At 50.5% G+C, this 45,211-nt stretch carries 38 protein-coding genes and 3 pseudogenes; 17 read left to right on the top strand and 24 right to left on the bottom strand.

Annotated features, from left to right (window positions below):
• From RBR60_RS11610 to RBR60_RS11595, 4 genes are all read right to left on the bottom strand, one after another.
• Nucleotides 1-1,032: virulence RhuM family protein (locus RBR60_RS11610; protein ID WP_320356927.1), on the bottom strand; the 1,032-nt coding region annotated here is incomplete at its 3' end.
• Between the two features lie 41 nt (nt 1,033-1,073).
• Nucleotides 1,074-1,820: a hypothetical protein gene (locus tag RBR60_RS11605; RefSeq protein ID WP_320356925.1), complete on the bottom strand. Its 747-nt coding sequence runs from the start codon at nt 1,818-1,820 to the stop codon at nt 1,074-1,076.
• Between the two features lie 49 nt (nt 1,821-1,869).
• Nucleotides 1,870-2,514, bottom strand: coding sequence for a RibD family protein (locus RBR60_RS11600; RefSeq protein ID WP_320356924.1), 645 nt, complete (start codon nt 2,512-2,514; stop codon nt 1,870-1,872).
• Between the two features lie 14 nt (nt 2,515-2,528).
• Nucleotides 2,529-3,551 (bottom strand): HDOD domain-containing protein, encoded by a 1,023-nt coding sequence (locus tag RBR60_RS11595; protein ID WP_320356922.1) that lies wholly within the window; start codon nt 3,549-3,551, stop codon nt 2,529-2,531.
• Nucleotides 3,552-3,803: 252 nt separating this feature from the next.
• On the opposite strand from RBR60_RS11595, the gene RBR60_RS11590 reads away from it, so the two are divergent.
• Both RBR60_RS11590 and RBR60_RS11585 read left to right on the top strand, forming a co-directional pair.
• Complete coding sequence (locus tag RBR60_RS11590; RefSeq protein WP_320356920.1) at nt 3,804-4,163, top strand: metalloregulator ArsR/SmtB family transcription factor; 360 nt, start codon at nt 3,804-3,806, stop codon at nt 4,161-4,163.
• Between the two features lie 162 nt (nt 4,164-4,325).
• The gene (locus RBR60_RS11585; protein ID WP_320356918.1) at nt 4,326-5,486 is read left to right on the top strand and encodes an SO_0444 family Cu/Zn efflux transporter; all 1,161 of its coding nucleotides are present in this window, start codon (nt 4,326-4,328) and stop codon (nt 5,484-5,486) included.
• Between the two features lie 93 nt (nt 5,487-5,579).
• On the opposite strand, the gene RBR60_RS11580 is transcribed toward RBR60_RS11585, so the two are convergent.
• Genes RBR60_RS11580 through RBR60_RS11570 form a run of 3 tightly spaced genes read right to left on the bottom strand, consistent with a single transcriptional unit; the run spans nt 5,580 to nt 9,194 of the window.
• A complete protein-coding gene (locus tag RBR60_RS11580; protein ID WP_320356916.1) occupies nt 5,580-6,953 on the bottom strand; it encodes an ATP-binding protein in 1,374 nt (457 codons plus the stop codon).
• Nucleotides 6,954-6,997: 44 nt separating this feature from the next.
• Nucleotides 6,998-8,170, bottom strand: coding sequence for a PQQ-binding-like beta-propeller repeat protein (locus RBR60_RS11575; RefSeq protein WP_320356915.1), 1,173 nt, complete (start codon nt 8,168-8,170; stop codon nt 6,998-7,000).
• A gap of 58 nt (nt 8,171-8,228) precedes the next feature.
• Nucleotides 8,229-9,194, bottom strand: a complete 966-nt coding sequence (locus RBR60_RS11570) for a DUF2860 family protein (RefSeq protein WP_320356914.1) — start codon at nt 9,192-9,194, stop codon at nt 8,229-8,231.
• A gap of 422 nt (nt 9,195-9,616) precedes the next feature.
• Between RBR60_RS11570 and RBR60_RS11565 the strand changes: the two genes are divergently transcribed.
• From RBR60_RS11565 to RBR60_RS11550, 4 genes are all read left to right on the top strand, one after another.
• Nucleotides 9,617-10,501 carry an esterase/lipase family protein gene (locus RBR60_RS11565; protein WP_320356912.1) on the top strand — a complete coding sequence of 295 codons (885 nt, stop codon included), beginning with the start codon at nt 9,617-9,619 and terminating at the stop codon, nt 10,499-10,501.
• A gap of 242 nt (nt 10,502-10,743) precedes the next feature.
• Nucleotides 10,744-11,634, top strand: coding sequence for a hypothetical protein (locus RBR60_RS11560; RefSeq protein WP_320356910.1), 891 nt, complete (start codon nt 10,744-10,746; stop codon nt 11,632-11,634).
• Between the two features lie 557 nt (nt 11,635-12,191).
• Nucleotides 12,192-13,070 carry an esterase/lipase family protein gene (locus RBR60_RS11555; RefSeq protein ID WP_320356908.1) on the top strand — a complete coding sequence of 293 codons (879 nt, stop codon included), beginning with the start codon at nt 12,192-12,194 and terminating at the stop codon, nt 13,068-13,070.
• Between the two features lie 58 nt (nt 13,071-13,128).
• Nucleotides 13,129-14,205: a lipase secretion chaperone gene (locus tag RBR60_RS11550; protein WP_320356906.1), complete on the top strand. Its 1,077-nt coding sequence runs from the start codon at nt 13,129-13,131 to the stop codon at nt 14,203-14,205.
• 27 nt (nt 14,206-14,232) lie between these two features.
• On the opposite strand, the gene RBR60_RS11545 is transcribed toward RBR60_RS11550, so the two are convergent.
• The 9 genes from RBR60_RS11545 to RBR60_RS11510 form a co-directional block, all read right to left on the bottom strand.
• Nucleotides 14,233-14,970: a response regulator gene (locus tag RBR60_RS11545; protein WP_320356904.1), complete on the bottom strand. Its 738-nt coding sequence runs from the start codon at nt 14,968-14,970 to the stop codon at nt 14,233-14,235.
• 11 nt (nt 14,971-14,981) lie between these two features.
• Complete coding sequence (locus tag RBR60_RS11540) at nt 14,982-16,421, bottom strand: diguanylate cyclase (RefSeq protein WP_320356902.1); 1,440 nt, start codon at nt 16,419-16,421, stop codon at nt 14,982-14,984.
• A 28-nt stretch (nt 16,422-16,449) separates the two neighbouring features.
• Nucleotides 16,450-17,082, bottom strand: coding sequence for a class I SAM-dependent methyltransferase (locus RBR60_RS11535; RefSeq protein ID WP_320356900.1), 633 nt, complete (start codon nt 17,080-17,082; stop codon nt 16,450-16,452).
• A 168-nt stretch (nt 17,083-17,250) separates the two neighbouring features.
• Nucleotides 17,251-18,033, bottom strand: a complete 783-nt coding sequence (locus RBR60_RS11530) for a substrate-binding periplasmic protein (protein ID WP_320356898.1) — start codon at nt 18,031-18,033, stop codon at nt 17,251-17,253.
• A gap of 74 nt (nt 18,034-18,107) precedes the next feature.
• On the bottom strand, nt 18,108-18,302 hold the full coding sequence (locus RBR60_RS16825; RefSeq protein WP_413815465.1) for a histidine kinase dimerization/phospho-acceptor domain-containing protein: 195 nt from the start codon (nt 18,300-18,302) through the stop codon (nt 18,108-18,110).
• Nucleotides 18,303-18,425: 123 nt separating this feature from the next.
• Nucleotides 18,426-20,426, bottom strand: a complete 2,001-nt coding sequence (locus RBR60_RS11525) for a methyl-accepting chemotaxis protein (RefSeq protein WP_320356896.1) — start codon at nt 20,424-20,426, stop codon at nt 18,426-18,428.
• 93 nt (nt 20,427-20,519) lie between these two features.
• The gene (locus RBR60_RS11520; RefSeq protein WP_320356893.1) at nt 20,520-20,942 is read right to left on the bottom strand and encodes a chemotaxis protein CheW; all 423 of its coding nucleotides are present in this window, start codon (nt 20,940-20,942) and stop codon (nt 20,520-20,522) included.
• Nucleotides 20,943-20,969: 27 nt separating this feature from the next.
• Nucleotides 20,970-22,799 (bottom strand): chemotaxis protein CheW, encoded by a 1,830-nt coding sequence (locus RBR60_RS11515; RefSeq protein WP_320356891.1) that lies wholly within the window; start codon nt 22,797-22,799, stop codon nt 20,970-20,972.
• Between the two features lie 47 nt (nt 22,800-22,846).
• Nucleotides 22,847-24,916 carry a methyl-accepting chemotaxis protein gene (locus RBR60_RS11510; protein WP_320356889.1) on the bottom strand — a complete coding sequence of 690 codons (2,070 nt, stop codon included), beginning with the start codon at nt 24,914-24,916 and terminating at the stop codon, nt 22,847-22,849.
• Between the two features lie 470 nt (nt 24,917-25,386).
• Here RBR60_RS11510 and RBR60_RS11505 point away from each other — a divergent pair, with 470 nt between their 5' ends.
• From RBR60_RS11505 to RBR60_RS16820, 8 genes and pseudogenes are all read left to right on the top strand, one after another.
• The gene (locus RBR60_RS11505; protein WP_320356887.1) at nt 25,387-27,018 is read left to right on the top strand and encodes a PAS domain S-box protein; all 1,632 of its coding nucleotides are present in this window, start codon (nt 25,387-25,389) and stop codon (nt 27,016-27,018) included.
• Nucleotides 27,019-27,040: 22 nt separating this feature from the next.
• Nucleotides 27,041-28,912, top strand: a complete 1,872-nt coding sequence (locus tag RBR60_RS11500) for a PAS domain-containing protein (protein WP_320356885.1) — start codon at nt 27,041-27,043, stop codon at nt 28,910-28,912.
• A 123-nt stretch (nt 28,913-29,035) separates the two neighbouring features.
• Nucleotides 29,036-29,629, top strand: coding sequence for a response regulator (locus RBR60_RS11495; RefSeq protein ID WP_320356883.1), 594 nt, complete (start codon nt 29,036-29,038; stop codon nt 29,627-29,629).
• Nucleotides 29,630-30,110: 481 nt separating this feature from the next.
• A complete protein-coding gene (locus RBR60_RS11490) occupies nt 30,111-31,484 on the top strand; it encodes an amidase (RefSeq protein ID WP_320356882.1) in 1,374 nt (457 codons plus the stop codon).
• Nucleotides 31,485-31,565: 81 nt separating this feature from the next.
• A complete protein-coding gene (gene blaOXA / locus RBR60_RS11485) occupies nt 31,566-32,369 on the top strand; it encodes a class D beta-lactamase (RefSeq protein WP_320356880.1) in 804 nt (267 codons plus the stop codon).
• 113 nt (nt 32,370-32,482) lie between these two features.
• On the top strand, nt 32,483-33,589 hold the full coding sequence (locus RBR60_RS11480) for a kinase (protein ID WP_320356878.1): 1,107 nt from the start codon (nt 32,483-32,485) through the stop codon (nt 33,587-33,589).
• The gene (locus RBR60_RS11475) at nt 33,573-35,159 is read left to right on the top strand and encodes a GTPase family protein (protein ID WP_320356876.1); all 1,587 of its coding nucleotides are present in this window, start codon (nt 33,573-33,575) and stop codon (nt 35,157-35,159) included. The genes RBR60_RS11480 and RBR60_RS11475 overlap by 17 nt, the downstream gene beginning before the upstream one ends.
• A 247-nt stretch (nt 35,160-35,406) precedes the next feature.
• Nucleotides 35,407-35,538 (top strand): annotated as a pseudogene (locus tag RBR60_RS16820) (ClpX C4-type zinc finger protein); the annotation flags it as partial.
• Between the two features lie 286 nt (nt 35,539-35,824).
• Here the strand turns inward: RBR60_RS16820 and RBR60_RS11465 are convergent.
• Entirely contained in the window at nt 35,825-36,379 is a 555-nt protein-coding gene (locus RBR60_RS11465; protein WP_413815464.1) for a SelL-related redox protein, read from the bottom strand.
• Between the two features lie 229 nt (nt 36,380-36,608).
• Here RBR60_RS11465 and RBR60_RS11460 point away from each other — a divergent pair, with 229 nt between their 5' ends.
• Nucleotides 36,609-37,487, top strand: coding sequence for an RNA polymerase sigma factor (locus tag RBR60_RS11460; protein WP_320356872.1), 879 nt, complete (start codon nt 36,609-36,611; stop codon nt 37,485-37,487).
• A 744-nt stretch (nt 37,488-38,231) separates the two neighbouring features.
• On the opposite strand, the gene RBR60_RS11455 is transcribed toward RBR60_RS11460, so the two are convergent.
• From RBR60_RS11455 to RBR60_RS11430, 7 genes and pseudogenes are all read right to left on the bottom strand, one after another.
• Nucleotides 38,232-38,471, bottom strand: a complete 240-nt coding sequence (locus RBR60_RS11455) for a hypothetical protein (RefSeq protein WP_320356870.1) — start codon at nt 38,469-38,471, stop codon at nt 38,232-38,234.
• 292 nt (nt 38,472-38,763) lie between these two features.
• Nucleotides 38,764-39,071: pseudogene (locus RBR60_RS11450) on the bottom strand (superoxide dismutase).
• Nucleotides 39,072-39,123: 52 nt separating this feature from the next.
• Entirely contained in the window at nt 39,124-39,606 is a 483-nt protein-coding gene (locus RBR60_RS11445) for a YbaK/EbsC family protein (protein ID WP_320356868.1), read from the bottom strand.
• Between the two features lie 77 nt (nt 39,607-39,683).
• The gene (locus tag RBR60_RS11440; RefSeq protein ID WP_320356866.1) at nt 39,684-40,544 is read right to left on the bottom strand and encodes a hypothetical protein; all 861 of its coding nucleotides are present in this window, start codon (nt 40,542-40,544) and stop codon (nt 39,684-39,686) included.
• Nucleotides 40,545-40,746: 202 nt separating this feature from the next.
• Nucleotides 40,747-40,863, bottom strand: a pseudogene (locus RBR60_RS16815) (IS3 family transposase); the annotation flags it as partial.
• Nucleotides 40,864-41,176: 313 nt separating this feature from the next.
• Nucleotides 41,177-41,953 (bottom strand): epoxyqueuosine reductase, encoded by a 777-nt coding sequence (locus RBR60_RS11435; protein ID WP_320356865.1) that lies wholly within the window; start codon nt 41,951-41,953, stop codon nt 41,177-41,179.
• Nucleotides 41,954-42,085: 132 nt separating this feature from the next.
• Nucleotides 42,086-42,241: a hypothetical protein gene (locus RBR60_RS11430; RefSeq protein ID WP_320356863.1), complete on the bottom strand. Its 156-nt coding sequence runs from the start codon at nt 42,239-42,241 to the stop codon at nt 42,086-42,088.
• A gap of 381 nt (nt 42,242-42,622) precedes the next feature.
• Between RBR60_RS11430 and RBR60_RS11425 the strand changes: the two genes are divergently transcribed.
• Both RBR60_RS11425 and RBR60_RS11420 read left to right on the top strand, forming a co-directional pair.
• Nucleotides 42,623-43,060, top strand: coding sequence for a MarR family winged helix-turn-helix transcriptional regulator (locus RBR60_RS11425; protein ID WP_320356860.1), 438 nt, complete (start codon nt 42,623-42,625; stop codon nt 43,058-43,060).
• 11 nt (nt 43,061-43,071) lie between these two features.
• Nucleotides 43,072-44,931, top strand: coding sequence for an MATE family efflux transporter (locus tag RBR60_RS11420; protein ID WP_320356858.1), 1,860 nt, complete (start codon nt 43,072-43,074; stop codon nt 44,929-44,931).
• Nucleotides 44,932-45,211: the final 280 nt, after the last annotated feature.

Below are 45,211 nucleotides of genomic sequence, written 5' to 3'. Positions count from 1 at the left end.
CTTTTTTACGGGAAGTTGCTTGGCCGCTTCCTCCAGTTGTTTCACATAATCGACAGCCCCCAGCGCTTCTTTGTATTCTCTGCGCCGGACTTCAAATTTTTCGTATTCATCCCTGGCATGGTCTTCCGCCGTTTTCTTGCTTACCTTCCCGGCATTGGGGAGAACCTGGCGCTCATTAAACCGCAGGAAGTCATCCAGTTTCTGTTCCCAATCTTTCATGAATACCTGTTTGCGGCGCTTGGCCTGATCCTCGGCAAAATCCAGCCACATGGTGACGATACGGTTCAGTTCCTCAATCTCGTTTTCATTCAGATAGTTTTTGGCTGTCCTGACATCGGTTTTTCGCACCTCATCCCCTCTCCAGGTGGAAAGGCCCATGTTGGGCAACAGGTGATCGGCGCGGGAGTGGATGAGTTCGGCGGCGGTCATGCCGGTGACGGCAAAATGCAGCTTGTTCTGGATGATGCTGAAGAATTTGGTGGTCTCGCCCCAGCTGGGTTCATAGTCCGCCGCCATGGCGAAGATTTCCCGTACCCGCAGGTACATGCGCCGTTCGCTGGCCCGTATGTCACGAATGCGTTCCAGCATCTCGTCAAAGTAGTCTGGCAGGGCCGATCCCTTTACCGGAGGATTCTTCAGCCGTTCATCATCCATGATGAAGCCCTTGACCATATACTCCTTGAGCCGCTGGGTGGCCCAGATGCGGAAGCGGGTGGCGATCAGACTTTTGACACGGTAACCAGCTGCAATGACAACATCCAGATTGTAGTGGGTCAGCTTGCGTGAAACCTGTCTTGCCCCCTCCTGGCGAACCACCGAGAAATCCTCGGTAGTTGAAACCGGGTCAAGCTCTCCCTCCACGAAGATGTTTTTCAGATGCAGGGAAATATTGTCTGTAGAGCATTGAAAAAGCTGCGCCATGTCTGCCTGGGTCATCCACAAGGTTTCCCGTTCGAGACGCACGTCCAGTTTGATGCGCCCGTCCTCGGACTGGTACACAACGATTTCACCCTTTTTGTGATCGTCTTGCATGGTTTCGATTTCCTTGGGTTCTGACATTCCGAGAAAAGGAGTTACCCCTTTTCCGCATCCATCCCGGAAAATACCCGTGCTGCTCCCGCCACATCGCCTTCCCGCCGTTTCCGGATGTAGTCCGACACAAGGGGAAGAAGATCATCCAGATATTTTCCCGTATCCTCTTCTGTGGCCGTTGTGCAGGTCTGGGAAAAAAGGCATTTGCGCTCACCGCCGCCACTGGAAGGCAGGCCCTGGTCTTCGAGAAAATGCCTTGAAATGGCGGTGTCCGAGAAGTCCTCATACACGGGAAAGGCGGTTTTTACGCCAAAGTTTTCGCTGAAAGCCTGCATACGTTCCATGAAGGCCGGGGTCTGTTCCGGATAGAAGGACTGCTTGAGGGTGTAGCCTGCCACCATTTGCGGGATCGCATGTTCCAGGCAGTAGAGGAGGGTTCGGGTATGCATGGCGAGCTTGCAGGCTACACATACGAGGTTTTTGCCCCGGTAGCGGGGCATCAGGCTTTCGTAGCGGTTCAGCCAGAGTTCCTGGAAGAGGCGGCCGCAGTCCAGCTCCACACGGACATTGGAGGGCAGGGGGACGGGGCTTTGTTTTTCGAGCAGTTCGCGGGCCGTCTGAAAACGGTTTTCCGTGAAATGGGGAAAGCGGGACATACCGTTGAGCAGGGTGACAAGGTGCACTGCGGAAGCTTTGGGAATGTCCCTGTGGCTGCCGGAAAGGGCCATGGCGTAGAGGGCCAGGGAATCGCTGCCGCCGGAAAAGAGGATGGCAAGGGGCTCTGACATGGAAAATCCTTTCGGGTTGGACGTGGAAGGGGGTTTTTTATGTACAACCTTAGCCGTCAGCTGTGCGCGTATAGTGAAGAAAGACTTCACCGGAGTTTCCGATGCGGTAGTCGAGAAGATGCCAGGGGCCTGTTTCCTTCAGTCCGCAAGGGCCGTGGACCAGGGGAACCGCGTTGGAAGAGCCGAGAATTTTCGGGCAGAGGGTGAGCAGAAGTTCATCCACAATGCCCTGTTTCAGGGCCTGATAATTGAGACCGCCGCCGCCCTCCAGAAGAAGGGAGGCCGTGCCCTGGGTTTTCAGGACGGCGAGTACGGCCTTCAGATCGAGGCTTTTATCCTGAAGAGAGGGAACGGGATGCACCCCACCGCGCTGGCCGAGGGTTAAGGCAAGGCTTTTTGCCACATGGGAAGGGGTGAAAAAAAGGGGCGGCGGGCCGTGCAGAAAGATGCGGCGCTTTTCAAGGGGGATGCGACCGGAAGCAGAAACAAAGGCCCGGATACGATTTTCCCGCAGCACACCATGGGAGCCGCGCATCTCCGGGTCTGCGTCCCGTAGGGTGCCTGCGCCCATGAGGCTTGCGTCGGTTTGATCCCGCCAGGTTTCCAGATGCTGTCTGTCCTCCGGGCTTGAAAAGGGGCTGGGGCCGATATGGCCGCAGAGGGTCATGGCTGCGATGAGAAAGCATCTGGGCATGGCGTTTTCCGGAGTCAGGGGATGAGGATATCCGCCACAATCTGGGCCACGTCCTGCCAGGCATCGGTGCGGAGGGTATGCAGTTCTTCATCGGAAAGGGCGATTCGGGCAAAACTTTCGGGCCGGATGTCCTCGCTGGGAAGGCGATCCGGATCCTGCCAGGAGAGAATATCTGCGGCATGGAGAACATGGGCCAGGGCTTTGCCCCGGCCTTTTTCCGGTTCATGGTGCCAGTGTATGGCAAGGGCCTGGTCCTCAGGTACTTTCCAGTTGATGCAGAAGTCGTGTCCGATTTCCGCATGGTCAAAACCCAAGAGGGCTTTTTCCGCCCCATGCTGGGAAAAGCCCTGGGAGCGCAGGCTCTGGTAGGCGTCTTTTCTCTTCCGGATGTGGGAATCGAGGATCAGCATGCCCGCATCATGGAGAAGCCCTGCGGAAAAGGCGCTGGATTCGAATTCTCTGAAGCGCAGGCCGCAGATTTTTTTGGAAACAATGGCTACAAAGAGGGCGTGGGAAAAAATGGTGGCCGCATCCAGATCATAGCCTTCCAGGCTGTGGGAGAAGAGTTTGGACGTGCTGACCAGGGTGATCATCTGCAAAAGGGTCTGTTCTCCCAGAACCAGGCAGGCCTTGTGGGCGGATTCCGCAGGATGGCGGAGGCCGTAGTAGGCGGAGTTGGCCAGCTTTAAAAGCCTTGTGGTCATGGCCTGATCCTTTTCCAGAACTTCTGCGAGATCCCGGACATCGGCATAGGGCGATTCCACAATGGCCCGTGCCCGGATGAGAATTTCGGGCATGGGCGGGAGGGCGCCTGCTTCTTTGATCAGTTTTTCTTTGCTCATGGGAGAAAGGGGACCCGGCTGCAGGGGGATGCCGCCGCCACAGGCGGGACAGGGAACCTCTCTGGCTGTGGTGAGTCTGGCGAGGCTGTCTGGCGAAAGGCCATATTTTTTTTGGCAGACTGGGCAATGAATTTCCACGGGAACAAAGGCCTCCGGTGTCTGGTGGATCCAGGCGGGATCCGGGAGTCGCGTCAAGGGCCTGGAAGGATTTTTCCTGGCTGGGAAAATATAGGCCATATGCGGTCACTTGAACAGATACAAAGGCGACAAGGCGATGATGCTGTGGCGCTTTGTGTCGCGCAACCGCAGATTTTTTATCACAATATGAGGGTTTTTTATAAAAAAATGTTTTTTTTAAAAGCGAGACCCTTGCCCGTGACGCTGAGCCCCTGTTTGTGGTAAGTGTGCATCCCAAGACCAATTGCTTCAGAAGATTACGGAGGTCCTGTGGAAGAATCCGGAGAAGAGTTTTGCAAAGAAGCCTGTGCCCATGGGGATCGCGTGCGCAAGGTGGCCTCGCAGATGGTTTCGGATGAAACCCGGATGCGGATGGCGGAGCTGTTCAAGGCCATGGGAGACCCTGGCCGGGTCCGTATTCTTGAGGCCCTGGGGCTGTCCGAGTTTTGTGTCTGTCACCTGGCGGAGCTTCTGGACATGAGTTCTTCCGCCGTTTCTCACCAGTTGCGGGTACTGCGGGCGGCCCGGATCGTTAAATTCCGCAAAGAAGGCAAAAATGTGGTGTACAGCCTGGACGACGGGCATATCGTGGGGCTTCTCAAACAGGCTGAAGCGCACGTTTCTGAGTAAAAGTGAGGGGATGGGAAGGTTTTTTTCAGATATGCTTCTTCCGTTTTTTTGCGGAGTGGATTTTTTTTCCTTGAACATGTGAATGGTTTTTCATATGTTCAAGCGAGGCTTTGCGGGGACACCCGCTCCACACGGACCTTTTCCGGAGAAAAAGAAAAACATATGGACTGGATCGCGGCAATGATCATGGCAAGCTGGGGTGTTCTTGTGGCTTCAGCACCGTACATGCTTTTCGGCTTTTTGGTAGCCGGTCTGCTTAAGGCTTTTTTACCCGATACCCTTGTGGCGAAGCACCTTGGAGGCTCGTCCTTTTCCGGCGTCTTTAAAGCCGCCCTGATCGGAGCCCCCATGCCCCTTTGCAGCTGCGGGGTATTGCCCACAGCTGCCGGACTCCGGCGGCAGGGCGCTGGCAAGGGACCTACCGCAGCCTTTCTCATTTCAACGCCGGAAACGGGGGTGGATTCCATTGCCGTAACCTGGGCGCTTCTGGATCCTTTCATGGCCGTGATCCGGCCGGTTTCTGCCTTCTTCACAGCCATGGTTACGGGGCGTGTGGTGCAGATTCTGGATCAAAAGCCTCAGTGGTCAGCAGAGGTGGAGCAGGCCGGAATTACTCCCATAGGCCCGACTTCTGCGGCGCATTTGCAGCCCCTGCCCATGGCAGGCAAGGTGCTTGTTTCTGAGGTTTGTCACAAGGAGGATTGCAACTGCGGCGCATCCGGAGGCGGTTTTTCATTTTTGCAGCGATTTCAGAAGGGAATGGCCTTTGCCTTTGGTGATCTTTTCAAGGATATCGCACTCTGGTTCATGGTAGGGGTGCTTATTGCAGGTGGTATTGCGGTTTTCATTACGCCGGAAATGATTGCTTTCTGGCTCGGAAACCCCCTTGTCGCCATGCTGGTGATGGTGGCCATGGCCATTCCTCTTTATGTCTGTGCCACCGCATCCACGCCCATTGCCGCAGCCCTGGTCATGAAAGGGCTGAATCCCGGAGCGGCTCTGGTTTTTCTTCTGGCGGGGCCTGCGGTGAATGCGGCTTCCCTTACGGTGATCTCACGGATTCTGGGGCGGCGAATGACAGGGGTCTATGTGCTGGGCATTGTGGTATGCGCCCTGACCATGGGGTTTGTGGCGGATGGATTCTATGGGCTGATGGGAGGGCTGGAAGTCTGGCAGACGGGTGCGTCTGAAGAAAAAGGGGGATATTTCTCCGTGGCCTGCGCCATCCTGCTCCTGGGCCTTTTCGCCTGGAAAGGAGGGGAAGATCTGTGGCGGCGCTTGAGTCGCAGAGAAGACGCCTGCTCCTGCGGGCATTGCCACTGAGGAAAAAGAGAGCAAGCAGGCTTGATACCGGATGAAAGGGAGCGGAAGAAAGGAGGACTTTCTTTCGCTCTGCTGTTTTTTACCGAAAAAATTTTATCCCCCATCCCCCCTTTCCTGGATTTGTGCGAGGGATGCGGGCCAGCAGAGGGTAAAGCGCGCGCCGCCCATGGAAGAAGCACTGAGACGGACAGTACCGCCATGGCTTTCAATGATGTTGCGGACAATGGCAAGCCCCAGGCCGTGGCCGCCGGTCTTTTTGCTTCGGCTGGGATCCAGGCGCACAAAGGGTTCAAAGATTTTTTCCCGGTCTTCGGGCGGGATGCCTTCTCCGTCGTCATCAATGTGAATGCAGCAGAGTGCTTCCCCAAAGGCAAGGTGAACGGCGACGGTGCTGCGGCCATATCGGGCGGCGTTTTCCAGGAGATTGCCCACGGCCCGGGCCAGGTAAAAGGGTTCAAAACAGGCCCTGCCCTCCATCTCCTGGGTAAGATGAATGGAAAGGGTGGGATGCATAGCTTTAAAATCCTTCACAATTTTTGCAAGCCAGGGCCCAGGCTCCCCTTCTTGCATCTGGAGGGCAGGGGTTGTGCTGCTGAAACGGGTATAGGTGAGCAGTTCGGAAAGGAGCCTTTCCATCTCATCCACATCTTCGTGCATCCCATCCATGTAGCGCTGTTTGTCTGTGTCTGACGCCGCAGCGCGGAGCATTTCCAACCCAAAGCGGATACGGGCGGCGGGAGTACGGAGTTCATGGGAAACGGCGTGGATGAGATCCCGGTGTGAGGCGATCAGGTGGCCGATTTTATCCGCCATGGCATTGAAGGCCATGGCCATGGGAGCGAGGGAGGATGTTTTGGGAATACTGACTCTGGAACTGAGGTCGCCAGCGCCAAAGGCCAGAACGGCATGGTTGATTTTTTTGAGTTTGAGGGCATAGGGAAAGGTCCAGACCAGGGTCATGATGCCAAAGCCGAGGGCAAAGGCCAGCCAGACAAGTATATTCAGGGGGATCCCGAAATCCGGGTCCGGAAATCTTCCCATGGTGAGTATGGTTTTACTGCCCCGGATTCTCATGTGATAGCGTTCCCCCTCCTCCTGAACCAGAATTTCACCGGCAAGGAGTCTTTCCCGTTCTTGGGGAGTCAGGTCCAGACTGTCCGGCGTTTGAAGGGCGATGGGGTATCCGAAGAAAGGCTGAAGACTTTCCAGATAGGCCTGCCAAGAATCTTCCGGTCGGCTGAGGAAGTCCTGTTCCATCACATGGTAGGCTCCACGGACAAGATCTTGATAATATAGGGTGATGGCGTCCTTCTTGATAATTTGGAGCAGGGTGTTGAATCCGTGTTGGAGGCCCAGGGCCGTGAGCATGACAGTGACAAAGATGGAAAGAAAGAAGCGGATGAAGAGCCTGCCGAAGTTGGACGTCTTTTCCTGAGCGTCATTTTTATCCTGTTTTCTGATGTACACAGATCCTCCGGGGATTTCTGAATCGCATGCGTCTTTCACAGATCTCAGGGACCGCAGGAAGTGCAGCTCCCGCTGTTGCGGATGTCGCGGCGGAATTTAGGCCAGGGAGAAGGGGCCAGATCTTTTGCCCGGACATCCAGGGCATTGATGAAGCCATCGTCTGTCCCCAGATAGAGGATTCCGTCTGGCCCGAGGCTGGGTGCTGCATAAATGGCATCTGTGAGGGCATAGCGTTTTTTGAGAGAGCCGTCGGCGAAGATGGCGTAAAGGAAACCGTCGTCTGAACCTATATAGATGGTTTCTTCCGCATCCACCAGAGGAGAAGACCGGATCCAGCTTTGGGTCTGGAATTTCCACTTAAGACTCCCATCCGGCCGGAGGGCGTAAAGGTGGTGATCGCCGGATCCCACATAGATGGTTCCGCTTGGACCGATGACAGGAGAGGAACGCACCCATCCGCCAGTGGGGTAATGCCACTTGAGACGGCCATCGGGTTCCAGGGCATAGAGGTTTTTGTCATTGGATCCCACATACAGGCTGCCGTCCTGACCGATGGCCGGGGATCCGGGAATGCTGCCTCCGGTTTTAAAACGCCAAAGCATTCGCCCTTCTTGGCTGATGGCATAGAAGTTCTGGTCATCCGCACCCAGATAGATGGTTCCATCGGAACCGATGGCCGGGGAGGACCGAGGCCAGCTTCCGATTTTAAGGCTCCAGGCGATTTTTCCGTCGGGTTCAATGGCGTAAAGATGCCCGTCTCGGGAGGCTGCGTAAATGAGGCCGCAGGTCGCGATTGCCGGGGATCCCCATATCCATCCTCCGGTTCTTAAACTCCATTTTTCAGAACCATCAGCATTTAAAGCGTAAAAAACGCCTTTTTTGGTTCCGAAATACAGGGTTCCGTCCTGCCCCATGGCAGGGGAGGCGTAAATTTCGCTTCCCGCGTGAAATTTCCACAGAAGCTGACCCTGGGGGCTTATGGCATAAAGGCGGCCGTCGTCGGATCCGCAGTAGAGCGTGCCATCTGCGGCCATGGCGGGTGAAGAGTAGACATCCGCTTGGGTTTTAAAGCGCCACTGCAGGCAGTCTGAGGGGTGCTGCTGCCAGTGCAGAACGCCGAGGGTACTGCAGGAAAAAAGGGGGATCAGGGTGAGGAGAAGTCCGGTTTTCATGCAGGGCATGAAAAAGGACCGGGTTCGTGGAGAAAGCAGGCTCATGGTCTTTTCCTTATGCTCTGCGGATTGCGCGCACTCTGGGGCATGGGAAAAAAAGGCGCTAAAAAGCATAACTGACTCCGGCCCCTGCAAAGCTTGTGCGGTTTTCAAAAAAGGTGTGATTGGCCTGCACGGTGTTGTGGCCCATCATGACCATCAGGGTAAGATCGTCGTATCCCAGGGGAGCTGGAAAGGCGAGGGTCAGGGCTGCGGAGCCTTCCCTCTCTTCCCGCGTTTTGGCGAACACGGGATGTCTTTTTTCAAAATTTCTGGCGGTTCCTCCGAGGCTGAGGGTCATCATCCAGCCCTCCATGATCCGAGTGAGGGCCAAATCACCTCCAAAAGCCTGGTAAGCATTGCTTTTTCCTGAAAAATTTCCCAGCTCGTACCGCAGTCCGGGTGCAAGGATGGGTTTTTCGCTGAGAGGAAGGCCACAGTCCAGGCGGATGTGGTGGGCTTGACCCCTGCGCCTGAGATCCTGGCTCCGCAGGCCGCTCTCATCTTCTTTCACATGGCTCCAGACGCTGGTGTAGTGGAGGTTGAGGCCTGTTTCCAGGATGTCTTCAAAGAAAAAGGAAAGGCTTTTTTTGTTCTCTTTTGTTTTGGCGCGATCCTGACCCAGGAGGTAGGGATCTTTCCAGACATCCGAAGAACCCATGCTGACCAGCACGCCCAGGGTGCCTGTGGCGGGAATGGTCTGGGAGAGTCCGAAGGCGGGGGCGCCGATGGATTCCGCACCACTTTCCACGCGCAGGGTGGTGGCTGTGGAGAAATGATAGTGCAGGGAAGCTTCGGCCATGGGGATGGCGGACGCCATGTTTTTGTTTCCCTGTTTCCAGTCATTCAGTCGGGTTCTGGCGGGGTCGGTGTCCAGTCCGCTTCCCTTGCCCACAGCCCATCCGGCTCCGATGAAAATCTGGGCGGAAAGGCCGGTTTTCGGATGAGAGGGAGAAGCTTCTTCGGTGAAGCCGGGACTTGCTGCGGACAAGAGGGCAATGCAGATGACAAAAAAAAATTTTGGTTTCATAGGGCCTCCGTGTTGGATGATATGGTGGCGCTTTTGTAGCAGGAAGGGAGGGCAGGAGTCTGTTCCGAATGTGTAGGGAAATGTAACAGAGTGTGAAGAGTTGCTGGGGATCTGATCCGGTGGTGTTTCTTCTTTTTTTATCCTAACTGTATGATTTTATGGATATGCATGGGAGGAGGCTTTCTCGGAAGAGGCGAGGCGGATATGGGGATTTTGTGCTTGACATATCAGGAGGCCTTCGATAGCGTGACTTGCATATGTAAACACTGTTTTGTGCTGACAACGAAGTTTTTGTTGTCATAGCCTCCTTTCCGGGATCTGCGGCGCTGAAGCCGTATACCGGGTTGTTGGGGCGCTTGTGTTGACCCCGGTCGTGTGAAACCGGTCAATCAGAGAAAGCAAAAACGAAGAAAGGAGCTGTCATGCATCGAAAATCCGTACTCTTCATCGCAGTGCTTGTAACGGCATTGTGGGGGATGGGCTCCAGCGCCCATGCGGCCCAGAATACCCGGTACCCTGTGGTCCTGGCCCATGGGATGGGAGCATCAGCGGAAATTCTGGGACTTGTGGATTACTGGTGGGGTATTCCCGCCGCCTTGGAGAGGGCCGGTGTGGAGGTTTATGTCACTTCCGTGAATGGTATGGACTCCACAGAGGCCAAAGCCGTGGATTTCAGAAACCAGGTCCTTGAAATTCTGGCGGCATCCGGCGCTGCAAAAGTGAACATCATCGGTCACTCCCATGGCACCCTTTACTCCCGCTATGCCATCACCCACCTGGGGCTTGCGCCCTTTGTGGCGAGCCACACCAGCATAGCCGGGCCGCATCAGGGCAGCGCCATGGCGGATCTCATCATGTACGGCATCCCCGGAAGTCTCCACGGCTTGGTGGGCGGAGCGCTGGATCTGGTTTATGCCTGGGTTTTTGGGGATACCAATCCAGACACCCTTGGCAATGGATGGAGCCTTACAACGGACTTCATGCAGAATGTGTTCAATCCCAATACCCCGAATATCGGGGGAATTTATTATCAGAGCTGGGCGGCAAAGGCCAAGTGGGCCGCTCCCAGTGTAGTGCTCCAGGTTCCCTGGCTCATCATGCTGACCCAGGAAGGGGCCAACGATGGGCTGGTGGGTGTGGAAAGCGCAAAATGGGGGAATTTCAGGGGGGTGGAGCAGGCGGCCTGGTATTCTGCGGGCTGTGACCATATCAATATTATTGGTCATTTTTTTGGTGCTACGCCGGGGTTTGATGCATCCACCTTCTACAAAGATATTGTGGCGGACCTTAAAAACAGAGGTTTTTGATTCTTGATGGATTCGCAAAGAGTTCAAGCATAACCACCAGGGACACTGAATATGGATTTTTTCATGTTATGAACCTTCTATATTGTGGGGGTATGCTGGCGCATTTTGGATTTTTTCTGGGAAAACCACCCTTTCAGCTCCTTTGTCGGGAGGTTTTGTCCAAGAATGAAAAGAGAAGAAAAGCATTCGCTTCCTGTCTGATCTTGGCAGAGCAAATTTAGATTCTGAAAGGAATTCACAAAATGATTCGAGTTTCAAAGCGTACCCCCACACCCTTTTTTGTGGTTGCGATGCTGTTGTGTGCCTTCGTACTTTCTGCTTGTAAGGTTTATGATATTAAAGCTGGTATTCCGGATGCGGAAAACATCTTTTTCACGGATACGGGGCGTCTTTTTGTCACGGGTGGCACCAATATTTATGAAATTATACAGGAGACCAACGGTGAGTACAGCAAGGAGGCCCTGACGCCGGATGGGGGCAATTTTACGGGTATGGCACAGGTGGGAGATTATCTGTACGCCCTGCGCTCTTCCTATGGATTTTTCCCGGAATCTTTCAGCACTCAAGCCCTGTTGTCGGATCCCGGCTATCTTTTTGCTTATTTTACCAACCTCTTTCTCTCTAAAGAACTGTTGTGGATGGATCTTCGGGATGCAAACCGCAGCTTTCATGTGGCAGGTACGCTCAATGAGTTTCTGATTCCCAATGGCATGGTGGCGGATGCAAGGGGCTATCTGTACATTGCCGATTCTACCTACCTTCCCATGGGCCAGATTGTTCGGGTTAAGGTCACCCATCATCCGGATCATGCGGTTTCCCTTGAACGCAGCACGTGGCTGCGTCGATCCGACGGCATTTTTTCTCCCAACGGCATGGCCATCAGGGGGGAGGACATCTATTTTACGGATTTTGTGGCAGGTTCCCTTCAGAGTGGCAAGGTCAGGCGGATAAGCATTCATCCTGTGAGCGGTGCACCGGAGAATCTCATCACCTTGCACCAGCGTGCCGGACTTTTTGATGATCTTGCCGTATGCCGCCATAAGGGTGAGGATGGTGTGGCGGTTGCGGATTTTATGGGGGGGGGCTGTTGTTTTTATCGCAGACAGGGGGAGCTATGGTTTTGTGATGGATGAGACAAGAAAAGGTCTTTTTTCTTTCCCCTCATCTGTTGCTGTGGGTAATGGTCTCAGCTTTGATGAGACCACGCTTTTAATCACAGAAAAGGGTATTATGTTTGATCACATTACGAACATTGGCAACCGTTTGTCCGGTATGGATTTGTAGCGGGGTGCCGCAAAGTCTTCTTTTTCCGGGAGCCCCTGCTTTTCCTGTTCCTGGTATTTTTTGATTACCATGTTTTTTCAGCCATGCGGATCTGAATCAGAAAAAGCAGTTCGCATTTGCAGGGCAGGCCTTGCGCTTGCCCGTACGCAGTCTCCCTGCCTGGATCATGGCATGGTTATCGCGGGAAAGCCTGCACAAAATCTATGGGCAGTGTCAGAGAAGAGGTATCAGAAATCTTAGTGATATACGAGTGACTTAATGCGTATCAGAGGTGTGGGTTGCGAGGGGAAATAGATACCTGTTTTTTTGTTTGCTCTGTGGTTTTGAGGTGCGTTTTTTGTTTTTAGGTGGCTGCTGGTGTTGGAAAACCGAAAAAAAAGAAACCACTTAAAGGAAGGAGCATACCATGGATCGAAAGTCTTTACTGTTGACCGCAGTGTTTTGGTTCTGTGTGTTCATGCCGGGTGCGCATGCAAAATATGATACCCGATACCCCTTGGTACTGGCTCACGGCATGGGTGCTTCTGCGAAAATTGCAGGCGTTATGGATTACTGGGGAACTATCCCGGCCGCATTGGAGCGCGTAGGCGTTGAGGTGTATATCACTTCCGTTAACGGCATGGATTCCACGGAAGCCAAAGCCATTGACTTTAAAAATCAAGTTCTTGAAATTCTTGCGGCATCCGGAGCGGATAAAGTCAATATCATCGGTCATTCCCACGGTACCCTTTATTCCCGCTATGCTATCAGCAATCTGGGGCTTAGGGATAAGGTGGCCAGTCATACCAGTATCGCGGGCCCCCATCAAGGCAGCAGGCTGGCCGATATGATTATGAACGGGGTTCCGGGAGAACTGCATGGTCTGGTGGGGGGCGCTATAAATATGGTCTATGCCCTCATCATGGGGGATGAAAATCCAGACAGCCTTGCCAATGGTTGGGATGTGACCACGGATATCGTTAGGAATCACTTTAACCCCAACACTCCGAATGTGGATGAGATTTACTATCAGAGCTGGGCCGCCAAGGCGAAGTGGGGGGCCCCCAGTGTGCTCATGCAGGTCCCGTGGCTCATCATGCTGGGTCTTGAGGGCGCAAATGACGGGCTTGTCAGTGTGGAAAGCGCCAAATGGGGCAATTTCAGAGGTATACAGCAAGCAGCCTGGTATTCTCCGGGCTGCGACCACCTGAATATCGTTGGCATGTTTCTAGGGATTACGCCGGGCTTCAATGCGCCGCAATTTTATAAAGACATTGCCGCGGATCTGAAAACCAGAGGTTTGTGATAAACTGCCTCTTTCCTTGTCCCTGTTCTGGGGCGGGAAGGGAGACTGGAGGGTAAGTATGATGGGAGCACTTCATTATCCGTCCCGCTGGATCTGGGGAATGCTGCTGATTCTGTTTGCTGGCCTTGTCCTGTATCTCTATCCCCAGGCGAATGTGTCAGAAGAAAAGGGGCTTTTTACGCAAAAAACCTTGGCCCATGAACCCGCAGTGGAACCGGAGAAGGCCAAGGCTTTGCCGGTTTCTTCGTTTGCCGCCCCTGTTTTTCTGAAAAAGGAGAATGCGGAGAGCAGGGATCTGGTTTCTGATCTCATGGCCCGGGAAAAAGGAGAGGATGTGCGTGCTCTTTTTGCCTGGTTAACCCAGACCTTTGGCCAGGTAGCGGATCTTGTGGGGCATCTGGATGCCGTACGGGGCTGGCTTATGGAAAATTATGATGCGGAAAGCGCAGAAGCGATTCTTGCTGTGTATGAGCCCTATATCAGAAGTGAAATGGAACTTGCAGAGTATCTTGCCGTGCAGTCTCTGCCCAGAACACGGGAGGCGCGTCTGGCTTTTTGGGAGGATATCCGGAATTTCCGCATCGCGTATATGGGGGAAGTGCATACGGAATGGCTTTTTGGAAGGGAGATGGCAGAAAGTCGTTACCGTACGGAGCGGGTGGATATCGTTTCCGATCCGGGTATGACGTCCTCTGAGAAGCTGCAGGCGCTGGAGAAGCTGGATGCTGCCTATGCGGCGGAAAGGGAGGAAGGGCCGCCGGTTTCCCAGAACGCATACCAGCAGTACCGTGAGCTGCTTGAAGTGCATAAACGGGATCTTGCGCACATGGCCTCGGATGGGGAAAGGCAGGAACGTATCCGTACCCTGAGACTGGAGACCTTTCCGGAGGATGTGGTGGCGCGCATGGAGGCTGCCGAGTATCATATCCGGACGGAAGAGGAGAGGGAAAAGGCCTACAGAAACGAAAGAAACAGCCTGGCTGAGGATTCCCGGCTGGATGCAGAGGAAAAGAACAGGCAGGTGGAACAACTGCAAGCCCGCTATTTTGGAGAGGATGCGGAATCCATCCGCAGACGGGAGCGCATTGCCGCAGCTCTGCAGGAGCGCATGGATGCTGCCGGGCAGAGGAAATAGGAGCCAGAGTGGGGGAGATCCCGCCTCTTACCAGGCGTCTTTGACAAAAAGATACCCTTCTCCCCATACGGTTTTGATGCGGGAAGGCCGGGTTCCGTCGTCTCCCAGTTTTTTTCTCAGCCTTGAGATGTACATGTCCACGGAGCGATCCATACCGTCATAGGCAATGCCCCGAAGCTCCGCCAGAATTTTTTCCCGGCTGAGAACCTCGCCCGCATGGTTGGCAAGGAAAGCCAGAAGGCTGAACTCCACCGTGCTGAGATCAACGGGGGTGCCATTGAACCATACGCTCCGGGATTCCATATCCACGCGAAGGCCGCCAAAAAGCAAGGCGGAAAGCGCTTCTTTCACCGGCATGGATGGCGGGCCGGTTCTGCGTAGGAGGGCGCGGATACGCGCCAGAAGAACCCTCGGGATGACGGGTTTTTTTACATAGTCATCCGCCCCCAGCTCCAGTCCTGCAACTTCGTCCATATCCTCTTCCCTCGCCGTGAGAATGAGTACAGGGCCGCGATAGTCCCGGCGGATTTCGCGGCAGACACTCAGACCATCCTGACCAGGAAGCATGAGATCAAGAATGACGAGATCCGGATTCTCCGGAGGGATTTTCTTTGCCGCCACATCCCCCCTTGGAATCACCAGAACCTCGTATCCGTTGATGGTCAGGTATTCACGGATGAGGGAGGCGAGGCGGGGGTCATCCTCCACAAGGAAAATCCGTTGCAGCATGGGGCCGGATTGAAGGGAACGGGATTGGGTCTCCATGGTCTGGGTCCTTAATTGAGAACGGCTTTGTTTCTGCCCGTTTTTTTTGCCATGTACAGTGCGTCATCCGCTCTTTTCATGAGTTGGGCGATGTCTTCATTTTTTTGATAAAGGGATAAACCAAAACTTGCTGTGCATGTACGAATTTCCGGGAAAGAATAAGTTTCTATGGTGTTTTTTAACTTTTCTGCAAGTTTCATAATTCCGTTTTCATCAATTTCCGGGCAGATGATCAGAAACTCTTCTCCGCCCCACCTGCCGAGGATATCCGTTTTTCGGATGCTGGATAGAACGAGCTTTGAAATACAGACCAGAATTCGGTCTCCTGTCTGATGCCCGTATTGGTCATTGATATCCTTAAAATAGTCAATATCCATGAGGATAATGCCGAATGAGTGGCTGCATGCTGCCGAACGATCGGCTTCATACCTGAAGGTTTCATCAAGTTTGAGCCGGTTGTAAAGCCCGGTCAGCTGATCTGTTACTGCCAGTTTGTTCAATTCGGAGTTTTTTTCTTCAAGCTGAACTTTAAGGGCATTGAGATCGTTGAGCAATTGCTGGATCCGTTTTTTTTCTGAGGATAATTTTCTGTTCCAGTATGCTGTTCCGGCAATGAGTATGCCGGTTCCAATGAGGATTTTCCATGCCATGGAGTAATTCGTCTGATCCATTTTGATCCTGATCCACTTATTGTAGATGCGGTTGTGCTCTTCGGGGCTTATGTGGGCAAAAACCTTATTGAAAACAGCAACCGTTTGTGCATGTTCCGGCGGAAGACCCATGCGGTGCTCAAAGACATATTCCGTTTTTCCTGCGATGCGAAGGTCCAGGCCAGATTTTCTGATGGCGTCCATGACAACGGCGAGGTGGCCGACAAAGGCGTCAATTCTGCCTTTGCTGAGCAGTTGCAGGCCTTCCGGCACATTGGCGGTTGTGATCAGCTCGATGGTCGGGTAGTTGTTTTTCATAAAATTGTGGCTGGTATAGCCTTTACCTACCCCCACTTTTTTTCCTTCCAGCTCATGGGTGTAAGCAATAAAATCCATGCCCGGCCTTGTAACAATGACCAGAGGAAAGGAAGTATAGGGATCTGTGAAAAGCACTTCGGTCTGTACATCATCTTCTAAGGCCAGGGCGGGTATAAGATCAATTTCCTTGTTCTTAAACCTGTCCAGTACTTCCTGCCAGGTTTCGCTCAAAATGAAACCCATCCTGATGCCAGTGGCGTTACAGATGATTTCAAGGTAGTCCGCAATGAGTCCTTTGTAAGCCGGATAATCGGAGGTGTAGGAGAGAGGTTCCCATTCCACCTCGCTGAAGCGTAGAGGGGGGAGATTATGCAGCCAGAGTTTTTCTTCAGGGGATAAATCCAGGCTGAAACTTCTTTCTGAAAAAAGGGCGAGTGCAGCAAGGCAGAGTAGAAAAATGCGGATAATCTGAGCCTTTTTCATGCGGTCTTCCCTCCCGATTTCAGTTTTTTTACTCTGGTTTTTCAAGAAGCAGAGTATAGGCAAGGGCGTTTCCGTAAAAAGCCCGCTCTTTGAAACCTGCGTTTTGCGCAAGGCGGATGACCGTTTTTTTTCTCTGAAAGTGGGGATCAAAGATGATTTCTGTGACGGAAAGAAGCCCTCCAGGCTTGAGGGCTTTATGGATTTCCGCAAGGGCCGGTTCCGGATCTGGAATCTCCCCGAGTACCGTCACCAGAAGAATGCGGTCAAAGCGGTAGCCTGCAAGGGGTCCGGAACCTGCGCCAGCCCTGAGAAAGGTGATGTTGTCAAGTCCTGCTGCTTCTGTCTTCTGCCGTGTTCTCTTGAGCATACCTTCCTGGATATCCATGGCAACCACATGGCCCTCTTTTCCCACTTTCCGGGCAAGGGGCAGAACAAGGCGACCGGGGCCGCAGCCCACATCCGCCACATGCATGCCTGGAGTGATGTTCAGATGGGAAAGAATGACTTCTGCCCGGTTGGTACGGGTGAAGGGATTGTCCATTTCCACAAGCCAGCGGAGCCATACGGGGCAGGGAAGACTCCGACGCCGTGAGGCGAGACGCCAGATCGGGAAAGAGAGCAGGATGAGAGCAGCAAAGGCAAGGGAGATCTTGAGCATCATATTCTTTCTTGGGGTGTCATCATACGGTCTGTTTTGTAATGGTTGGGCCGTACAGCAAAGGTTCTGGAGGATTTTTTATCTTCAGGTGGCATGGTGTAAAAATTCACCGCAGGATCTGGGTATATGGGGTTCTGATGCTTTTGTCGGAACAATTCGGGGCGTTCGGTTTTATTCTGTATATTTTCTGACGGTTTTATGGATGAAACCCTCATTTTTCAAATCAGCCAGGATCGTGTTGATGTCTGAGATTCTATGAACAAGGCTTGATTTTTGACTGATTCCCATGTGAAGGATCCACTCAATGAAAGATTGGTCGGAGTGGACAAATTTTCCTTTCAGTTCAGGATGCTTTTTAAAAAGGCTTCTGGCAACCACCTCATTGGCTGGAAAAATATCCATTCTGTGCACCAGAAGTTTTCTGAAGTTGTTATAATCCGAATTTCCCGTATCTACATGCATCTGTTTGAGCATGTCGTCGAACTTCTGGCCATAACTGTATCCCAGGGTCACGCCGATTTTATAGGGTATCAGGTCTTCAAGGCGATCAAAGTTTACCTTGACGTCCTTTCTGTCCGCCGCCGCCCATATCAGACCCTGTACGGTGAGAACGGGATCCGTATAATGGATATACGCTTCCCGTTCGGCTGTTTTGATCAGAATCATCAACCCGTCCGCTTTTCCATCTTCAAGATAAGCCAAAGCCCTTTTCAGCGGATACATCCGGATTTCTGTTTGGATGTCCATGCGTGCGAAGAGCTCACGGACAAGTTCCACGGCAATTCCCTGTACTTCACCATTTTCTTCTGAATAAAATGGTGGATAGTCAAATGCCGCAAGCTGGATGGTTTTCATGTCCTGGCAGAAGGCTGGTGAAAGCGATAAAAAATACATGAGCGCCAGATAGAGCATTGCTTTTGTCATTGTGGTGAAGCTGCGGAAAACCTCATTCATGATGGTATCCTTGCAAAGTGAAAATGATATTCACTGGTTGACCTCTCCGGTTCCATTCAAGACGTCATAGTGGATCATATCATTGAAAACATTAAGGATGTCAAGTATATAGCTTCGGCGCATGTATGGATATACTCCATGCATTCGCGCTGATCGTCATCAAGATGGGTGCTTAAAAGCAATGAGGTCATGCCGATGATGCTATTGAGGGGATTACGGATTTCATATCCTGCCCTTGCAATGAAGTGGTTTTGGGCCAGACCCGCCATTTCGGTTTTCAGGAGGCCGGATGCCAGTCTTTCTTTCAGTGATTGTCTCGACATCTATTCTTTCCTCTGAACAGATTGTTTCCCTCCGGACAGAGGCGAAAGCCCATTCCGGAGGGAAAAGTCCTAAAATTTGAACTGGGCCACGAGTTTCCGAAGGGTTTCTGAGAGCTTTGAAAGTTCTCCGGCGCTTTCACTGATCTGCACCCCTTTGCTTTTCATTTCCCCCATGGCATGGGTGATGCCTGCGATGTCCTTTGTGGTTTCCTGGATGACCGCTGCGTTCTGGCTGGCTCCTTCATGGACTCTTTCAATCCCACGGGAAACCTGGGCCACGTTACCCGCCACCTCGCTGGCAGCACTGGACTGCTCTTCCACGGCAGCGGCGATGTTGCCAACCACATCACTCACCTCATTGATGACCTTTGTAATATCTCCCACTTCCTTTACCGTGGTGACGGTGGTGTTCTGGATGTCCTCAATTTTTTCCCTGATATCTTGGGTCGCGCTGGCTGTCTGCCGGGCAAGCTCTTTGATTTCATTGGCTACCACGGCAAAGCCCTTGCCCGCATCTCCTGCTCTGGCCGCTTCTATGGTGGCGTTGAGAGCCAGCAGATTCACCTGCTCTGAAATGTCCGTGATGGTTTCTATGACTTTGCCGATGGCATGGGCTGCGGTTTTAAGGTTACCCATGTGATCGGACATGCAGGCAGCCCGTTTTGCGGCATCACTGGAAATATTCCTTGCCTTGCCTGCATTCTGGGCAATTTCTGATATGGTGGCGGACATTTCTTCGGAGGCGGTTGCCAGAAGGTTGGTATTGCTGGAAGACTCTTCCAAAGAGGCTACGGCCATATCAATGGTGGCACTGATCTCTTCGGATGCCGCCGCTACGTTGCTGGTTCTTTCGGATACATCCTGAACCCCTTTGCGGGTTTCTTCGGCAATGTCTGAAAGCTGGGTGGCGGAAGAAGAAAGGGTATGTACGCCACCACCGATTTCCCGGATAATTCCCTGCAGTTTTTCCACAAAGATATTGAACCAGCGGGCCAGTTCCCCGACCTCATCCTTTGTGCTGATTGTAAGGCGCATGGTGAGGTCGCCCTCACCTTCGGCAATGTCCTTCAGTCCGACCACAGCCGCATTGATGGGAAAAACAATGGAGCGAACCACAAGGGTGACAATGAAACCAACCAAGCCAAGGGAAAAAAGAATTACAAGAATCAGAATGCTGCGGATATTACGGGCACTGGCCAGAAATTCAGCTTGATCCTGCGTTGCGGAAATCACCCAGCCTGTGTTTTTTACGGGAGCAAAGCCTGCCATTTTGGGAACACCCTGAAAAACATAGCTGTCGGCACCTGGCTGTCCCCTGAACATTTTCCTGGCGATGTGCTGCATTCCTGGTACATCATTTATATCTATTTTTAGTACAAGGTCCTGATTGGGATGGGCCAGTGCAATCCCTTTTTCATTGAGCATGTAGCCATAGCCCGTTTCTCCCAGTTTTCGGCTGGCAACAATCTCAGTGAGGTACCCGGCTTTGATCACCGTTGCAAATACGCCCAGAAAATCACCATTTTCTGCATAGATGGGTGAATTTATGGGCATGACGAGATTGCCGGTGGCCGCAGAAATAAAAACATGCCCTATGGTGGTTTGACGGGAGGACACCGCCCTTTTAAATTCGTTATTATTGGCAATATTGTAGCCAATGTATTCTTTGCCGTTTTCAAGGATACCCGTCAGAAGTTCACCCTTGGCATCGGCCACAAAAACGCCCTGGTGATTCGCTGACATCCGGCTTTTCTTCAGGTTTTCAAAAAGTGCCACAGCCTCTGGCCGTGAACCTTCCATGCCCTTTTCCCTTACCGCGTAAAGAAGTCGCTGTACCAGGTTTTTGTCTGCCAAAGATTCACAAAGACGCACTTCCGCATAAAGAAGATTGTCCATGAGATTGGCAAGGTCCTGGGCAACGCCCATGGTGTTTTCAGCGGCGTTTTCCGTGAGCGCTGCTGTGGATCGGGTAATGGCAAGGATACCCACCACCAGCAGGGGCAGAAGAACGGAGAGGATGGCCATGGCAAAAAGGCGGAAACCAATGGATCGGATATTCACGGACTTCATGGTCATAAGCTCCTTTTTCCAGATGTTTTTGTCTGATAAAAAAAACAGAGGAACATAAAATACCTGTTTTTATAAATACGGATAAAAAAACGTTTATGTTTCCAGTATGGTTTTCAGGTCCAGCAGAGCGATAAGCTTTTTATCCGTTTTAAAGACCCCTTTAAAAAAACGCCCCTGTGCGCCATTCAGATTGGGTGGTGGTGGTTCAATTTTTAAAGAATCCGCCATGACAACATCTTCTATTTTTCCCACCAGCAGCCCCAGATGTTCATCCTCGTATCCCACCACAAGGGTACGACTGTCTTTAACGGGCAGAAGTCCGAGCCTGAGGCCCATATCCATCACCGTGAGAATGCGGCCCCGAAGATTCATAAGGCCTTTGAGCCACGCATCTGAACCGTGTACGGGTGTAATTTCCGTATGATTGTTGATTTCCTGAATATTTAAAATATCAATGCCACAGAGGGTTTCTCCCACATAGAATGTGGCAAGTTCCAGAAGGGATGGGGCTGGCATGGGTTTTTCCTTTCCTGAAGATTTTTTTTATACATCCACGGTACTGCCCAGAAGGGTCCGGACCAGAGTGAAAATATCCACCATGAGAGTGGTGCGGCTGTTCACAATCATGGAACCCATGATACCCGGCTGTTTCAGGGTGCGCTGATCCATCTCAATGGTAAATTCCACCGCATCCACAGGCCCATTGACCATCAGGCCCATTTCCCTGCCATCTATCCGGAAAACAATGACATCCACTTTTTCATTCACACAGATGGGACCAAGACTGGTGCACTCCCCAAGCTCATGCAGGGGCAGCGAGCCTCCCCTGTACTGCAGCACCCTTCTGCCTCCTGCGTACTCAATATCTGCTGCCCTGATGCGCTCAATGCGTTCCACAAGATCCAGAGGTACGGCGCATTGTCCTTGTTCTCCGTTACGGAAAAGAAGCAGGGCTGTTTTGTCTTCCTTCAGGCTTTTTATTTTATCCCCATGCGTCTGATGGGTATGGCTTGCACTTGTGTCTGCTGCAACAAGGGATGCCATGTCTGCCAGAGAAGCCACATCCAGAATCAAAGCCACACGCCCGTCTCCCATAATGGTGGCCCCCGCATATCCTTTGCAGCCTGTCAGGTGACGGCCCAAGGGCTTTACCACAATTTCTTCTGAATCCATGAAGCCATCCACCAGAAGGCCGTAACGGAAAGTACCCGTAGAGACCACGGCAATATGTATGGCGCTTTCTGCCCTGTACCGGCGGTCTTTATTCTTCCTTGGCTGTAGTTTTTCAGCAGTGTCCGTTTTTGTATTTTTTTCTGCCCGGCTGCTCAGGTCCGGAGATCTGCGGTCTGCGATATTGATTCTGCGCTCGGGTTTTTCTTCTCCCGTAGCAGGGTCTTTGTAAGTGCGGAAGATGCCCAGCATTTCAGCCAGATTCAGTATGGGAAGCAGCACCCCCCTGAGTCTAAGAACCGGGGCATTGCCTACCCTTTCAATGCGTTCTTTCACCTGAGCTGCAGGAATGCGGATGAGTTCATCAAGATTGACCTGGGGAATGGCATAGCGCTCTCTGCCCACAGAAATAATCTGGCTGGGGATGATGGCAAGGGTCAGGGGAAGTTTGATGCGGATGTGGGTACCCTTATCAATTACAGATTCTATGTCTACAATGCCGCCCAGCCGGTCAAGGTTGGTTTTTACCACATCCATGCCTACTCCTCGGCCTGACACATCTGTAACCTGTTGGGCTGTGGAAAAGCCGGGGAGAAAAATGAGATTGGTTTTTTCCCTTGTCCCCATGGTCAGCAGTTCCGTTTCAGAAACCATCCCCTTGTTCAGGGCAGATGCGGCAATGGCTTCCGGGTCTATCCCTTTGCCATCATCTTCAATTTCTATATTTACCTGACCGGCGTCATGGAAGGCTTTCAGCTTTATGGCACCTGCCTCGGGTTTATTTTTTTGCAGACGAATCTCCGGCTTTTCAATGCCGTGATCCACGGCATTTCTCAGAAGATGGGTGAGGGGATCCTGAATGGATTCTATGATGGTTTTATCCAGCTCCACTTCATTGCCATGGATTGAGAGCTCAATTTTTTTATCAAGAGAAAGGGAAAGATCCCGGACTATGCGGCCGAATTTGTCAAAAACATTGGCGATGGGCTGCATGCGGGTACGCATGATGGCTTCCTGCAACTCGGATGTGATCATGTCAATGCGCTGCCCTGCCACTTCAATGGCTCTGGAATTGCTGTTGGAGATGCCCTGCGTAAGCTGATTACGGCTCAAAACCAGCTCTCCGGCCAGCGTCATGAGGCTGTCCAGAAGGTGTACGTTTACCCTGAGAGAGCCTGCTTGTCGGGTCTGGTCTTCGGACATGGAAACTCCTTTTTTATGGTCAACAGATACTGCCTATTGCGCGATCTTTACACTCTGAAGCGTCCCACAAGTTGCGTAAGCTCAGCCCCTAGCTCCGAGAGTTTTCCCGAGTTGTCGGCAACGGCCTGGGCTTCATTTTTGAGATGGTCACCCTGGGTGTTCACTTCGGAGATGTCGGAAGCAATTTCATGGGCTACTGAGGAAATCCGACTGATATTGGTATTCACTTCCTGAACGCCGGAAGAGGCTTCGGAAATGTTGCCTGCAATCTCTCGGACAGCTGCGCTCTGTTCTTCCACTGCGGTGGCGATGGCTCCGTTGATGTCCGAAATTTCTGAAATCACCCGAACCACTTCATCCATGGCTTTGAGGGTCTCTTCCGTCAGGCCCTGAACGGCTTCAATGCGCTCTCGGATTTCCTGGGTGGCTTTACCGGTCTGGCGGGCCAGTTCCTTGATTTCTCCGGCCACCACGGCAAAGCCTTTTCCCGCGTCTCCCGCCCTTGCCGCTTCTATGGTGGCGTTGAGAGCCAGCAGATTGGTCTGATCGGAGATATCCGTAATGGCTTCGGTCACGCTGCTGATCTGACGAGCCGCCTGCTCCAGGGCTTGCATATGGCTGGAGGCGGCTTTGCTAATGGTTACGGCGTTTTCAGAAATATGCCGGGCTCTTTCTGAGTTTGTTGCAATTTCCGTGATCGTGGATGTCATTTCTTCACTGGCCGTGGCTACCATCAGGGTATTGGTGCTGGCCTGCTCCATGGCTGCGGCAACGGCCTGCACACGACTGTTCATCTGCTGGGCCGCAGCAGCTACCCTGCCTGCATTTTGGGAAGTTCCTTCCGTGGCTCCGGCCATGCGGGAGGCAATGGCATCCAGCCCTTGGGAGGTCTGCCCAAGGTTGCGGGCATTGACCTGGATTTGCCCCATCATGCTCTGAAGTTTTTCCATGAAACCATTGAAACGTAAGGCCAGAAGTCCGATTTCATCCCCGCTCTGAACAGGAAGGCGGGAGGTGAGATTGCCTTCTCCTTCGGCAATTTCTCTGAGATTTTTCGCTACCATGCGGATGGGGCGGACGATCATACGGTCTGCGATGAAATAAACCAGAATAAAGAGTACGAGGATGGAAAAAATACCCAGCGCTGTACTGACATTGCGCATGCGGCGGGAGCCTTCCAGCACCTTGTCCAGGGATACGGCCAGCCCAAGACTCCATGGCCCCTGGCTGTTGCCGAGCTGAATGGGGGCATATACGGTGAAGCTGCGTCCGCCGAGAAGGGCCGATCGACCATATTCTGTGATGAGTTTTCCATGGGCCACTGCCTGGATGATGTTTTCGCCAATTCCGAAATCCCGCATATGCGCTCCAATGGCTTTTTCCAGGGGGTGGGCCGCACCCACGCCATCATTGGATAACAGGAAACCGTAACTGTACTCCTTGCCAAAGGGATGCACTCCGGCAATGATGGCGGACATGTGATCCATGGAAATATCAATGCCGGTTACACCCACAATCCGTCCTTCTGCACGGATGGGAACACTGAGGGAAACCAGCATGATTTGTTTTCCGCCGATTTCATAGGCTGTGGGTGGGGTGATGAATTCCTTACCGCTTCGGAAAGGCTCCCAGTACCAGCGGCCATGAGGACTGTTTTCATCGTAGGCGCTGGAGTCCGAGAGATCGAGCTCTGGTTTTCCGCTGAGCCTGTGCCAGTAGGGCATGAATCGGCCTCTGTCATCACTGCCGGGCGTATGGAGAAAGTCAGAGTCTTTGCCGTCAAAGGCCTCGGGATGCCATACGGCCCATATTCCCCAATAGTTTTCATTGGCCGCAAGGAGTCCGTGGAGAAGCGCATTGACCATGGAGCGGTCCGGAGCATTTTTTGTGCCCTGAATCGATCCCAGCATCTGGGCCAGCGCCCTTGCTGCATCCAGGGGTTCTTCCATTTTGGCCTTGATGACACCGCCGTGGCGGTGAGCTGCTTCGATGGCAAGGCGCTGTCCGTTTTCAAATAGCTGTTCTGAGGCCATGGATGTGATGAGCCAGATGGTCAGCACAAAGGCCAGAGATGCTACGCCGCAGACACTGCCGATCATTTTTTTTCTGAGCGTCATTGTGGTTGCTACCTTCTCCTGTTTTTCTGAAAAACATGTTGATTACGGATTTTAAGTTTATTAAGTGTTTTTAATGTCGTTTATGTTCGACTGGTATTTTATGTGGTGAGGCTTGTCAAGAATTTTTATGTTTTGCACAGATGCCTTGCAGGAGAGGTGATGAAAGGGGGCTCAGGAATGCTGAAAAGAGCCACACGCCTCAGAATGAAATGGCTGAAAAAGTTTTTGTAAGAAACACAGCAGATGATTTTTCAGGAGATTTACCAGGAAGCTGAAAGCAGATTTTCAAAATGTGATCTGCCTCTTGGGGTGAATATTTTTCCGGCACAACGCCACGAATGAGGATTGACATGCTTTTTGAACGGATTAAGCCCTTACAGTTCCTTACCGGGACAGAGCTTTTTTTTATCTTTCTGGTTTTTGTGTGCTTTTTTGAAATGCTGCGCATGAAAAAAAGAAACCGGGTTCTTATGAAAAAAAACAGAGACTATGAGGAGACCTTTCAGCGTTTTTTTTACAGCAACAGCATCCCCATGGCGCTTACGGATATGGAAACCGGGGTTTTTGAGGATGTGAATCCATCTTTTTTGGAGATCACGGGTTATACCAGGGAGGAGATCCTGGGGCGGACCTCCCTTGATCTGGGAATCATTACACCGCCGGAGCGTGAGAGAATGAAAGCGAGGCTTGAGGAAAAGGGGGCTCTGGAAAATATCCGGGTACACCTTCCTGTAAAGTCCGATGAGAGGAAATACTACATCTGTTTTGGGGAGGCCGTGCGCATGCCCACAGGCAGAAAGATTCTCTGTGTGGCGAGGGATATTCATCTTTTGCTTACCGCCCGGCAGCTGTTGGCAGACCAGGAAAACCTGTTGGATACTATCTTCCGGAATTCGCCGGATTTTCTTGTTTTAAAGGACAGGTCTTCGGTCTACAAAAAAGTAACTCCAGCTTTTTTTAATTATTTCAAAGGTATTAACGAAAGCGGCTGCGTTGAGGGGAAAACGGATTTTGATTTTTTTTCAGAGGATAAGGCCAGAGAGCACAAGATGGAGGATGAGGAGATTGTGGCTTCCGGCAGAACGATGATTTTAAACAAATCCTATAAAAGTGATATCGGAAGGCGCTGGTATCATATTGTTAAGGCTCCCATCAAGGATGCTGTGGGCGAGGTTTCGGGGATTTTATGCACCATCCGGGATGTGACAACGGAAAAGCGCATGGAAATGCTCCTGCATGCCCGATTGTGCATCAGCGAGTGCAGGGCTTCCACCAACAGCTATGGCCTTATGAAAAAAATTATTGAGACTGCTGGAGAAATCACGGAAAGCGGTTTTTCTTTTTTCTGTTCTGCAAGGAAGAATGGAGGCCATGGGGTAGATCTTCTGATCCACGGGCCTGAGGGATTTGTGCACACGGGGGATGCTGTATTTGTCGCAAAACTTCTCGTCTCTTCCCCTTTTATGATGTGCAGGCAAAGGGGAGAGGGAGTGATCTGCAATATCCCGGATGGAATCTCTGCTATCGCTTTTCCGGGGGTTGGCTCTGTCCGGTCCATGATTCTTCTTCCTGTTTTTGAGGAAAAGCAGCTGGTGGGTTTTTTCGGGGCAGGGAACAAGGACACAGAATATGATGAGTTGGACAGGGAAATGATGAAAGAACTCTGTCATATGGGATGCGATATTCTGAAACTGAAAAGGACAGAGGAAAAATGGACAGAGGTGAGGCGGATACTGAAAAATATAGCAGAGCATTTTCCGGGTATGATTTTCAGGTCAGGCGTATCATTTCCCTGGCCCATGGAACATATCAGCGGCACCTGTGAGCCGTTGACAGGATATGGGCCTGAGGTTTTTGTCCAGGCACCGAAACTTCCTTTTTCTTCCATCATCCATCCGGAAGATGTGAAAAAACTGGAGTCGACCATTGATCATTCTTTTTTAAATCAGGAGCCCTATGAAAGGGAATATCGGATTTTTCACAAAAAGGGGACATGGCGCTGGGTGTTGGAACGGGGTGTGGGGGTGTGGGGAGAGGATGGCAGCCCTGTGGCCATAGAAGGGGTGATCACGGATATCCATCTATGTGGAGGCCCGAAATAGCCTTAAGAAGCAAGAGCTTCTCATGAAAACCATACTGGATGGCATTTCCGACATGATCATGCTGCTCAACCATGAACTCCGTATTCTGGCCATCAACAAGGCGGGGGCTGAGATCATGGGAAAAACACCGGAAGAAGTGCTGGGGCTGAAGTGTTATGAGCTGCTGGCCTATCCCGAGCCCTGTGAACCCTGCGCGGTTCGCCAGGCCTTTGAAATGAAGACGAATGTAAAGGCCATGCATTTTAATACCTGTTTCAACGCCTGGTTTGACTACAACACCATGGTGGTGAGGGGTGAAGACGGGAGTTTTCCCATGGTCATCGCCCAGATCCGGGATGTGACGGACCAGGTGCATAAAGACCATGAGTTGCGGCTTCTGGAGTCTGCCATGCAGCAGACAGCGGAGATGATACTGATTACGGATCAAAATGGTTTTATTCAGTATGTGAATCCAGCAGTTGAGAAGGTAACAGGTTACACCGTTTCTGAAATGATCGGTCAACATCCAAAAATGCTGGCGGGTGATCCCCCCACCATGCCTCCATCCCATTACAGAAAAATGTGGCAGGTACTGCGGGCAGGAGAGAGATGGCAAGGCCGTTTTGTGAATCGGAGAAAATCAGGTGAAATATTTACGGAACAGTCATCCATTACTCCCATATGGGATAGAAAGGGGAATATTGTTGCCTTTGTGGGAGTATCAATGGATATCACAGAAGAACTCCAGAAAGAAGCCCAGCTGTACCAGGCTCACAGAATGGAAGCCATTGGCTCCCTTGCCGGAGGCATTGCCCATGATCTGAACAATATTCTGTTTCCTCTGATGGGATATGCGGGACTGATCCGGGAAGAAGTGGCTGAAGACAGTGTGCTTTTCAGCTATATCAATGAAATCCTCATTGCAGCCACCAGGGCGAAGGATCTGGTGCGGCAGATTCTCACATTCAGCCGGAACTCCAGTGAGGAAAAGATTTCATTGAACATGGCGGCCCTTTTAAAGGAAATACTGCATTTTTGCAGAGCAAGTATGCCCAGCACCATCACCATACGCAATGATATGGATGTGGCATGTCGCCCTGTGTGGGCTGACCCCACACAGATGCACAGGATTTTTATGAACCTCGTAACCAACGCCTTTCATGCCATGGAAGGAGATGGGGGGGTACTCACCCTGTCGTTGCGTGAGGTTGTCATATCCGGGGATGAAAACCCCCTGCTGGCGGAAGGTTGCTATGCCCGTGCGGAGGTTGCGGACACGGGGATGGGTATTGATCCTTTACATCTGGATCGGATTTTTGATCCGTATTTTACCACAAAAGGCAAGGATAAGGGCACGGGCCTTGGGCTTTCTGTTGTTCATGCCATTGTAAAAGAACATGGAGGTCACATTGAGGTGAAAAGTTTTCCGGGTGAAGGGACGCGTTTTATGGTGTACATTCCCTGCGCCATGGAAAATCCGGTGGCGGAAGCCAGCGGGGAGGAAGGGTGTGCTTTTTTTCATCCCAATCTGAGCGGGAGCGAGCACATCCTTGTTCTGGATGATGAAGAAGCCATTGCAAGGATGCTTTCCCATCTTCTGGAGCAGCTGGGCTATCGCATAACTATGTGCACCCGGAGTAAAGAGGCCCTTTCCCTGATCGCTGCTGATCCTTTTACCTATGACCTCGTAATTACGGACATGACCATGCCGGAGATGCAGGGGGAGAGGCTTTGCGCCAGTATCCGGGAGATTCGCAAGGATCTGCCCCTTCTTTTGTTTACGGGAATCGGCGATACTTTAAGTCCGGGGGAACTGGCATCCATGGGATTTGCGGGCATGGTGAGAAAACCGGCCCGGCATACGGAAGTTGCCATTAAGATAAGAGAAATACTGGATCAGAAAACAAGTCGTTGACTTCTGTTTTTGATTTTATATATGGAGCAAAGAAGTAAAGCAGGGTGTCTGATTTTTTCGTGTGAGATCTGATCTGCAAGGCTCCTGATGCTTGTGTTCCAGACAGAGAAAGGCGTGTAACCCATGAAGCCATCCAGATCCTTCTACAGCATTCCTGAGGCTGCGAGTCTCTGCGGTGTCAGTCGTTCCACTTTGTGGAGCTGGGTAAAAGCGGGCAGTGTAAAGGCTATGGTCACCCCAGGCGGGCATCATCGCATTGCGCCTGAAGAAGTGGAACGTCTTCTGAGAGGAGAGGGAGAACTCCCCCAGAAAAGTGAAGGCGTACAGCGGGTATTGATTGTGGATGATGATCCGCAGATGGTGAAAATTCTGCAGGCCAAATTTTCCAGAATGGGGATTGAAACGGAAACGGCCAGAAATGGTTTTGAGGCCGGAGTCAAGGTAACAGAGATGCTGCCGGATCTTGTGATGCTGGATCTCTATATGCCGGGTATCGATGGTTTTGAAGTCTGCCGGATGATCAAGGAAAAAAAAGAACTCAGTGGCATCAAGGTTCTTGCCATGACAGCCTTTGACAAGGGAGATACAGAACAGACGCTGCTGAAGATGGGGGCGGATGCCTGTATTTCCAAATCTTTGGATATGGAATCTTTCATGGAGAAAGTAATGATGGTTCTTTTGTCACCGCCGCGATCCGCTGTGAAAAAAATCAGCTGATGTTTGAAGTCCGCTCCCCGGATTCCTCGGGATCATGGAGCTGGCCCTGGTTATGTGGTGTTGGGGCCGGATTCCAGGAAAATCGCCAGAGTGCTTCTATCTACCTTGAGTTCTGCATGACCAAAGGCCCTTTGTTGTCGCCCGCTAGGGTCTGTGCACGCGCAGGCGTGGATTCTGAAAGGCTTTTTTTGTATGGGGACGTCGCAGGTTTTAGTGAAAAGGCATTGGATGGATTTAAACGCTCTGCGATATGGAAGGCAGTGCCTGCGCTTCAGTGAAATTCGAGGTGTGTTCCTATGGACTGAAAGGGGCATTACGGTTCAGTCCTGCCAGGACATAGCGAGGAAAGCAAGCTTGTTTTTAAACCTGGTATTGAAGGTGTATCTGACGATATCGCTTGGAAACCTGCAGGTCTTTGGTCATAATCGGTTTCACAGAATCCGATACCGTAAGTTCTTTTTCGGAAGTATAGAGGGGGATTATGCAGCAGATCATGAATCTTTCCGCAACGGCCCTGGCCAGAGCCATCCGCGCCAAAGAGATTTCATCCACAGAGTTGGTGCATGCCTGCCTGAAGCGCATTGAAGAAGTGAATCCGAAGCTGAATGCCGTTGTGCAGCTTGCCGGAGACAGGGCTTTGGCTGAGGCTGCCGCTGCGGACAGGGCTTTGATGCGAGGGGAAATTCGAGGGCCTCTGCATGGGATTCCTGTCACCATTAAAGATTCTCTGGATACGGCAGGTATTGTAACCACAGGGGGGACAAAGGGCAGGGCGGGCTTTGTTCCGGAAAAGGATGCCACGGTTGTTCAGCGCCTGCGGGCGGCCGGTGTCATTCTCCTTGGTAAGACCAATACTTCCGAGCTTACACTCAGTTATGAAACGGATAATCTTATCTATGGCCGGACAAATAACCCCTATGATCTTTCCCGTTCTCCGGGGGGAAGCAGTGGCGGGGCTGCTGCCATTGTGGCTGCCGGAGGCTCTGTGCTGGATATGGGCAGTGATTACGGAGGAAGTCTCCGGTATCCGGCCCATTGCTGCGGTATTGCCACCATTCGTCCCACTTCGGGACGCGTGCCGCGTACGGGGCATATTCTGCCCTTTGGGGGTGCGCTGGATTCTTTGCAGCAGATAGGTCCCATGGTACGTTATGTGGAGGATCTCATCTTGTTGCTGCCTCTGATTGCAGGGCCTGATTACAAAGACCCCGCCATGGTCCCCATGCCGCTGAAAGATCCGGAAAAAGTGAATCCCGAGGGGCTCAGGGTGGCCTTTCATGTGCATAATGGTATTGCCTCTCCTGTACCTGCCATAGAAAAAGCTGTTCGTGATGCAGCTCTTTTTCTGGAGCGCCAGGGTTGTATTCTTACCGAAGTGCGTCCGGATGGCATTGAGCTCTCCTATGATCTCATGATCCGACTTTTATCTGCTGACGGAGGCGCTTCCATACGAAGGCTGCTGCGGGAGGCGGGAACAGAAGAGCATGGTCTACCCTGGCTTGGGCTTGCAGAGCCTGTGGATGCCATCAGCCGTGATTCGCTTATGATGGAATGGAGTCGGTTCCAGAGTCGCATGCTGCACTTTTTCAGGGATTACGATCTGATTCTCAGCCCTGTGAATGCCCAGGCGGCTCTGCCCCACGGGTCTTTTGGGCCGGAACTGGAGGCTTTCAGTTACACGATGACCTATAACCTTACAGGATGGCCTGCGGCCGTTGTCCGTGCAGGAACATCAGCGGAGGGACTTCCCGCAGGTGTACAGATCATTGCCCATCCATGGCGGGAAGATGTGGCACTGGCTGCCGCTGGTTTGATTGAAAAGGCCTTAGGCGGTTTTCAACGGCCAGTGATATGAAAACAGTGTCATGTCTTCTGTAAAATCCGGGAGAATACTTTGGAAAAAATGCGAAGTTTACAAAAAGGAGATCCCTGCTCCATGAACAGGATTCTTGCAGCAATGTTTTGTCTGATGTTGAGCGGAGTCTTGCCTGTTCATGCGGAAGATGCTGTTTTGGCGGAACTGTTTCAAAGCCGGAATGTTGCAGGTACTCTGGTGATCAGTTCTCAGGATGGCGAGACAATATATGTTCATAATGAAGAACGCGCGCGTACGGCCTATCTACCCGCATCCACCTTTAAGGTACTGCATACGCTCATTGCCATGGAAGAGGGGGGGGTGGCGGATGAAAAGGAAGTGGTGCCATGGGATGGAAAGCACAGGGGACCTGCTTCATGGGACAGGGACCAGTCCATTGAGACGGCTTTTGGCGTATCCTGCATATGGTTCTATCAGCATCTGGCAGGGCGCATGGGTTCTGAAGTTTATACAGAGTATCTGAAAAAAACGGGGTATGGAAATGCACAGGCAGGCCCGGATGTCCGCAGCTTCTGGCTGGAGGGGGATCTTCGGATCAGCGCCATGGAGCAGCTTGATTTTCTGAAGGGATTCCATGCAAGGAGGTATCCTTTCAACAGGGCTTCCTATGATCTGGTGGAAAGACTGATGCTTGTGGATCAGAGTGAAATGTCCATGATCCGCGCAAAGACAGGTTGGGTCCAGAAGGGAAAACCGGAGATCGGTTGGTATGTGGGTTATGTGGAAACACTCGAAAACGTTTGGTTTTTTGCCATGAATATGGATATTCTTGAGCCCGAAGAAAGCCGTTTCCGGCAGATCATCACCATGGAGGCCCTGAAGTCCAAGGGGATATGGGGGAATGCAGGGATGAAAAAGCTGTGAGATTGATGTTTTTCACGGGTGCCTGATCTGAATGTTCTTTCTTAAAGCGATCTTATCCTTTCAGTTCTGTTGATTGGATGCCTGTTTTTGACGGATGACAGATTGGAGGCTTCATGAATAAGATCATAAAGACAATGATGGAAATGCTGAATCCTCAAAAAAACACCGAGCTGAAACCTGCGTTTCAATACAGCCGGGAGCATTTGCCCACCCTTTGGCTTCTGGGTAAAACAGGGGCAGGAAAATCCTCTCTGATTCAGACGGTAACGGGCCTTGACGGGGTGGAGATTGGCAATGGCTTCCGACCCTGCACGCCTACGGCTTTGCGTTATGTGTTTCCGCCGGAAAAGCCCCTCATGGCCTTTCTTGATACCCGGGGGCTGTCTGAGGCAGATTACGACCCTTCGGAGGATATCAGGGTATGCGGTGCTGCCAGCCATGCCCTGATTGTTGTGATGCGGGCGGAAGATCCTGAACAGAGTGATGTTCTCCGGGCCCTTCATCAGATTCGCGCCTCCGGTAAAATCCGGGATCTGCTCCTTGTGCATACGGGCATTGAGCTCATTGAAAGTCTGGACGAGAGGCAGCGCTGCATAGGTCATAATAAAAATCAGGTGGAGATGGTCTGGGGGCTTGCGGATCAGGTGGCCGTTGATTTTATTGGGAAAAATGGGAGGCCAGCGGGTATTGCAGACCTGATCCATAAGCTGCAGGAGCATCTGCCTGTTATTGCCGCCCTTTTTGAAGAGGAAATGAACGCCGGGGTGGAAGAGGAGAATTTTCTTAAGCTCAAAAAGGAAGTGATGTGGTATGCGGGGGCTGCCGCAGCAACGGATGTGGTGCCGGGACTTGGACTTTTTTCCGTTCCGGCCATCCAGTCCAAGATGCTGCACAGTCTGGCAAGGCAGTATGGGCTGGAGTGGAACCGCACGCTTCTCAGGGATTTTTTCGGAGCCATGGGCGCAGGCTTTGCCCTGCAGTATGCCGCAGCCTTTGGCCGCAGACAGCTTGTGAAGCTGATCCCGGTTTATGGACAGATCATCGGCGGGGTTTCAGCCGGGGTTGCCAGTTATGGATTCACCTATGCTTTAGGCCGTGTGGCCTGCATGTATTTTTATGGGAAGAACAGCGGAGATCCCCCTTCTCCCGAGGAGATGAAGGAACGTTTTGACAGGGTTTTTACCCGAATGACCAGGATGATGCATGATAAAAAAGATTAAGGGATACCAGGCCATGGCCCGGCTCATGGACCGTTTTTTCCCTCTGATGCTGGCGTCTGCGTTTCTGCCTGTATTGGTGCTGGCAGGCTTTGGTCTTTATGCGGTGTTTTCTGGCGGTTATGTTCTGCATTTTGCCCTTGTTCTTCTGGTTTTAAGCCTCTGTATCACCCTTGCCATGTCCATTGCCGCAAGGCGGGGCAGGCAGAAGGAAAAAACCATACCTGCGGAAGCGGAGCTTCTGCCCGAAGGAGATCTGCCCCCGCACTGGTTGCCCCGTGACCGGGAGGTTTACGTCAGTCTTGTCCCTGAGATAAGGGAGTTGCTTCAGGAAAGATTCGAGTGGATAAGGTTTCATGAACAGGGCCTGGAGGTTCTCAGGCGTGTGGCCTGCCATTACGGCAGGGAGGGAAGGCACGGAGAATGGTCCTTTACCCTGCCTGAGATTCTGGCGGTGGGAGAAACCATCAGCAGGCGTTACAGAAAAGTGCTCAAGGATCATGTTCCTGGCATTGATCACATCCGGATTTCCTCAATTTTTCTCATTCATGACCAGAAGGAGCGTTTCCGGAAGGGAAAGCGTCTTTATGACGTGTACCGTGCCCTGCGGCTTCTGACTCCGGAGGGCTGGATAGCCGAGTTGCGAAGCTATATCTTTCGCCAGGTTTTCAGCGAAATGAGCGAAGAGGTGCAGCAGAAGCTGCGCTATCTTTTTTTTCTGGAAGTGCTGCGGACGGGCATTGACCTCTATGGGGGGCATTTCCGGCTGGATCAGGAGGAGCTTGGGGAATCCAAAGCCGCGAAGAAAGACAAAAAACGTCTGGCCCTGCCGCCCGAGCCCCTGCGCATCTGCATGCTGGGGCAGGTAAGTGCTGGTAAATCCACCCTTGTCAATGCGCTGACAGGAGCCATGCAGGCGGAGGTGGATGCCCTTCCGGCAACGGACAGGGGGCAGGTATATCGCTGCCGCATGGAAGGCGGGCAGGTTCTGAACATGGTGGATCTTCCTGGTCTGGATGGCAGTGAGGCAGGGCAAAAAGCGCTTCTGGAAGAAATTGTGACCTGCGACCTTGTTCTTTGGGTTCTGAGGGCGAATCAGCCTGCCCGGAAACTGGATGTGGATTTTCTGAAGAAGCTGCATTCCTGGCAGGGTGAAGAAAAAAACAGGACGAGAAGGCTGCCCGTCATGCTCGGTGTGCTGCATCAGGTGGACAGGCTGGCAGTGCCGGAGAAATGGCAGCCCCCTTCAGACCTCAAGGGGGATTCTGCCATGGCTGTCATCATCCGTGACGCTCTGGAGTATAATCTTTCCCTTCTTCCTATGGATGAAATGATTCCCCTTGCCCTGCCCGCATCCGGATCGCCCTTCAATCTGGAGGTGCTGCAGTCCGCCATACAGATGCACTGTATGAAGGCTGTGCATGTGCAGATGAACAGAAGGCGGCTGGATACGGGGACGTTTTCCATGAAAAAAGAATGGGCGCGCATGAAAAGCGGTGTTGCGGGACTCCTTCATATCTGGCGGGATACGGAAGAGAAGGGGGCTTCAACGGGCGGGACAGATCCGTCGTGAAGCAGGATTTGGAGTTAAGGCAGTGGCTTTAACCCCTGCGGACTCTGCTTGGTCTTAAGAGCTCATACGGCCCAATGTCGGGCATTATGATGAAATTTTTGGATACCTGCCGAAAGCGGCAGATTCTATTTTGTGACTATGGTATGAGATTTTTTTGTTTGCCCCAGGAATGGGACAGAAGAATCCATCACCAGGCAGGATATTCTGACAAAGCCCGGATGTGCAGGGCCGCTGGAACTACCCATTATTGAAGGAGAGAGCTTTGAATAAATTGTATTGCAGCTTCTGTTGCAAAGAAGATAGCGAGGTCAAGAAGCTGATTGCTGGGCCTATGGTGTTTATCTGTGATGATTGTGTGTTGCAGTGCGCCCGTATGCTTCTGGAGAATGGCACTTTCGAACTTGAAGATCTGCAGGCCCCGCCATCTGAAATCGGCTGAACCGTTTTTGTCGGATTGGGGTGTCTTACGCCTTTTGTCCGCGCAATCTTCAGTTGGTTTCCTGAAATAAAAAGACCCTATGGAGCCCTTTCCCTCTGGGAGAGGGCCGGAGGGTGGTGGGGTCTCTGCCATGCATCAACGGCCTGAAGTGCGGGAGGGCTTCCCTGCGGGGGAAGCGTCTCCCGCTTTTTCGTTCTTGGGAAAAAATGGCTACAAAATGAGTATTCTATGATGTTCGGGCTGCTGCCCTGAGAACATCATTAAGGTCTGCCTCATCCCCTGCCATGCTGTTGATATGCTCAAAGAGCAGCCTGTTTCCGGGTCCGATGACAAAAATACCTCCCTGCTGCCAGAGATCTCCGGCACTGCGACCCTGCCGGAATCCCTGTTTTATGGCCTTGAACCCGCGCACCAGAGGAGAAGGTCCCAGTGTCCGCCAGAACCCCCGTTTCAAATTAAAGACCTTGTATGCATTCAGTTCCGGATCCAGATACATTTCCCCATGGTATGAAAATTTTTCAACAAAGTAACGGCCATCTTCAGGTGTCCCGCTGCCGATGCTGACTAATGCCACTTTCATTGCATCCAGCTCTTCTTTGATATCCATCAGGGCAGCCACCTGCTGCCGGGCAAAGAGTCAGCCGTAGTGACGGAGGAATACCAAAACGACTCTGCGGTCCTGCCACAAAGAGTCCAGTGGAACCGGGTGACTGCTGAGATCAAGTACAGAAATTTTGGAAACATCTGGGGTTGCATCTTTTCGCATGTCTTCCTCCTTCATTCCTCTCTGATTCTGACTGTTGCATCCTGCCAGTACATAAGGACGATACCTGAAATCCATATGATCCTGTTTACCATTGAGCTTTTTCCTTTGTTTCCTTTTTACCTGATACATCTGTGAATGTGGTCTGTGACAAAAAAATGTTTCTGTCACACAGGGGGATTTCTGCTGTATCAGAAGTCAGAAGATTTTTTTGTCTTCCCCATGAAAATAGGAGAATCTTAAAAAAATGAAAAACCCGTTTAAAGAGGAAAAGGATGACGGGACATCGGATCTACTGCTGGTCCAGGCCTGTCTGGATGGAGATGCACAGGCCCTTGAAAGACTTGCTCTCCGCCATCAGGCATGGATTTATAACATTGCCTTCAAGATGGTGATGGATCATGAGGATGCCATGGATATCACCCAGGAAATTCTTATTCGGATGCTTACCCGTCTTTCAGGATATCATCCTTCCAAGGCGGCCTTCCGTACCTGGCTTTACCGCATTGTGGTGAACCATGTGCTGAACATGAAAAAAAAGAAATTTGAAGTGCGTATCCATGATTTTGACACCTATGTGGCGCTTATTGAGAAAATGCCCGACGACAGAACCCACTCCCATCCGGAAACCGCCCTTTTGGCGGAGGAAGTAAAAACCGGATGTATGATGGGGATGATACTCTGTCTGAAACGACCGGAAAGGATGGCCTTTCTCCTTGGTGGTGTCTTTGGTGTGAGGGACAGGCTGGGAGCTGAGTTGATGGATATTTCCCCAGAAGCTTTTCGTAAAAAGCTATCCAGGGGACGGCAGAGGGTGAGTCATTACATGCAGGGGATCTGTGGCCATGTGGATGCGTCCAATCCATGCCGCTGCACCCAAAAGGTGAAAGCTTTTGCGGACATGGGTATGCTGGGTGCGGAGCATCTTCGCTTTCACAGGCCGGAAGGTGTACGGGTGAGAGAAGTGATGGGGGAACGCATCATGCGCTTTGAGAAGAGCTACTATGACCCATTTATCGCCCAGTTCAGGGATCAGCCCTTTTATGATTCACCGGACATGGCGGAGTGGCTGGATGGTATTCTCAAAAAAGATGACTTTAAAAATTTATTCCATCTGCATCCATGAGGGACTTTTCAAAGAAAAAAGAGCTGGCCAACAACAACGTGGGGGAGATCAATGGTGTCTGACAGCATAGCAGGCAATAGCCTTCGCCACTGTTTGCCCGGTATGGCCTATCATCGCCGAAAGGATGAATTCCGGACCCCCACCTTTGCCAGTGAAGGCGCCTGATGTCTTTTCGGGGATCTGGCCTAAACAACAAAGTGGGTGTCGCATGGTACCGATAAAAAAGTCCGGCAATGAGGACTTCTTTGCACCTTTATGCTTGCGGTATTTGAGAAAAGCTTTACCGGCAAGAACAACAAAATGGGTGTCCTATGGAACTGGTGCTATGGAACTGTCTTCTCAATCAGTGTGCTCAGGGTCACGATTTCCTTCTTTGCCAGTCGGTGGTGTGATATGTTTCACCTCCCTCGTTGGAGGTGACAGCATACCGCATGGGTTGGAGGCAGATCGTAAAACTCGTGTCCCCTAAGAGCTTAATATACGACGTTTCTTACTAATAAGACCGAAACCCACTCGACAAAGTATCCGCTGTTTCAGATCTGATCACAACAATCAGGCATTTTTATCTCCGTCGAGTGGGAAATGAATTTTTTAGTAACAGCTGTTAGGCTGCCGTATTCTGCGACGGTCTCTGCATCTATACGGCAGAGAATTTTCAGGTCAGCCTGACGTGACTGAAGAGACAAAAAAAGCCTGCAACACAAAGGCCTGCAGGATTCATCGGACTCTCTTTCAATCTGTTTTTTAAACTGTTTTGAGAGTTTTTACGGCACCGATGGACCGGAGCAGCTCATCATACTCACGGGTTCTGGTCCTCAACTGCTCTGCAAGTCTGTCCCGCTCCCGCCGCAGGACAGACAGGGCTTCCCGCTCATTGGATCCTTGATCTGACTCTCCATGTCTCTGAAGGAATAAGCCAGGAGAATCCGTAAAATGGACACTTCCAAGCTGGATCAAAATGGCTTTAACTTCTTCCCTTTTCATTTTTTTTCTCCTTTTTTAATAAAAAATAAACAATAAAATAAAATAGTTAAATCTAAAAAACAAAAAAAGACCCAGGCGCAAACAAAAACACCCGCACCAGCCTTTGGGCTGAATGCGGACGTAAAAATGAGACAGAATCAAAAAACAGACCACCCTTACAAAAAAAACAAATTTAATATAACAAAAAAGATATTTTTGTCAAATATTATTTTAGAATATAATTGTCCAACCCTTTCCTGCATTACAGATTGGCTTCAAAAAAAGCTGCCACCGCATCCCAGTCAACCACATGTCAGAAGGCATCAATGTAGCTGCCCCTTTTGTTCTGGTAGCTCAGGTAATAGGCATACTCCCATACATCCAGTGCCTGAATGGGTTTTCCCTGTTTTTCAACGGTATCCATCAGGGGATTATCCTGATTGGGTGTGGATGTAATGAAAAGGGAACCCTCCTTTGCAACACAGAGCCGACCCATTCGCTGCCAAAACGGGAAAGGGCCGCCTGGGTGAAGGCTTCTTTAAACGCATCAAAGGAGCCAAAGGATGCCTCAATTTTTTCCCCAAGCTTTCCCTCTGGCGCACCACCACCATCGGGAGACATCACCTTCCAACAACAAAATGGGTGCCCTTTGGAACTGGACTATAATGGAACTTTATTTAGCCAAATCTATCCATTGACCTTGTGTGAGGTCGCCCAAATACTGTGGATTGAGCTTAAATACTGAATTCGGAGTTCCTGCTGCCGCCCAAATCTCAGTGTATTGATGTAAGTCTATATCCAAGAGAGTTTGAACCGATGAGCTGTGTGCGACCGGTGGAACCCCGCCAATGGCATAGCCAACTTTTTCTCGTACAAACGCAGCGTCCGCTTTTTTGAGTACAATGCCCGTTGCCTCTCTTACTTTATCAAGACAAACCATGTTGGTACCTGACGCTACCACTAAAACGGCCTCCCCCGTTTCTCCGTGCTTGAAAATTAAAGACTTCGCTATTTGGGAAACCGTACAGCCTATAGACTCTGCTGCTTCTACCGCTGTACGGGTCGAGCTAGGCATTTGTTGGACAACAAAGTCCTGACCATGCTGGGACAAAAATTCTTGCACTTTCAGTGATGAAGCTTTCAATTCCTTTGACATGTTTTCTTCCTATTTTCGTTAGGTCGATGATAAACATAACGGGGCCTTCACCGGCGGGGATTGAGCCCAGCGGAATCTCAGTTTGTGCAGGCAATCTTCATAATATCATGATCCTTGCTCAAATAAAGAGCGCATCGACTGAAGAAATCATGCCCGATTACTCCCATCGGTTTGAACTGGTCCGGCAAAGGCATTCGAATCAATTGCAGGGTAATCATCTTTTCTCCACAATCGACATGACCACTCACCGCCTCACAACGTCCACCAGGCAGGTTAAACGCGCAAGGAGCGATCAAATCGTTATTAATAGTTGCGGAAGCCTTTATGATCGATATACTGGCAGCACAATCCAAGACAAAAGGCCAATCCTGGTTACCGATATGCGCTGATATGACGAGTCCTTCGTCCTCACGCGTGAATTGAAGATCCTGCGTTGAGTGGTAGAGCGCGTCGAAAGCAATTGGGGTATCGCTCATTAAGATCTTCTTCCGGGGAAAATCGATGACGAGTTCTTTTTGTTGAAGAACATCAAGCCCAATGACGGGTAATTGGAACTCGGATTTCCCCACTCCCCAGTCAGACAAATATTGCCCGGTGACATTGCGAAATAGCATTCCATTCATCTGCAATTCAGGGATCATGAACTCCGCATCTTCGCGGACCCTTCCAGCCAGGTCAATACTCTTTACTGTACGGCCTGTCAATTTGAGTCCGTGTATAGTATCAGCAGTCAGCTTCGGTAAGTGCAGACCCTTGGCTCCCGTATCTACATAGAACTTCCCGCGGTGCTTGCCGATCACCAATTCGACCATGGGAAGGTTTGCATGATCGAAAGATATGGGGATCTCAATCATAGAAATTGATGAGGAATAGGTTGAAGATACTGACAAGATGAAGATGACGCATAGCAAGATCATTCGTCGATATGTAGCGGTCATAAATTATACCTCTTTGCATAGAGTTTGCGAAATAAACTACTAATAAGATCATAATTCATTCGGCATTAAGCCAAAATATACTGAGTTTCCTTTGCTCTAAAAAAAGTGCTAACTTTTATGGTATGCTTTTGCAATGCTATCAAGATGGGAAAGACCTTTTTTCTGTGGGGTCAGTCGCCAATAGCGGACACCAACATATGTAAGCCACCTGGTGCTCTTTGAAAAATTGTTTCTCATAGGCTGCGGGACAGAGATAGCCAAGCCTCTTCTGTCGTCGTTGCCGATTGTAAAAAATTTCTATGTAGGTTGTGATCTGGGAACAACAAAGTGGGTGTCCTACCGTTTACTACTACCGTTTAGTTTATATAAACCGACTTATGGGTAAAGATGAGCCCAGTGGAAAAGGGAGCCTTGAGGATATTTTTTTCTCCCCTCTCCTGTGGGAGAGGGGCCGGGGGTGAGGGCAGAAAGTAATAAACAACCACGATGTTCATCTCTTTGTTTCAAAAATGACCGTGCGGAGTATAATTTCCATAATTAAGGTTCATATGACTGAAAGACTGCTGTAATCAGATTTTGTAATATAATCTAAGGTTTAATTGATTAAAAACAGGTCCTCCAGAAATTCTTAGTTATTTTCCTACCGGACACGTATATTCACACAGCCTGCAATATTTTACCAAAGGTTCCTTGCCGTCCTTGCTTTTAGAGCTTTCGTTCAGGTCTTTTTCCATCCTTATACTACAGAGATCCCTATTGTAAGTGCCATCCCTTCCGGGCAGGGAATCAGAAAATTCAAAGGTGCTGAAAATGGGAGGCTTTTCGTTCATCGCATTTTCCGGGCAAATTTTCCTGCAATAAGCCTTACAGTCAGCACAGGGATCAAAGGCAACAGGTCCGGTTGGGGAGAGTTCAGCATCTAAACATAATGCCCTGAGTCGAATTCGGGGACCATGGGACGGAGTTATCAGCATATTATTCTTCCCAATACACCCAAGTCCTGCCAGCACCGCAGCATCTTTGAGGAAAATCCCTCCTTTTTCGATAAAATAATGAAGCTTCGTGGTTTTTATTTTCAAGGTGTTTTCAATTTCCTGGCTTGTCCGTTTTATGATGTCAATCAAAATACGGTTACCGGATGTTCCTCTGCCATCCCACCAGTCAAGCTCAGGCTTATCCTGAGGATGTGAGAGTCCAATCACGAGTATGGATTTTACAGAATCAGGCCAGGAGAATAATTGATAATCAGGAAGATTATTCTCATTGATAACCCCCGCTCCTGAATAGTCTCCCATTTTCTTGTATATGGTGTGAGACGCTGATTTTTTGATGTCTTCCATCCTTGCTATACCGGCAAGGGTGGCTCCGTTTTTCATGGCCCTTTCAATAATATGCTTTCCAATGTCCATTGCTCACATTCTCCTGCTTTTGTAAAAAAAGAAGAGGGTGCCCTTGGCCCAGGCGGGAGGGAAAACTTACGACGCGGTTCAGCGTAAAGGCAGAAGTGCTCCGTATCCAGTTTTATATGGAGCCATGCTTCATCAGGCCGCATCAAAAAAGAGATCGCACCGAATCCCAGGCACAGATCGAAGTCCCCTGAGCTTGCAGTGCATCCTCAATACTTCCGGATCACCCACGGCGGTTCCGAACTGGTCCAGCAGGGTATCCATGGAAGAAACAAAAAGAGCCGCATCCACACCTAACCGCTTTAGAATTGGCGGGGTTTTTTCACGGATGCTCCTCTTTTTTCGCCGGAGTTGCCTGCCTGTCCAGCCCACCAGCTCTGCATATTCATGGAATCCGAAGGGAATGGCAAAGGAAATATCTGTGAGGTTGTCAAAGGGGGCAAGGGAAGCTCTGGGTTTTGCAGGGGGGATATCCGGGGATGTATCCGATGGTTGAGTGGACGGTTCGAAACAACAAAGTGGGTGTCCTATACAAAGTGGGTGTCCTATGGTTCACTATCCTATGGCTCCTAATGGTTCCTTCCCATGGTTGATATGAATTCTATTGACAAAAGTACGATTTCGTACTAGGGCTTTAAACGGTATGAAATCGTACTTTTTAAGGAGGGAGTAATGACTCAAAAGAGCTTTGAAGAAATCCATCGAATCAATTATCTGACTTCTGAAATGGAAGCATTGTATCATCAGGCATCCTTGAAGCTCGGTATTACAGATAGCGTTTCTATTGTTTTGTATACTATCTACAATACAGGTGAAAATTGTTTGCTCAGCGATGTTTATAAGAAATCGGGAATCAGCAAGCAGACGGTAAACTCGGCGATTCGAGGATTAGAGACCGATGACATTCTATATCTGGAAAAGTACACAGGAAGATCAAAAAAAATTGTCTTAACAGAAAAGGGTAGGGAGTATGTGAATAAGACTGTAGCTAAACTCTATGAAGCGGAAGTAAGGGCTTTTGAATCCTGGTCAACAGAAGAAATCAATACCTATATCCGTCTAATGGGAAAATATGTTGACTGTTTTCGTACTCAAATTGCTGGTTTATAAGAGACAAAATTATGAAGATACAGCTTTCAGATCGTTTTACCTATGGTAAGCTGATTAACTTTACACTTCCGTCCATTGCTATGATGATTTTTACATCCATTTATAGCGTGGTGGACGGTTTTTTTGTTTCTAATTATGCAGGCAAAATTGCATTTTCTGCAGTCACTCTGATCATGCCATTTTTGATGATCGTGGCAACTGTGGGCTTCATGTTTGGCACCGGAGGAACCGCCATAGTTGCCAACACCTTTGGTGCGGGTGACAAGGAAAAGGCAAACAGATATTTTTCCCTGTTCGTGTATGTGGCTTTCGTTCTTGGTGTACTATTCGCTATATTAGGATTTGTATTCATTCGTCCGATTGCTACACTTCTTGGTGCAAAAGGCGAGCTACTTGAGCATTGTATTGTTTATGGACGAATTGTTCTCACAACTTTACCGTTTTTTGTGTTGCAGCTTATGTTTCAGAGTTTTTTTGTAGCAGCAGAAAAGCCTCGACTCGGCCTTTTCGTGACTGGTGCAGCCGGTGTTACCAATATGGTTTTGGATGCGGTATTAGTGATTTCCCTGCCGCTGGAATATAAGCTGGCAGGAGCAGCTATTGCCACATCTGTCAGCCAGTTTATAGGCGGTGTTATACCACTTATTTATTTTTCGATGAAAAACAGCAGTATTCTTCATCTTGGTAAAACCATCTTTGATGGCAAGGCAATTTTTAAAGCTTGTACCAACGGATCTTCCGAATTCATGAACAATGTTTCCATGAGTATTGTGGGAATACTCTATAACATACAGCTTCTGAAATTCGCCGGAGAAAATGGGGTGGCTGCCTACGGTGTCATGATGTTTGTGAGCATGATTTTCTCGGCAACCTTTATAGGCTACTCTATAGGGGTCGCACCTGTTTTCTCTTATCATGATGGATCAAGAAATCACGATGAACTCAAGGGACTTTTGAAAAAGAGCCTTCGTCTACTTGGGGTTAGTGGAATCGTTATGGTAACTGCCGCACAGTTGCTTGCTGTTCCGTTGGCACAAATTTTCGTGGGATACGATAAGAAACTGATGGATCTGACTGTTTCAGGGTTCCGAATTTTCGCCATTGCTTTTCCCTTTATGGGTTTTGCTATTTTTGGCTCAGGCTTTTTTACTTCCATGAACGATGGGCTAACATCCGCTATCATTTCCTTCTTGCGGACATTGGTGTTCCAACTCGGCGCCGTTTTGCTTCTCCCGATGATTTGGGGAATTGATGGTATTTGGATTTCCATTGTTGTGGCTGAAGTAATGGCGGTTGTGTTTACATTAGTATTCCTTATCGCAAAGCGAAAAAAATATCATTATTCAGCAAAAGGAGCATCATATATGAATTTTAAGTTATTACCTGTCAGTCAAGAAGATTTGAGAGATTACAAAAAGGATATGCAAGAGGCTTTCCAAAAAGGAGCAGCAGCGGAATTTTCTGACTTAGATGAAGAGATACTTCCCGAAGAGGATATCGACCGTTCATTAAATATCAAAGGGGCAATCGCTTACAAAGCGATAATAGATGGTGAAATGGTTGGCGGTGCAATGGTTGTAATTGACGAGGAAGCACAGTGCAATCATCTTAATTTTCTCTATGTTAAATATGGAACTCAGAGTCGTGGTGTGGGACAGACCATTTGGAAAGAGCTTGAAAAACTGCACCCTGACACCAAAGTTTGGGAAACCGTTACTCCATATTTTGAAAAGCGAAATATTCATTTTTATGTAAATCGTTGTGGTTTTCACATAGTGGAATTTTTCAATCCTCAGCACAAAGACTACCATACGCCTGAAAATATGTTAGGTGGAGATTATTTCTTCCGTTTTGAAAAGCAAATGGTGTGAAGACAAATTTCATATGACCATATCCATAAGCCGTGCAAAGGGAAAAACTATTGTTGTGACGGCAGGCAAGTTATGTGCTAAAAACGCAATAAAGTAGCCAAATATCTTCCTTCTTAATCATAGAGATATGATTGTTGTATATGTAGTCGTCTTGGTGCGAAGCGTGCGTATAACGGGGCGGTGGTTTCCGCCGCCCTATGGCGCGGCGTGTCCGTCTCCCACAGCCACTCCACCCACTAAGGCAAGTTTTTTCCTCCCCAATTCTTCACCCCCCCCCTTC

Origin of the sequence: Desulfobotulus sp. (assembly GCF_034006065.1) — a bacterium.
Classification (GTDB): domain Bacteria; phylum Desulfobacterota; class Desulfobacteria; order Desulfobacterales; family ASO4-4; genus Desulfobotulus.
The sequence above is the reverse complement of the archived record's forward strand: the minus strand, read 5'-3'. Positions and strand labels throughout refer to the sequence as shown.

Bases quoted from the DNA above. Each gene is read 5' to 3' on its own strand.
- RBR60_RS11605 (WP_320356925.1), bottom strand. From the start codon at position 1,820: ATGTCAGAGCCCCTTGCCATCCTCTTTTCCGGCGGCAGCGATTCCCTG.
- RBR60_RS11600 (WP_320356924.1), bottom strand. From the start codon at position 2,514: ATGCCCAGATGCTTTCTCATCGCAGCCATGACCCTCTGCGGCCATATC.
- RBR60_RS11585 (WP_320356918.1), top strand. From the start codon at position 4,326: ATGGACTGGATCGCGGCAATGATCATGGCAAGCTGGGGTGTTCTTGTG.
- RBR60_RS11575 (WP_320356915.1), bottom strand. From the start codon at position 8,170: ATGAGCCTGCTTTCTCCACGAACCCGGTCCTTTTTCATGCCCTGCATG.
- RBR60_RS11570 (WP_320356914.1), bottom strand. From the start codon at position 9,194: ATGAAACCAAAATTTTTTTTTGTCATCTGCATTGCCCTCTTGTCCGCA.
- RBR60_RS11565 (WP_320356912.1), top strand. From the start codon at position 9,617: ATGCATCGAAAATCCGTACTCTTCATCGCAGTGCTTGTAACGGCATTG.
- RBR60_RS11560 (WP_320356910.1), top strand. From the start codon at position 10,744: ATGATTCGAGTTTCAAAGCGTACCCCCACACCCTTTTTTGTGGTTGCG.
- RBR60_RS11555 (WP_320356908.1), top strand. From the start codon at position 12,192: ATGGATCGAAAGTCTTTACTGTTGACCGCAGTGTTTTGGTTCTGTGTG.
- RBR60_RS11550 (WP_320356906.1), top strand. From the start codon at position 13,129: ATGATGGGAGCACTTCATTATCCGTCCCGCTGGATCTGGGGAATGCTG.
- RBR60_RS11545 (WP_320356904.1), bottom strand. From the start codon at position 14,970: ATGGAGACCCAATCCCGTTCCCTTCAATCCGGCCCCATGCTGCAACGG.
- RBR60_RS11540 (WP_320356902.1), bottom strand. From the start codon at position 16,421: ATGAAAAAGGCTCAGATTATCCGCATTTTTCTACTCTGCCTTGCTGCA.
- RBR60_RS11535 (WP_320356900.1), bottom strand. From the start codon at position 17,082: ATGATGCTCAAGATCTCCCTTGCCTTTGCTGCTCTCATCCTGCTCTCT.
- RBR60_RS11530 (WP_320356898.1), bottom strand. From the start codon at position 18,033: ATGAATGAGGTTTTCCGCAGCTTCACCACAATGACAAAAGCAATGCTC.
- RBR60_RS16825 (WP_413815465.1), bottom strand. From the start codon at position 18,302: ATGGCGGGTCTGGCCCAAAACCACTTCATTGCAAGGGCAGGATATGAA.
- RBR60_RS11525 (WP_320356896.1), bottom strand. From the start codon at position 20,426: ATGAAGTCCGTGAATATCCGATCCATTGGTTTCCGCCTTTTTGCCATG.
- RBR60_RS11520 (WP_320356893.1), bottom strand. From the start codon at position 20,942: ATGCCAGCCCCATCCCTTCTGGAACTTGCCACATTCTATGTGGGAGAA.
- RBR60_RS11515 (WP_320356891.1), bottom strand. From the start codon at position 22,799: ATGTCCGAAGACCAGACCCGACAAGCAGGCTCTCTCAGGGTAAACGTA.
- RBR60_RS11510 (WP_320356889.1), bottom strand. From the start codon at position 24,916: ATGACGCTCAGAAAAAAAATGATCGGCAGTGTCTGCGGCGTAGCATCT.
- RBR60_RS11505 (WP_320356887.1), top strand. From the start codon at position 25,387: ATGAAAAAAAACAGAGACTATGAGGAGACCTTTCAGCGTTTTTTTTAC.
- RBR60_RS11500 (WP_320356885.1), top strand. From the start codon at position 27,041: ATGAAAACCATACTGGATGGCATTTCCGACATGATCATGCTGCTCAAC.
- RBR60_RS11495 (WP_320356883.1), top strand. From the start codon at position 29,036: ATGAAGCCATCCAGATCCTTCTACAGCATTCCTGAGGCTGCGAGTCTC.
- RBR60_RS11490 (WP_320356882.1), top strand. From the start codon at position 30,111: ATGCAGCAGATCATGAATCTTTCCGCAACGGCCCTGGCCAGAGCCATC.
- blaOXA (WP_320356880.1), top strand. From the start codon at position 31,566: ATGAACAGGATTCTTGCAGCAATGTTTTGTCTGATGTTGAGCGGAGTC.
- RBR60_RS11480 (WP_320356878.1), top strand. From the start codon at position 32,483: ATGAATAAGATCATAAAGACAATGATGGAAATGCTGAATCCTCAAAAA.
- RBR60_RS11475 (WP_320356876.1), top strand. From the start codon at position 33,573: ATGATAAAAAAGATTAAGGGATACCAGGCCATGGCCCGGCTCATGGAC.
- RBR60_RS11460 (WP_320356872.1), top strand. From the start codon at position 36,609: ATGAAAAACCCGTTTAAAGAGGAAAAGGATGACGGGACATCGGATCTA.
- RBR60_RS11455 (WP_320356870.1), bottom strand. From the start codon at position 38,471: ATGAAAAGGGAAGAAGTTAAAGCCATTTTGATCCAGCTTGGAAGTGTC.
- RBR60_RS11445 (WP_320356868.1), bottom strand. From the start codon at position 39,606: ATGTCAAAGGAATTGAAAGCTTCATCACTGAAAGTGCAAGAATTTTTG.
- RBR60_RS11440 (WP_320356866.1), bottom strand. From the start codon at position 40,544: ATGACCGCTACATATCGACGAATGATCTTGCTATGCGTCATCTTCATC.
- RBR60_RS11435 (WP_320356865.1), bottom strand. From the start codon at position 41,953: ATGGACATTGGAAAGCATATTATTGAAAGGGCCATGAAAAACGGAGCC.
- RBR60_RS11425 (WP_320356860.1), top strand. From the start codon at position 42,623: ATGACTCAAAAGAGCTTTGAAGAAATCCATCGAATCAATTATCTGACT.
- RBR60_RS11420 (WP_320356858.1), top strand. From the start codon at position 43,072: ATGAAGATACAGCTTTCAGATCGTTTTACCTATGGTAAGCTGATTAAC.